This is a genomic window from Tabrizicola sp. (assembly GCF_022842145.1).
Classification (GTDB): Bacteria; Pseudomonadota; Alphaproteobacteria; order Rhodobacterales; family Rhodobacteraceae; genus Tabrizicola.
Genome location: NZ_JALHQD010000002.1, coordinates 216,141 through 271,053, shown reverse-complemented (window position 1 = coordinate 271,053; position 54,913 = coordinate 216,141). Strand labels below are relative to the sequence as shown.

Here is a 54,913-nt window from a genome sequence, read left to right as displayed (position 1 = left end):
TGTGTGTCAGCCGTCAGGTTGCCAGGGGCGGCGGGCACAAGGCTGCGCCGCCCCCGACGATGCGTAGGACCTTATTCGCTGACAGGAGCAGCCGCGTAGCCGTACTTGGCATTCGCGATGTCGAACCAGTTGTAGGCCGGCGTGCTGAGCAGCACGAGGTGGATCATTGCCGCCAAGAGGAACAGGAACACGCCCTGTGCCACGAAGACGCGACGAGGATCGAAGATCAGCCAGATTTTGTAGAACTTGGACATTTCTCGTTCCTCCTCAGAACCACGGACGCCAGATGTAGACCGCCAGGTGAGCAACCACGGCGATGGCTGTGAACAGCCAAAGCCCGCTCATGTAGACGGAGTGCAGTTCTTGCGCCTGCTCGTCGGTGAGACCTGTGAAACTCAGGTCGGATTTATCAGCCATGTTATCCTCCGAAAGGGGTGACTGACGCCGCATACCCTGCGGCTGGGTTCACGGGACAGCGGACTGCTGCTCCGTCTGGTCCGGCAGGGCCGAGGGTTTCCCCTCGCCCCTCCCGAAGGCTTCACCGGACGGGCGGGCGCACCGCGTCAGGCCGTGAGTTCCCCGCCTGTTCAGGGGCGGAAGATCGAGGGCGTGATCTCCTCGGCGTCGCGCAGCGCGCGCGCCAGGGGACCTTGCGCCGGAAGGTGCATGTGGCGGAGAGCCGAGCCGAGCCAGACCAGGCACTGCACCGGCAGCGCCAGCATCAGGATCAGCCCGAAGTAGGTGGCGTATTCCGCCTTCGGCGTGCGCTTTGGCGGCGACTTGAGATGGACGTGGCTGATGTAGCTCTGGTCACTCATGTTCTCTCTCCCCTATCAACCGCTGCCGGGCTTCCGCCTGCCAGGGGTTCGACAAATTCCAGGATGACCCGCTCGGCCCCGTGGTCGAGCGCGGTCTTTTCAGCCGCGTCCCGCAAGGTGCGGGCAGCGGAAATGCGGGTCAGCACCGGGTGCTGCTGCAGGATACGGTCCAGCGCCAGCTGGGCGTCGGTGTCCCAGGGCATGTCGCGGCGCAGGGTGGTCGGTGTGGCCGCCGCGCTGTCCATTTCGCTGCCCAGGGGCAGGATGTGGAACAGCGCGTCGAAAAGGCCGTTGCAGACTTCCTGCAACAGATAGACTGCACCGGCGTAGCCCATGAACGGCGTCCCCGTGGCGCGACGGATCGCGGCGCCCGGGAAGCTGGCCGGAATGAAACTTGGCGCGGGTCCATGTCCACCTTTCAGCTCGGCCAGGTACATCTTCTCGTTGATCGACCCCATCACGATCAGCGGCCGGTGCTGCTTCAGCAGCGCGCGCACGCCCTCGTTGTTGGTCTTCTGCCCCGCCAGCCGCGGCACCGCGAAGGCGCAAGGCAGGCCAAGGTCGTCTTCCAGATACTTGCGGATGCCGCGCGTGTAGGTCTCGTTCGCGACGATGGCGAAGCTGGCCGTCGCAAAGAAATCCTGCGTCACCGACCGCCAGAGGTCCCACAGGGGCTTCAACGTCGAATGCTTCTCCCGCTCGATGAACGGTTCAGGGTCCAGCCCCAGCATCTCGCCCAAAGTGCGCAGGAACAGCGTCGTCGACTCCAGCCCCATCGGTGCCTGCAGGTAGGGCTTGCCCAGACATTCGGCCAAGCCCCGGCCAAACTCGCGGTACATCACCACGTTGGCGTCGGCGTTGACCAGGTTCCGCATCTCGGCCAGATGCGCGCCCAGCGGCATCACCATGTTGATGTCAGCCCCGATGCCTTCGACCAGACGGCGGATCTCATGGAGGTCCGACGCCATGTTGAAGGTGCCGTACATTGGCCCCAGGATATTGACGCGCGGGCGTTGCCCCGGATCGCGGGTAGTTTCGGGAGGCATCCGGCCCTTGGTCATCCCGAACTCGGTGAAGATCCAGGTCATCGCGCGGTCGGCGCACTGCCACTGATCCTCGTCGATCGTCCGCGGCAGGAAGCGCTGGATGTTCGTCCCGGCAGGCGTCACGCCCCCGCCGATCATCTCGGCAATGCTTCCCGTCACCACCACCGCAGGCAGCGCCGGGTCCAAAGTCTTCCAGGCCCGCGCCATCGAGGCTTCGGTCCCCGAGGTCATCTCGCCTTCGCCCAGACCCGTCACCACGATGGGCAACTCATGCGGCGGCAAGGCATCGGTATAGTGCAGCACGGACGTCACCGGCAGGTTCTCACACCCCACCGGTCCGTCGATGACGACCTGCAGGCCCTTCACGGCGCAGAAGGCATAGATCGCCCCCCAGTAGCCGCCCGCCCGGTCATGATCCTGCACCAGCATCAGATCATCTCCTCGGCGCGTGCAGCCTTGGCCGCCTTGTCGAGTTTCTTCTGGTGGATCGCGCGGAAGTCCGGCCGCAGGTTCGGAGCACCTTCCCAGATGCCCGCCGTATCGTCCCGGCCAACCCCTTCGAAGAAGGCCTTCATGCCCTCCATCCGGGTCTTGTTGCCCATCGCGGCATTGACGACCTGCGCCAGCGATCCTGCGCCCGCCGGTCCCATCAGGGGCCGCGCGGAAATCAGGTTGGTGAAGTACAGGGACGGAACCCCCCGCTCCTTGGCCTTCTGCACGACCGGAGTCGTCCCGACCGCCAGATCCGGCTTGAACGCCTCCATCGCGGCCAGGTCATCCTCAAGGCTGGCGCGGTATTTCACCACGCAGCCCTTGGCCTCCAGCCAGGCGCGGTCAGCGGCCGACCATTCGTTCTTCGGGCAGGCGGTGCCGACGTAAGGCACATCCGCTCCGCTTTCGATCAGCAGTCGGGCGACCAGAAGTTCGGACCCTTCATAGCCCGACAGTGTGATCCGTCCGGTGATCGGGTTCGCGGCCAAGGCCCCCTTGATCGCCGGTCCAAAGGCATTCTGTGCCGCCGCAATCAGGTCGGGTGCCACGTTGTAAGCCGCGCCAATCGCCGCCAGCCAGTCCATCGTCCCGTCATGCCCCACCGGGGCCGAGCCGACGACAGTCCGACCCGCCGCTTGGAACTCACGGATCGAGGCGGTGTAGAACGGATGGATCGCCGCCACGACGCCGGAATCCAGCGCCGCGTACAACTCACGCCACTCGCGGCACGGCACCACGGGACCCGCAGCCAGTCCCATCGGGGCCAGCATCGCGCCGATCATCATCGGGTCGGCGGGGAACATCTCGCCCAGAAGCGTGACCGTCGGGCGGTCACTGCGTCCTTGGGCCGGGGCCGCCACGGGACCCGCCTGAATCTCGGAACGGGCATAGGCCAGCATGGCACCGGCCAGCACGTCCTTCGCCTCGGCATGGGTCGGCACCCCGAACCCCGGCACGTCGATGCCGATGATCCGCACGCCGTTGATCTCGTTGGGCAGCAACCGCAGCGGCACGCCGGAAGCCGTCGGCACGCAGAGGTTCGTCACCACCACCGCGTCATAACGGTCCGGGTCCGCCAGCTCATGCACCGCGTCGCGGATGTCCTCGAAGAGCTTGCCGGTCACCAGCGACTCCGAGTTGAAGGGCACATAACCGACTGACCGGCGGGCACCGTAGAAATGCGACACGAAGGTCAGGCCATAGACGCAGCAAGCCGAGCCAGACAGCACCGTCGCCACCCGACGCATCCGCAGTCCTACGCGCAAGCTGCCGAAAGCCGGGCACATCGACTGCGGCTTGTCATGCGGCCCCTGCGGATAGTCCGCCGCGTAACGGTCCAGGATTTCCGAATTGCCCGCCGCCCGCGCAGACTCCGCCATCTGCCCCGCACCCGCGTGGCAGCCCATCCCGTCGACCGGAGGAGTGGCGGCGAGGTCGCTCACTTGCGAGCCTCCGCCAGCGCCTTCAGCGCCTGTTCGATGATCGCCAGGGCTTCCAGATCAAACATTGTCGTAAACCACTTCCAGGCTGGGTTTCACGGCCGCGAACGACCCGCGCATGTCGGCGTCCGTCGCAGGATCAAGGACGAAGTTCGAGCCGGTCGTTTCGGCATCGAACAACCCCAGCAGTCCATCCTGGGTCAAAGGCTTCGGGCGCAGCGGCGGGGCGTCTGCGACGGCACAGGCCAGCACCTCGAACAAGGCACCCCATTGCGTCGCGTTGGTCCCAACGATCTGATAATTCGCCGATTTCCGCCGCAGGTCATCATCTGCGGGGATCGAGGCCAGCACCGGAATGTTGACCGCCTTGGCAAAGGCCGCAGCCTCGCCGGTTCCGTCATCCTTGTTGATGACCAGCCCTGCCACACCGACGTTCCCACCCAGCTTGCGGAAGTATTCCACCGCCGAGCAGACGTTGTTCGCCACATACAGCGACTGCAGGTCGTTCGAGCCGACCACGATCACCTTCTGCGCCATGTCGCGGGCAATCGGCAGGCCGAAACCACCGCAGACCACGTCGCCGAGGAAGTCCAGCAGCACATAATCGAAGTCCCAGTCATGGAACCCCAGCTTCTCCAGCAGTTCAAACCCGTGGATGATCCCGCGCCCGCCGCAACCGCGACCGACCTCCGGGCCACCCAGTTCCATCGCGAAGACGCCGCCGCGCTTGAAGCAGACGTCACCGATCTTCACCTCTTCACCGGCAAGCTTCTTGCGGGTGGAGGTCTCGATGATTGTCGGGCAGGCTTTCCCACCGAACAGAAGGCTGGTCGTGTCCGACTTCGGATCGCAGCCGATGAGCAGCACGCGCTTGCCCATCTCGGCCATCATGTGGCTCAGGTTGGCCAGCGTGAACGACTTGCCGATGCCGCCCTTGCCGTAGATTGCGATGATCTGCGTCTTCTTCGATGGCGGGTCCTGAGGCACTTCCAGCGAGGGTTCTTCCTGCGCTTCGGCGCGCAGGCGGGCGTCGAAATCCTTCAGGTTCGGGATATCAAGCGTCATGCTTCTGCACTCCAGTCGAGGATCATTTTCAGGCAGGTCGAGTCGGTGAAGGCGCGCTCATAGGCAGCCCCGGCGTCCGAGGCGTCAGCGCGGTGGGTGATCAGGCCGTCCAGCGACAGACGACCCTCGTCCATCAGACGGCGCGTCGCCTCCAGATCGGCGGGCTGCCATTCGCTGGCGATGCGCAGCCGCAGCTCTTTCATGAAGGCGGGCGGGAAGGCGAAACTGATGGGTGCGGTGTAAAAGCCGCACAGCACGACCTCGCCACCCTTCGCAAGTCGCGGCACCAGCGTGTCCAGCAGACCCGCCGCGCCCGAGGCATCCAGGATGACCCGGTAGTCGCGGCGCGAATCGTCTTCTGCGGCAATGACCTGATAACCCTCTGCACCACTGCGGCGGGCCGCGTCGATCTCCCAGACCGTGGGGGCCGGGCCGCCCATCGCAAGGGTGATCCGCGCCAGAAGCCGGCCCAGCGTGCCGTGTCCGATGATGAGGTCGGGCAGCGAACCGCCTGCCAGAGCATGATAAGCCGTCGCGGCCAGCGCCAGCAGCGCGCCCTTCTCGCCGTGGGCGGCATCCAGTTTCGCCACACGTGCGGCGGGCGTCACCAGGACCCCCGAGGCCCCGCCGAACAAGCCGCGCACCCCGTCCTGAAAGCAGTTCGCGCCCGGGACGAAGACATGGTCGCCGGCCCGCAGACCCGTTGCGCCACAAGTCTCCACCACTTCGCCGAAGCTTTCGTAGCCCGGGACCAGCGGATAGCCCATGCCCGGGAACGGCGGCATCGTGCCCTGCCAGAACAGCTTCTCGGTGCCGGTGGAAATACCAGAGTGCCGAACCCGGACCACGACGTCGCCATCAACCGGCGCCTTCAGCCCGACCTGCCCAAGATGCAGGGAGCGGGGGCCGGAAAGGATGACGGCTTGGGTTTCCACGTATTTGCGGCTTTCCTGAATCGGGTGCGGTTTTGCACTTAGTGTAAGTTTAGACTGACAGTTTGGGATGTCAAACTAATTGGACACTTTTTCGGCAGAACGCGGAACAAACCGAAAGTACGGTGGTTGTTCACGGTTTCTTCGCCGTGACGACCGAGGTCACATAGGGCCGATCACCCCGGCGCGGGCGGATATCCGTGAAGCCGGCAGATCCCAGAATGCGGCCAATCTCGGTAGCCGAGCGGGTTCGCCCGGTCCGCATCGCCAATGTGTAGATCGCGAAGTAGACGTCCGTGGCGGGATCGGGCTGGTCGCCGCCGGACATCGGCTCGGAGATCAGAATGCGGCCGCCGCTCGGCAAGCTGTTGAAAACCTTGGCGATCAACGCGCCCACACTGACGTCCGAATGATCGTAAAGCACCCGGATCAGGCTGATGGTGTCGGCCCCTTGCGGAAAGGGGTCGGCGCGGAAATCACCGGGGCAGAGTTGCAGCCTGTCCTGCAAGGCAGAGGGGACAGCCGCAAGCACAGCCGGCATGTCGAACAAGGACAAGGTCAGACGCGGATACACACGGGCGACCTCGGCCAGGAAGGCCCCGGTCCCGCCGCCGACGTCCAACAGATGTTGGCAATGTGTCAGGCTGACGAGACGCATCGTGTCTTCGGCCACCAGCACCTGGCTTTCCGCCATCAACCGGCTGTAGCGCGCGGCCAGCCCCGCATCCTCTTGCGCCAGGGGGCCAAAGACATAGGGCCAGAAGCCCGCCAGTTCCGTCTCGGTCTGGCCACGAAAGAAAGCAAGGGGATCCGAAAGGTCGCGGTAAAGCACATGATGGTGCCGCACCATCGGCTCCAGCCCCGGAACCGCCAGGAAGGCCGCCCCGCGCGGTGCCAGATGCCACATGCCCTTGCGATCCTGCGACAGAAGCTTCAGGGCCGCACCCGCTTTCAGCAGGACGACCAGCGGCGCAGGCTGAATGGCGCAGCGGCGGGAAAGGTCCTCGGTCTCCATCGGACCCGAGGCCAGGAAATGCAGCGCCCGCGCCTCGACCAGAGCCACCAGCGCCTGGCTTTGCACGAAGCCGGACAGGATGCTGAACAACTCCTCGCCCTCGCGTCGGGCCTTCCAACGCAAGCCGGGCACCCGCGCCGCAAGCTTGTGAAAGCGTGGCGACAGGGCCAATCGGGTCAGAAATCCCAGCGCCTCGGGCCGCGCGGGCGGCGGGCGCGGTTCGGCGTTCATCTGGTGGCCGCCTCCGGCAGGACGGTCATCTTGCGGGCATAGGCGGTGACCAGGTTGGCCAGCATCGCCTCACCCGGGCAGGCCGGGATCGAGGCGATCGCCCCGCCCAGAATGTCCTTCATATGCGCCATTGCGCCATCGACCCCCATCGAGGCCACGGCGTTGGGTCGCAGATGCACTGCGTCCTGTCCCGCGGGCTTGCCGGTCTGGTCCGACGTCAAAAGCGCGTCCTTCAGATCGTCCGCCACCTGGAAGGCGGCGCCGATCCGGTCGCCAAGATCAGCCCAGGGCTCGGCCTCCTGCCCCGCCGCCAGTGCGCCCATCTGGGTCGCCGCAACGAACAGCGCTGCCGTCTTGGCGCGGTGGTAGGCCAGCAGATCCACCTTGGATTCGCTCTCCCACGCCTGCCCCGCACAGATGCCGAAGGGCGCACCTGCATGCCGTGCCAACGTGGCCGTCAGCGCCAGCGCGCGATGCGGCGCCAGGGTGCCAGCCTTCGCCAGAACCTCGAAGGCCAGGATGATCAGACTGTCGCCCGACAGAACCGCCAACGGCTCGCTGAAGGCGCGGTGGAGCGTCGGCTTGCCCCGGCGCAGGTCCGCGTCATCAAAGGCAGGCAGGTCGTCATGCACCAGGCTTGCGCAATGGATCAACTCCAATGCGACGGCGGCGGAGGTGCTGACCTCGGGTCGGTCGTCGCCACAGGCAGCCGCCACCGCAAGCAGGATCGTCGGGCGGATTCGCGCGCCGCCGGGAAAGACCGCATAGGGAATGGCGGCGGACAGCTTCGGGGGCGCATCCTTGCGGTTCAAGGGGATAAGAGCTGCGGTCAAAGCCTGCTCTATGCGGTCAGCGAACGGCACCTGGGAGACTCCTTCGCGTCCGGGATGTTGATTCAGTTTGGCATCGCAGCCGCCATGTGTAAATCTGAATTTACACTTTGCTGTCATATCAAGTTGACAAGGACCCGCGACCGGATGCCGTCCACCCACAGTTCAGGCCAGCCCCGCGCCGTGGTGATCGGTGCAGGGATGGGAGGTCTCGCCGCCGCGATCCGGCTGGCAGCCGCGGGATGTCGCGTCACCGTGGTCGAGGCCGCTGACGCACCGGGGGGCAAGGCCCGCGCCCGCGCCACCCAAGCTGGACCCGCCGCGATGGGCCCCACCGTCCTGACCCTCAAGGCCGAGGTCGACGCCCTGTTCGCCCTCGCCGGCACCACAACGCAAGCCGAGGTGCAGATCACCCGGCTGCCCCGCCTTGCCCGCCACTGGTGGCCCGGCTCCGGCCCGCTGGACCTTTTCCCCGACCGCGAGGCGAACATCGAGGCGATCCGCGCCTTTGCCGGGGACCGCGAGGCCGACGGTTTCGCCCGGTTCGACGCCCGCGCCGGTGCCCTTTACCGGGCCTTCGAAACCCCGGTGATGCAAGCCCCGAAGCCTGACCTGCCCGCCATCGCCCGCACCACCCTGCGCCAGCCCGGGCTCTGGCCCGCGCTTCTGCCCGGCATGACTCTCGACCGCTGGCTCGGACAGTTCTTCCGCGACCCGCGCCTCCGCCAGCTTTTCGGCCGCTACGCCACCTATGTCGGTGGTCGCCCCGCCCATACCCCCGCCGTGCTGTCGCTTGTCTGGCAGGCCGAAGCGCAAGGCGTCTGGGCGGTGACCGATGGCATCCAGGCCCTTGCCCATGCCCTTGCGCGCACTGCAGAAACCCTGGGCGTCCGCTTCCACTACGCCACCAGCGCCCGCCGCATCACCCGCCAGTCCGGCCGTGTCAGCCAGGTGGAGACCGACCAGGGCCACCACCCCGCCGACATCGTCGTCTTCAACGGCGATCCCCGCGCCCTGACCGATGGCCACCTGGGCGAGGCCGCGCAATCCGCGCTGAAGCCCCCCGGCAAACCCAGCCTGTCCGCCTGGGTCTGGTCCTTCGCGGCCACGCTCTCCGGCCCCCGCGCGGAAGACCTGATCCAGCACAACCTCTTCTTCACCGCCGACCCGCAGGACGAATTCGGTCCCATCGGCCAGGGCCACATGCCGCAAAGCCCCACGCTTTACGTCAATGCCCAGGACCGCGAGTTGGGAACCACCCCCACGGACGAACGCTTCCAGATCATCATGAACGCCCCGGCCAACCGACCGGACCACACCGACGAGGACCAGACATGCCACGACCGCACCTTCCCGCCCCTGGCACAGATGGGTCTGACCTTCTCGCCCCCGCCGGAGCCCTCGGCCTTGACCCGGCCCAGGGACCTCGCGGCGCGCTTTCCGGCCTCGCTGGGCTCGATCTACGGCGCCTCGCCCGAGGGGGCGCTGGCGGCCTTTCAGCGTCCGGTGGCGCGGACCGGGCTGCCGGGGCTCTACCTCGCGGGGGGCGGAGTGCATCCGGGGGCGGGGGTCCCGATGGCGCTTATCTCCGGCAAGCAGGCCGCCTTACAGGCGCTGACCGACCTGACTTCAGCCTCGACGTCGGGCCGGACGGCTATGCCTGGTGGTATGTCGATGGCATCTCCGACGACGGAACGAAAGCCGTCTCGCTGATCGCCTTTATCGGGTCGGTCTTCTCACCCTGGTACAAATGGTCTGGCAGGCGTGAGCCGCAGAACCATTGCTGCCTGAACGTCGTGACCTCGGGCCTGAACGGCCGCTTCACCATGACCGACCGGGGGCGTTCCGCGCTGAAACAATCGCCCGACCGGCTGGAGATCGGCCCTTCCTCGGTCACCTGGACCGGGCAGGAACTGGTGATCGAGGTGAACGAATGGGGTGCGCCTCCGATGGTCACGCCCGTGACGGGCCGCGTCATCCTGACCCCGCGCGCGGTGACGCAGACCGAGGTTCTCCTCACCCCCGACGGCGCCCATCTCTGGCGCCCCTTCGCGCCCATCGCCGATATCGAGGTGCAACTCAGCCAGGGCCACAGCTGGCGCGGCCACGGCTATTTCGACGCCAACTTCGGCACCCGCGCGCTTGAGGCCGACTTCGCCTTCTGGACCTGGGGCCGCTACCCGCTGAAGGACCGGACCCTGTGCTTCTACGACGCCGAATTGCGCGACGGCACCCACTTTGACCTGGCGGTACAAATCACCCCGGACGGCCAGGTCGTCGAGACCACCGCCCCTCCCCGTACCCGCTTTGCGCGCAACCCTTGGGCCGTCCGCCGCGAAACCCGCGCCGACCCCGGGATAAAGCCCCGCCCGCACCTCTCGCTGCTGGAGGCGCCCTTCTATTCCCGCGCGCTGGTGGAAACCCAGATCGACGGCGAAAAGACCATCGGAATGCACGAGGCGCTTGACCTCACCCGCTTCCGCCAGCCGCTTTTGAAACCGATGCTCGCCGTCCGCGTCCCGCGTCGGGCAAACTGGCCCTAGACGCGCGCCGCGTCCGGGTTCTTCGCCGCGTCCGGGTTCAGCGTCATGACCGACCAGTTCAGCGCCCCGGCGATGCTGACCCAGGTCAGATACGGCACGAACAATGCTCCGGCGACCCAGTCGACCCGCCAGAACGCCACCAGCGTCGCGGCCACGGCCAGCCACAGCATCGCCAGCACCACCATCCCGCCGCGCAGCCGCCTCAGCCCGAAGAAGACCGGCGTCCACAGGATGTTCAGCCCCATCTGCAAGGCAAACAATGCCAGCGCCATTCCCACGGCGGGGTTCACCCCGGCCTGCCGCGCCACCCGCTCACCGGCCAGCGCGATGCAGATGTACAGCGTGGTCCAGGCCACCGGGAACAGCCAGTTCGGCGGAGTCCAGGACGGTTTCGCCAGACTCTCGTACCAGGCGCCGGGCGAAAACATTGCGCCCGTCGCGGCCGAAGGTCCGCAGGTCAGAAGGAAAACAAGAAACACCCAGATATCCATGACGCCGATCCGTTGAAGATTGTGCCGGGAAACGCCAGCACTCGCGCCATGGTTCCTTAACCTGCCGCGCCGCGCCTGTCGCGGGCTTCCAGCTGCTCCAGGATCGCAAGGAGGGTCTCGGACCGTTGCGGCTTGGCTGACCTTTGTCCGGCGGCGTCGATCAGGAAGGCAACCTCAGGCACCGGACGCGCGTGCAACAGCGCCGGGCGCGGCATCACATGGGTCAGTCCCGCCCCCAGCACCGCCTGCGCCATCAGCGCAAGTTTCTGCCCCCGGCTGGTCCGCGCCCGCTGCGTCACGCTGTCGTGCCCCGCCCGCGCGACCTGAGTGCCGATGGCCGCATAGATGTGGCGCGCCGCTGCGATCCCGACCCGGCAGTCCGAGGGCAGTCGGTAGACCCCTGCCCCGGCCCGGTGGTAAAGATCATCCGCCACCCGCAGAAGCCGCGCCGTGACCCGCGCCAGCGCAGGCGACGGCCGGGGGTCCGCCAGGAACGCCTCGACGTCGATCCCCGCCTCCTCCAGCCAGTCCAGCGGCAGGAACAACCGCCCGGCCCGGGCATCCTCGCCCACGTCGCGCGCAATGTTCGTCAACTGCATCGCCAGGCCCAGGTCCGCCGCCCGCGCCAGCGCATCGGGGTCGCGCACCCGCATCAGCACGCACATCATCACGCCCACCGACGAGGCGACGCGGGCACTATAGCCATGCAACTCGGCCAACGAGCGATAGCGCTGCCCCATCGCATCCCAGGCCAGCCCCTCCAGAAGCGCATCCGGCAAGGCACGCGGCATGTCGAAATCCTGCACGACGGCCGCGAAGGCCCGGTCCGACGCCCGCGCCTCGGGTCTGCCGGCATAGATCAGGTCCAGCCTTTCGCGCAGCCGCAGGACGGCGTGGGCCTTGTCCTGCACTTCGTCGACATCGTCGTCGGCCACCCGGCAGAAGGCGTACAAGGCGAGCGCCGGATCGCGCACCCGTGCCGGCAGCAACCGCGAGGCGGCATGAAACGACAGGCTCCCCGTGCGGATCATCGCACGGCAGGCCTCCATATCCTCGGCCCCGATCATTCCGCCGCCATCCGCATCGGAACCCCGGCGGGCAGTGGAGCGTCCGGCACCAATGTCGCCAGCACCTCTGCCGTCGCGATCACACCAGGCACCCCGGCACCCGGATGCGTGCCCGCTCCGGCCAGATACAGGCCAGGTAGTTCCTCGGACACATTGTGCGGACGGAACCAGGCCGATTGCAGGATGCGCGGCTCCAGCGAGAACCCCGCCCCGTGCGGCGACAGATAGCGGTCGCGGAAGGTATCGGGCGTGAAGACCAGACTTTCCGTGACCCGCCCCGTCAGGCCTGGCAGCAGACGATCCTCCAGCACTTTCAGCATCTTCTGCCGATAGGTCTCCTCCATCGCCTTCCAGTCCACCGGGTCCTTGTGACCCAGGTGCGGCACCGGCGACAGGACATAGAACGTGTCATCCCCGTCCGGCGCGACCGACGGATCGGTGACCGAAGGCCGGTGGACATAAAGGCTCACGTCCTCGGACAGCTTGCCGGTCTGGAATATCTCGCGGATATGCTCGCGGTAGCGGGGACCCACGACGATCGAATGATGCCCGACCTCGGGCCACATCCCCTTCGTCCCCTTGGTCCCGAAATACCAGACGAACAGGCTCATAGACCAGCGCGAGCGCATCAGCTTCGGCGCGGTCCAGCGCTTGACCGGCTGATTGCGCAAAAGCCGCGTGTAGGTCGTCCCCGGATCGGCGTTCGACACCACGACATCGGCGGCCAGCACCCGCCCGTCCGCCAGCCGCACACCTGAAGCACGGCCCTTGGCGACCAGGATCTCGTCCACCTCGGCGTCCTGCACGACGCGGCCGCCTTGGTCCTTGACGACGCGGCTCATCGCCTCGGCAATCGCCTGCACCCCGCCCATCGCATAGTGAACCCCGAAGGCCCGCTCCAGATGGCTGACCAGCGCGTACATCGATGTCACGTGGAACGGATCACCGCCGATGAACAAGGGATGGAACGACAGCGCGAACCGCAGCCTGGGGTCCCTCACCCGCCGCGCCGCATGGGCATGGACCGACCGGTCCGCCCGCATCATCGCGAACTTCGGCAGCACCTTCACCAGATCAAGAAGCTTGTGCATCGACCGGCGACCAAGGTCCTCGAACCCGAACCAGTAGCGCGCCTCGGCATCCTTCAGAAACTTGCGAAAGCCCGGAAGATCGCCCGGCGACAGGCGGGCCACCTCGGCCTCCATCGCCGCATCGCCTGACCGCGCGGTAAAGCTTGAGCCGTCTTCCCACAGGATCTTGTAGAACGGGTCCATCGGCACCAGTTGCACATCCCGGTCGAAGTCCTGTCCACAGTCCGCCCAAAGCGCGCGCAGGCTTTGCGGCACCGTGACGATGGTCGGCCCCAGGTCGAAGCGATGCCCGCCTTGCGTGATCGAGGACCCCCGCCCGCCGGGCCGGTCCAGCCGGTCCACGACCGTCACCTGCCAGCCTTTGGCGCCCAGCCGCATGGCCGAGGCAAGTCCCCCCAGCCCCGCGCCAATCACGACGGCCCTACCGCGGCCATCCAGTGCAGAGGGCAGCATATCGACCTGCCCGGACCGTGGAGGATGTGTCATTCAGTCAGTGTATAGTGTCCACCTAGATTTACAACTTTGCTTTTTGACGCCGCAAAACAGGCCGATTTGACTTCCCAGCAGCTTCTTTAAGTGTAATCCTATCCTGACACACGCCCCGAGTCATGGGCCGGAGGATCGACTCATTTCCGTCGCCACGCTTAGTCTCTTCCGCTTTGCGACCCCCGCCAGCCGGCTTTGGGTGATCGCACAGATGGCGCTTGCGCGGCCGCGGCGGCTTTGGTCCGGGGCGCGCTTCGTCAAGCTCTGCGGCTCGGGCACCGGCGTCGGCTTCACGCCCCGGCCAAACTGGTCGGTCTGGGCGATCTTCGCCGTCTGGCCGGACGAGGCCCGCGCGCGCGAGCACATCGCGGCGCACCCCGTCATCACCCGCTGGCGCGCCCATGCGGCGGAAAGCTGGACAGTCTTCCTCGCCCCCTTTTCCGCCCGCGGCAGCTGGGCCGGGGTCAATCCGCTGACCGACACCACCGACCCACAGGCTCACCACGGCCCCATCGCCGCCCTGACCCGTGCCACGGTCAAGCCGCAGCACGCCCCGGCGTTCTGGAAACGCGTGCCCGACATCTCGGCCCGCATCGGTGCGGACCCGAACGTGCTTTTCAAGATCGGCATCGGCGAGGTCCCGCTTCTGCACCAGATCACCTTCTCGATCTGGCCCGACGCAGCCCGCATGGCCGAGTTCGCCCGCCACATGGGCCCCCACGCCGCCGCCATGCAGGCCGCGCGCGACAACGGCTGGTTCGCCGAAGAACTTTACGCCCGCTTCCACGTTCTTGGCACCCAAGGAAAGTGGAACGGGGCGGACCCCCTTGCCGGGGCCTGGGATACAGAAAGGCACGCCGCATGACCGCGCTTCACCGCAATCAGGCCACGCGCCCGCAGCCGGCCACCGGCACCAAGCCACCCTTCCCCTTCACCGCCATCGTCGGCCAGGACGACATGCGGCTGGCGATGACCCTCACCGCCATCGACCCGCTGATCGGCGGCGTCCTTGTCTTCGGCGACCGCGGCACCGGCAAATCCACCGCTGTCCGGGGCCTTGCCGCCCTCCTGCCGCCGATCCGCGCCGTGCGGGCCTGCCCGGTGAACAGCGCCGACCCCGCACACTGCCCCGACTGGGCCGGGATCACCGACCCCACCATTGTGGAAAAACCCACCCCCGTCGTCGACCTCCCCCTCGGGGTGTCGGAAGACCGTGTGACCGGCGCCCTCGACGTCGAACGCGCCATCGCCCAAGGGGTCAAGGCCTTCGAACCCGGCCTCCTCGCCCGCGCCAACCGGGGCTATCTCTACATCGACGAAGTGAATCTCCTTGAAGACCACATCGTCGACCTCCTCCTCGACGTCGCCCAGTCCGGCGAGAACGTGGTGGAACGTGACGGCCTCTCGATCCGCCACGCCGCCCGCTTCGTCCTCGTCGGCTCCGGCAACCCCGAGGAAGGCGACCTCCGCCCCCAGCTCCTTGACCGCTTCGGCCTGTCGGTCGAAGTCCGCTCCCCGCGCGACATCGCCACCCGTGTCGAAGTCGTCCTGCGGCGTGAGGCCTATGAGGCCGACCCCTACGCCTTCGCCGCCAGCTACGGCGAGGCCGAGGCCGCCCTGCGCGCCACCATCCTTTCCGCCCGCGCCGCGCTCCCCAAGGTGAAAACCCTGCGCACGGTCCTGGAAGACTGCGCCGCCCTCTGCATCGCGCTCGGCTCTGACGGCGTCCGGGGCGAGCTCACCCTCCTCCGCGCCGCCCGTGCCCTTGCCGCCAGCGAGGCCGCGCCGAAAGTCACCCGCGACCACCTTCGCCGCATCGCCGCCATGTCCCTCGGTCACCGCCTGCGCCGCGATCCGCTGGACGAAGCCGGAGCCTCAGACCGCGTTGCCCGCGCCATATCCGAAACGCTGGCCTGATGACCTGGGCGCGCCTTGAGCTTAGCTTGCGCGTCCTTGCGGTCGATCCCGTCGGCCTTGGCGGCCTCTGGCTAAGGTCCCGCGCCGGTCCGGTCCGCGACATCGCCACCACCGCCCTCGCGCAGACCCCCTTCGACCGCCCCCAGCGCCGCCTCTCGACCTCCATCGACGACCTCGCCCTGCTGGGAGGCCCCGACCCCGTGGCCACCCTCGCCCAAGGCCGCCCCGTCCACCGGCCCGGCCTACTGGCGACACCCGCCCTCCTGTTCCTCCCGATGGCCGAGTCCGCCCCCGCCGCCCTGACCGCCCGCCTCGCGCAGGCCCTCGACCGCGGCCACCACACCCTCATCGCCCTCGACGAGGCCGCCGAGGATGGCGAGGGCCTCCCCTCCGCCCTCTCCGACCGCCTCGGCCTGTTCCTAAGCCTCGACGGCGAGCGCGCCACAAAGCCGCTGCCGAAACCCATCTCGCTCACCGCCCTCCGCCGCGCCCGCGCCCTTTATCCCCTCGTCGCCATGCCGGACGAATTGACCCAGGCCCTGGCCACCCTCGCCGCCCGCCTTGGCATCTCGTCCACCCGCGCCCTCCTCACCACCCGCCGCGCCGCCCGCGCCATCGCGGCACTGGATGGCCGCCTGACCGTCACCGAAGACGACCTCATCCAAGCCGCCGAACTCGGCCTCGCCCACCGCGCCTTGCCAGAGACCGAGGCCCAACCCGACCAGCCGCCCGAGCCGCCACCCCCCGACCAGCCCGATACCCCCGACTCCCAACCCGAAGAACAAGACCTCCAATCCCTCGCCGACCTCCTGATCGAGGCCGCGCAAGCCGCCCTCCCGCCAGACATCCTCGCCAAACTCCAGGCCGACCGCGCCAACCGCGCCGCACGGGGGGCTTCCGGCACCGGCTCCTCCAAAGCCGGCAACCGCCGTGGCCGCCCGCTCCCCTCCCGCCCCGGACGCCCCGACGGCCGCTCCCGCATCGACCTCGTCGCAACGCTACGCCAAGCCGCCCCCTGGCAGGTCCTCCGCAAACAGGCCGACACGCAAAACCGCGCCCTGATCGTCCACCGCTCCGACTTCCGCCTGAAGCGCTACAAGGAAGTCTCCGACCGGGTCCTGATCTTCATCGTCGACGCCTCCGGCTCCTCGGCGATGGCCCGCCTCGGCGAAGCCAAGGGCGCTGTCGAACTGATGCTCGCCCAGGCCTACAGCCGCCGCGACCACGTGGCCCTGGTCGTCCTGCGCGGGCAAAAGGCCGAGTTGATCCTTGCGCCCACCCGCAGCCTGACCACCACCAAGGCCCGCCTGCGCGGTCTGCCCGGCGGCGGCGGCACCCCCCTCGCCTCGGGCCTCGCCACCGCCCTCGACACAGCCCTGCGCGCCCGCCGCCAAGGGATGACCCCAAGCCTCGCGCTTCTTACCGACGGCCGCGCCAATATCGCCCTGAACGGCCAGCCCGACCGCGCCCAGGCCCAAGCCGACGCCGAACAGATCGCCCAGGCCATCCGCGCCGCCGGGATCGCCGCCGTCACGCTGGATGTCGCCAACCGTCCGCAACCGGCGCTCGCCCAGCTTTCGCAGATCATGAACAGCCGCTATGTTCCGCTTCCTCGGGCCGATGCCCGGGCGATTGCAGCAACCCTGGCCTGACATGACCCCCACCGCCCTGCCCCCGGACTGGCCCTTCAAGGCCCAATCGAGCCTGATCTCCACAGGCCGCCACCGTTTCTGGGTCGCCGACACCGGGCCAAAGGACGCCCCCGCGCTCCTCCTCCTCCACGGCACCGGAGCGTCCAACCACAGCTTCCGCCGCACCATCCCGGGCCTCAGCGAAACCTACCGGGTCATTACCCCCGACCTCCCCGGCCACGGCTGCTCGGCCAAGGGCTTCGCGGGTCGCCTTGGCCTCGACGCAATGGCGCAGGACCTCTGGACCCTGTGCGACACCCTGCACATCCAGCCCCAGGCCATCATCGGCCACTCCGCCGGGGCCGCCGTCGGCCTGCGCATGGCCGAACTTCGCCCCGTGCCGCAGGTCATCGGCCTAAACGCCGCCCTGGGGGAATTCGACGGCGCCGCCGCCTTCCTTTTTCCCATCATCGCCAAGGGCCTTGCCACGCTGCCCTTCGCCTCCTCGGCCATCACCGCCTTCTTCGGTCGCCCCGGCACCGTCGAGCGTATCCTGACCGGCACCGGCTCCCCCCTCGACCCCGAGGGCCGCGCGCAATACCTGAGGCTCGTCCGCGACCCCGATCACATCACCGGAGCCCTCGGCATGATGGCCGACTGGAAGCTGCAAGGCCTCCTGAACCGGCTGCCCGAGACAAAGACGAAAGTCACCCTGATCGCGTCAGAAGGCGACCGCGCCGTCCCCGCGAAGGTCTCCATCGACGCGGCCAAACGCCTTCCCGGCGCAAAATTGCACCTTCTGCCGAAGCTCGGCCATCTGGCTCATGAAGAAACGGAAGACGGGATCTCAGCCCTGATTCTGGACAGCCTCGGCCAGGCTTGAGGCCGCGAAGATCATCGCCGCGTGCTTTTCCAGGTAAATGCGCAGCCAAGGCGTGAACACCTCCGGCGTCCGCGCAATCTCGGCCCGCAATGCGTCCAGCGACACCCAGCGCACGGCCTGCACTTCGTCGGGGTCCAGTTCCAGGTCCAAGGGCCACCCGGCCTCGCCCACGAAGACCTCGACCACCTCGTGCTCGATCAGCGGCTCGCGCACGCCCGGGACGGCGGCCCGATACTCCACCTGACCCACGTGCCGCAGCGCCAGCCCGTCGATCCCCAATTCCTGCCCCAACCGCCGCTCGGCACAGACCGCCGCCGCTTCACCCCAATTCGGATGCGTGCAGCAGGTGTTCGCCCAAAGCCCGGGCGTGTGATACTTTCCCGCCGCGCGCTGCTGGATCAGGATCTCGGACCCGCGCAGGACAAAGACCGACACCGCCGGGTGCCGCAGACCCTGCCGGTGCACGGCCAGCTTGCCGACCGGCACCAGCGCGCCGGTGGCATCCCAGGCCGGGATCGGCAGGTCTACCTTTTCCATCACGACCATTTTGGACTGACTATTCCCATCAGGTGCATCACATTCTTCACGCCGATCTTCAGATGGGCAAGCGGACGCGCCGCGACAAGCTTCTTGTTCATGTAGGCCTCAAAGGTCAGGCGCTGCACGTCGATGTCGTGACACAAGCTCACGAACCGCTCGCGCCGGTCGTCGCTGCGATAATACGCGTTCTGCATCGACCGCAAGACCTTGAAGACGGTGCCATGCTCCTTCAGAAACAGCTTCCGCGCCAGCTTCAGCTCCGCGACCTTGCCCGAGGTCAGGAAGGCCTGCGCCGCCGTCGCCGCCGCCCGCCCCCCAGCCATCGCGTAGAATATCCCCTCACCGGAAGACGGCGCCACAACTCCCGCCGCATCCCCGGCCAGCACTACGTCGCGGCCATTGTCCCAACGGTCCAAGGGCTTCAACGGGATCGGCGCACCCTCGCGCCGGATCGTCTCGCAGTCGGTCAACCCGGCCATCGCCCGCAAGTCCGCCGTCGCCTTTTTAAGGTCCACCGCCCCGTCTTCGGTGCCCATGCCCACTGACGCCGTGTCCCCATGCGGGAAGACCCAGCCGTAGAAGTCAGGCGAAATCTGGCCGTCATAGATCACATCGCAGCGCACCGGGTCATAACCGCTGTTCGCCGCCGGGGCCTTGATGATCTCGTGGTAGGCGATGACGTAGGGAATCTTGTCCCCGCCGGGTACTTCGGCCCGGGCCACGCCCGATTTCGCCCCATCCGCGCCGATCACCACGCGACAGACAGACCGCCGCTCCTGCCCCGAGGCCTTCTCGCGCCAGACGACGTGCGTGCCCTTCGCATCCCGCTCCACCCGCAGGAAGGTCCCGGTCAGCCGTTCCGCCCCGACCATCCGCGCACGGTCGCGCAGGAATTCGTCGAAATCCAGCCGCTGGACCATGCCGACATAGCCGCCCTCGATGTGGATATCGACCGCCCGCCCCGTGGGAGAGATCATCCGCGCCGTCTTGATCTTGGCCACCACCAGATGGTCCGGGATGTCGAAATCCTTGATCAGCCGCGGCGGGATCGCCCCGCCGCAGGGCTTGATCCTGCCATCCCGGTCCAAGAGCGCCACGCGATACCCAGCCCGCGCCAGATCCTCCGCCGCCGTTGCCCCCGACGGCCCGCCGCCCACCACGAATGCGTCATACATGCTCATTCTCCCGGAACCAGTTGCGGCGCGGGCGCCCGCAGACGCCCCCCGTCGATGATCCGCCAGGCCATCAGCCCGGCAGCGACAAACAAAAGCGCTTCAAACGCGAAGACCATTCCAAAGGCGTCAGCTGTTGATCCCGACAGCCGCAGCGCATCAACCAGCGCCGCCCCCGCGAACCCACCAAGGCCCTGAGCAATCGCCTGCGACGCGCCCCAGACGCCCATCCGGGTGCCCTCACGGCCCGCGCGGCCCTGCCCGGCCAACTGCATCATCGCCCCGATCGAGGCGATGGCAAACATGCCGGTAAAGACGCCCAGCACCGCCACGGCCGGGGTCAGAAGCCCGATCTGCACCTGCCCCAGCGTCGCGATCACCGCCAGCATCACCGCCGACCCAAGACACCCGGTCGTCACCCAGCCCCGCAAGGAGCCGATCTTCAGCCCGCTGACCGCGATCCCCACGGCCAGCATGCCGATGAACATGCCCCCGTGCTGCGCGCCCGACAGGCTGGTGGATTCCCCAGGCGAATAGGCGAAGACCAGCCCCGCATAGGGCTCCAGGATCAGTTCCTGCAGGAAGAATGCGGTCATCGACAGGAAGATGAACAGCGTGAAGACCCGCGTCCGCTTTTCCGCCCAAACCTCGGCCAACCCCTGCCGCAGCGGAGTCTCATCCGGCAACCGCGCCGGGATCACCCGCCGCTCGATGCCCCAGATCGCCAGCGTCGTCAGCACCACCGCGCCAACCGTCACCACGCCGACAATCGCCATCAGCCGCGCGGGCGAGTAGGGGTCCAGCATCGCCCCGATCACACCACTGCTGACCGCAATCCCGAAGATCATCATCAGCCAGGTGATCGTCGCCGCCGCCGCCCGCCGCTCTGGCGCGCAACCGCTTGCCAACAGCGCCAGCAGCGAGGTGCCCGAGGCCCCCGCGCCCATCCCGATCAGCACATAGGCCAGCACCGAAACCGCCAGCCCGACGCCCTGCCCCGCAATCCCCATCGCCACCATGAGAGAGGCCAGCGCCGCCCCCGCGGACAGCACCGCCATCCCGCCGATGATGAACCGCGTCCGGTTGCCCTGCGCGTCGGACATGAAGCCCCAGCTTGGCCGGGTGATCTGCACAAAGGAATGCAGCGCCACCAGCGCCCCCGAAAGCATCGCGGGCAGCGCCAGCTCCACCACCATCAGCCGGTTCAGGGTCGAGGTCGTCAGCACCACCACCGCGCCCAGGCACAGCTGCACCAACCCAAGTCGCGCGATCTGGAGCCAGCTGAGGGTCATACCATCCCCCGGATCGCAAAGGCGGAAATCATCATGCCGGTGACGTACAGCACCACGCCCGTCCCGTTGTACCAAGGCGCCTTGCCCTTCGGATCACGGAACAGCACCCGCATCGCGGCGACCTGAGCCAACAGCAGCGCCGCGACGGCCAATGCGTGCCAGGGCGCGCCCCAGATCACAAGCAGTGCCACGACCAGCAACTGCGCCATGCCCATCACCGTGCAGGCAATCTTTGCGGCCACTTCAGGCCCCAGGGTCACGGGCAAGGACCGCACGCCATGCTGCCGGTCACCCTCCAGCGCCTTGAAATCGTTCAGCGTCATGATCCCGTGCGCGCCAAAGGCGTACAGCCCGGCAATCGCGATATTCTCGAACCGTGGCGCGCTGCCCAGCAGCACCGCCGCCCCGGTGAACCAGGGCAATCCCTCATAGGACAGTCCCACCAGCCCCGGCCCCCACCAGCCCGACCGCTTCAGCCGGATCGGTTCTGCCGAATAGGCCCAGGCCGCGATCACGCCGACCACCGTCGCGCCAAAGCCCCAGGGTCCCAGAAGCCAGCCCACCGCCAGAGAAAGCACCGTCATCGCCAGCGCGATCCACAAGCCCCAGCGCCCCGGGATCTTCCCCGAGGGGATCGGCCGGTGCGGCTCATTCACCGCATCCACATGCCGGTCGCACCAGTCGTTCGCCGCCTGGCTCATCCCGCAGACGATGGGCCCGGCCAGCACCATCCCCAACAGCACCGTCGTCCAGTTCGCGCCCAAAGGCACGCCAGATGAGACCGCGCCACACAGGTAGGCCCAGACCGGTGGGAACCAGGTGATCGGCTTGATCAATGTCAGCATGGCACGGGGTTCCGGCCAGCTTTGCGGGGGTTGGATGAGTGCGTCGCTCATGGTGTCAATTAAACCTGACACATCCGAGTCTGGCAAGGCTTACATTGCCACAGGCGTCAGCCTGACACCTCAAACCGGCAGGCCGGGTCGCCGCAGGCACAGCAGGCGACCTCGCGGACCTGCACCGCAGGCCAGACCAGCCGCCCATAGAGCCGCTGGAACACCGAGACATGCCAAATGCACTGCGGCCGCTCCGCCCGCCACCCCGCCACCAGTGGGTTCCGCGCCACCGACAGGACCAGGGGCCGCGCGCTCTCGACCCGGAACTCTCCCGTTCCCGCAAAGGTCCATGAATGTCGCGCGATTGCCTTGGTCAGGACCTGCGCCGCCACAGCCCTTGGCAGCAGCCGCAACAGACCTTGCGCAGCCTTGGGAATCCGGTTTGCCAGGATGTAATCCCCCGTCGCGCGCCCGGCTTCCGCCAGCACGACCTCCGCCATCGGGGTCAACCGCCGCAAGGTCTGATGCACCGCCGCGCAGTCCACTTCCGGCAACATCCCGGCACCGGGTGAAGGACGAGCCACGCCCGCCTCCACAAGCACCGCGCGGCACAGATCTCCCTCCCCGAGCCGCTCCAGCACATCGATAAGCTGCAGAATCGCGTTCGGCCCGATCCGGCCCGCCTGCATTACTCGGCCGGCTCCTGCATCTGCTCGCGTCCGCCGCCGCAAGCCCGCATCTGAAGATCTGGCGGTCCAAGGTCGGGGACGCGGTCCGCCGCACGGTCGTCCGCGCGTTCCTTCATCTGCGCCTTCACCGCCGCCCGCCGCTCCGCCGCCCGCGCCGCCTTGTCCGCCGAAGCCTCCCAATCCGCCATCTGCGCCTCGGCGATGGTGCGGGTCCCGTCAAAGCCGAAGTCCAAGTTGTCCCGCTTCACTGGCTTGAAATAACCATGCTTTCCAAGGTCATAGAAGCTCCGCTGCACCCCGGCCTTCAGGAACGCCTTCAGGCAACCCAAAAGGTATTTCCGCCGGAACCCCGTCCCGCGCCAGAGGTAATGGAAAAGCGCCTTCTTCATGTAGAAGCGGCGGTAATTCTTCAACACGCCCTCCAGCAATGCCCCCCGCGTCATCGCGGCGGGCTTCATGATCGGCGTGACGAAATTGTATTTCGAATAGTCGAACACCTCCACCTGATCCCGGATTTCCTGGAACAGCGGCGTGAACGGCCAGGGCGTGTACATCGACCAGTTCGCGAGATCCGGCTGCCAGTCCCAGGCCATCCGGTAGGTCTCTTCCAGCGTCTCGGGCGTCTCGTTGTCCAGGCCCACGATGAACTGGGCCTCGGTGAAGATGTCTGCCTCGCGCAGAAGGCGGATCGCCTCCTTGTTCTCCTCGACCTTGGTCTCCTTGTTGAAAAGGTCCAGCTTCAACTGCGCGGCCGCTTCCGTCCCCAGCGACACATGCACCAGCCCCGCCTCGCGGTAGAACTTCAAAAGGTCCCGGTCCCGCATGATGTCGGTGACCCGGGTATTGATCCCCCACTTCACCCGCTTGTTCAGGCCCCGGTCGATCAACTCCTGACAGAATTCCACGAACTTCTTCTTGTTGATGGTCGGTTCCTCGTCCGCCAGGATGAAGAACCCTACCCCGTGATCCGTCACCAGCCGCTCGATCTCGTCCGCAACCTTCTTGGGGTCGCGCACCCGGTAATCGCGCCAGAACTTCCATTGCGAGCAGAATGAACAGGTGAACGGACAGCCCCGCGCCATGTTCGGGATCGCGACCTTCACGCCCAAGGGGATGTAGATGTAGCTGTCCCAGTCCAGGATCGACCAGTCCGGGTCGATGCCGTCCAGGTCCTTGACCGTGGACGCGGCCTGCGTCGCCACGATCTCGCCATCGACGGCAAAGGCCAAGCCCTTGATCTTGCGCTGATCTGCAGGCCAGCGACCATCGCGCACAGCCTCGGCCAAGGCGACCATGATCTCCTCGCCCTCGCCCCGGACGATCACGTCGATCCAGGGCGCCTCGGACAGGACCTGCCGGAACATGAAGGTTGCATGCACCCCGCCTAGCACCCGCAAAGCCCCGGGCACCACCTCCTGCGCAATCCGCAAGACCTCCTCGGCTTCGTAGATCGACGGCGTGATCGAGGTCACCCCCACGATGTCCGGCTGCAACTCGGCCAGCTTCGCCCGCAGCACATCCGGTCCCAGGTGATAGGTCATCGCATCCAGGAAATGGATGTCCTCGAAACCGGCCCGCTTCAGGCTGCCCGCAAGGTACGCGACCCAGGCCGGAGGCCAGTTGCCCGCGATCTCGGCACCGCCGGAATGATAATTCGGATGAATGAAGACAATGCGCATGACGACCCCTTCCCTGCCAAGGCAGCCGCCGCTGTCGGCGGTGTCAACTTAAGTTGACAGAAGTGGAAAGCGCCGGACTTGACCTGGATCAAGCCCGGGTCAGTCGGTTTCCTTGTTCAGGATGCCGAACTTGCGCAGCTTCACATACAGCGACTGGCGCGAGAGGCTCAGAAGCTCGGCCGCAGCGGCGCGGTTGTTGCCGGACATCTCCAGGGCGGCCTCGATGCACATCTTTTCGATGATCTCGGTCGTCTCGTCGACGATTTCCTTCAGCGTCGAATAGCCGACCAGTCGCATCACATTGCGCAGGCCTTCGTTCTCCGTCCCGGTAACGGGCCAGACGATCCGGTCCGACACCACGGAATCGCGGGCGACGATGCCGATGATCTGCTTGCCGTTTTCCTGGAAAAGCGCTGCCGACAGTTCGACCGCGACCTCGCCCATGTAGTCGGTGTTCAGCCGGGTCCGGTAATGCCGCAGGTGACCGACGCGCTTGACGTTGTCCAGGAGCACCTTCAGGTCCACCGCGCCGCGCGACAGGAAATCCGAAAAGGCCCGGTCGATCACGACCGAGGCGCTGTGGCTGTCCGTCAGGTGCAGGAAGGCCTCGTTCGCGGCCTTGATCAGCCCGTTGCCATCGACGAAGATGATCGCATCGGTGCCCTTCTCGAACAGGTTCTGCATCATCACGCTGCGGTCGCTTTCCTGCGACTGCGCGCTTTCCGACAAACCGATCCGGCACAGCAGCAGCCGATCGCGCGAGGCGCGGAACATCTTCGCGCTGACCTTCACCCGCTGCGAGGTCCGCCGCACGTTCAGGTCGACATAATCGCCGCTCTCGCTGTTGGCATTCCGTGCCAGTGTCTCGATCAGTTCGCCCCGGCGGCGGCCGTCGAATTCCTGCGCGACGGGCGAATTCAACAGATCACTGCGCTGCGCACCCAAAAGCCGCGCGGCCGAGCTGTTCAGGTCCACGATCCGCCCGGTCGTCTCGGACACGATGAGAAGCGGGAACGAGTTCTCTTCCATCAGCACGCGGTAGCGGGTTTCCAGCTCGCGCTGCGACTCGTGGTCCCGGCCGATGGCCCGGTGCGCCTGCACCAGCTGCTGCTGCACCTCGGCCATCGGGCGCAGGTCGCGGCCCATCATCAGAAGCGTGTCCGAACCCGGCAAACGGCGCAGCACGTAGCGCACCGGAAACTCGTAGGGCACCGGACCCGCGTGATTCAGTTCCAGCGCCGATCCATTGTCCGAACCGGCCAGACGCGCGGACAGCTTGGTCCAGCTTTCCTCGGCGAAAAGCGACTTCAGTTCGCGACCTTCCCAGCCGGTAACCAGCGCGGCAAGTCCCGACTGCGGGGCCGCAAGCACCGTTTCCACCACCCGGTCCGGGCGCACGACCAAAGTCAGGTCCGATCCGGCGCTTACCAGATCCAGCACGGCATTCCGCGTGGCCAGGTCGGCTGGCATCACCGCGATCGACTGCCCGTCATTGGTCAACTCCGTCCCCTTTCAACAAAGCCTGGACAACATTCCTTTGGCTTCTTTTCCTGTCCCGATCAAGCTGGCGCCCTCCCCGACACGAATCATACTCGGACTGAAGTGCCGATGCGTCGCGCAGGACACGGTCCGCTCCGGTTTCCTTCAGCAAGACCGCATCCGCCACCGGGATCGCCCCGCCAACGAAGATGCACAGATCGTTGTTCCGCGACAGCAGCCGAAGGGTCCGCACCAGGCTGACCCCGGACTCAAGTGCCGCCGTGCAGCCCAGGGAAACCAGCGCCAGGTCGAAGCGGTTCCCTGCCATCAACTGGGTAAGTTCCATTGGCATCGGGGCGACCCGCACCATCGCGCTGAACCCCGCCAGCCGCAATTCCAGCGCCAACACAAGGGCGCCCAGCGTGTGCTGCTCGGCCTCTGACACCAGGATCAGGGCCGAGGGCCCCGTCGCCGGTCTGACTTCGGCAAGCAACTCGTCCACCTTGCGCACCAGACCGTGCAGCTTTTCCGTGCCGATCGTGACGTCGATGAAGCTGATCTCGTCCGCCGCCCAGCCCTCGCCAAGATGCCGCGCTGCTGCGGGGGCATAAAGGCAGGCCACGGTGGCCGGATCAAGCTGACGGGTCATCATCTCGGCAAGCATCACCGCAGGGTCGATCGCCCGGGGTTCGCGAAGAACCCGCAGGAAATGATCAAGGTGATCTTGCCTTACCACGGCGCCTTCCTGGTCGCGCACCAACACCAACCGACCCAACGCCTCCTTGGCAAGCCCAGCAAACCAATCCAGGCCAGTCAGGCCCTGAGCTTCCGGTATCCCATTGTCACGCATCGGTGACCCTCCCTGGGTCCTACCACAGATGCCGGGGCAAGATAGCACTGCTTGAGCGCAATATGAAGCCGTCGACTCGCATCTGCATGACACTCGAAACTGCACGACATGTCCATCTAAATTGACACTACCTGCAGGCGAGCGTGCTGCAATTCCCTCATCCCCCTGAAAACAAAGGCTTTGTTTTTGCTTTGGGCCGGACAGAACCACGGGACTGGGTTCTGGTCCGCGCCCAAAATATGGGACTGATGTGTAAATCTACATTGACAGACAGTGCTGCCTGACTACTTTGAGTGTCAACGCGGCTTAAGGGAGAGGCGTAGGAAATGTCCGATCCGGCCTCACAGAAATCTTTCAGACCGCTCTACACGCCCAGCCAGCGCGCCAGCCGGGATGCAACGGTCTGGACCACGGTCCAGGGTGTTCTCGCGCCCCTCCAGTTCCTGGTCTTCGCCGTCTCGCTTGTCCTCGTCCTGCGCTACCTTCTGACGGGGGACGGCTACACCGCTGCGACCGTCTCGATCCTCCTGAAGACCGCACTTCTATACACCATCATGGTCACCGGCGCGATCTGGGAAAAGGTCGTCTTCGGCCAGTATCTCTTCGCCCCCGCCTTCTTCTGGGAAGATGTCGTCAGCTTCGGCGTCATCGCGCTGCACACGCTGTATCTCTATGGCCTGCTTACCGAAACGCTGACGCCGCTGCAGCTGATGCTGGTCACGCTCGCGGCCTATGCGGCCTACGCGCTCAACGCAGCGCAGTTCCTGCTGAAGCTCCGCCGCGCCCGGCTTGACACGGCCGCAGCCGATGCACCCACAGGGGGCCAACCGGCATGAGCCTCGACACCCCGACCACCGGCTGCCTGCACACTCCCGTCCTCCGCGAACGCGGCCAGCGTGAGGTGTTCTGCGGCCTGACGGGGATCATCTGGCTGCACCGCAAGATGCAGGACGCCTTCTTCCTAGTGGTCGGCTCCCGCACCTGCGCGCATCTTCTGCAGTCTGCCGCCGGCGTCATGATCTTCGCCGAACCACGATTCGGCACCGCGATTCTCGAAGAGAAGGACCTCGCCGGTCTTGCCGACGCCCATACCGAGCTTGAGCGTGAGGTTGAACGCCTTCTCTCCCGCCGCCCCGACATCCGCCAGCTCTTCCTCGTCGGCTCCTGCCCGTCCGAGGTCATCAAGCTGGACCTCTCGCGCACCGCCGAACGCCTGAACGCCCGCCACGGCGGCGCGGTCCGGGTCTACAACTACTCCGGCTCCGGGATCGAGACGACCTTTACCCAGGGCGAAGACGCCTGCCTGGCCGCGATGGTCCCGTCCCTGGAGGAAACCACGGACACGAACCTCCTCGTCGTCGGCGCGCTTCCTGACGTGGTCGAGGACCAGTGCCTGTCGCTTCTCACCCAGATGGGCATCAAAAACGTCAGCTTCCTGCCCTCCCGCCGCGCCTCGGGCGCGCCCAAGGTCGGCCCGAACACCCGCTTCATCCTGACCCAGCCTTTCCTGGCCGACACCGCCCACGCCCTTGAACGGCGCGGCGGCGAGCGTATCTCCGCCCCCTTCCCCTTCGGCGAGGAAGGCACCACCGACTGGCTCCGCGCCGTCGCCAAGACCCACGGCGTCACCCTTGAAACCTTCGAGGCCGTCACCGCCGCCCCCCGCGCCCGCGCTCGCAAGGCCGTCGCGGTCCATGCCGAGACGCTCCGTGACAAGACGCTGTTTCTCTTCCCCGACAGCCAACTTGAGATCCCCTTGGCGCGCTTCCTCGCCCGCGAATGCGGCATGCGTCCGGTCGAGGTTGGCACCCCCTACCTCCACCGCGGCCTGATGGAGCCGGAACTCGCCCTCCTGCCGCAGACCGTCCTTTCCGAAGGCCAGGACGTCGACCTGCAGCTTGACCGTCACGCCGCCCTGAAGCCCGACCTTACCGTCTGCGGCCTCGGCCTTGCGAACCCGCTGGAAGCAGCCGGTTACGCCACCAAATGGGCGATCGAACTCGTCTTCACCCCGGTCCATTTCTACGAACAGGCAGGCGACCTCGCCGGCCTCTTCTCCCGCCCCCTCCGCCGCCGCGCGCTTCTGGAAGGGGCTCAAGCATGAAACTCACCCTCTGGACCTACGAAGGCCCCCCGCACGTCGGTGCAATGCGCGTCGCCACCGGCATGAAGGACGTCCACTACGTCCTCCACGCGCCACAAGGCGACACCTACGCCGACCTCCTCTTCACGATGATCGAGCGTCGGAACCACCGCCCGCCGGTCACCTTCACCACCTTCCAGGCCTCGGACCTTGGCGCCGACACCGCCAACCTCTTCAAGCGCGCAGCACAAGGCGCCTATGACCGCTTCAAGCCGCAAGCGATGATCGTCGGCGCCTCCTGCACCGCCGAGCTGATCCAGGACGACCCCGGCGGCCTCGCCTCGACCTTGGGCCTGCCTTGCCCCGTGGTCCCCCTCGACCTGCCCAGCTACTCCCGCAAGGAAAACTTCGGCGCGGACGAGACCTTCCTCGCCCTGACCCGCGCCTTGGCCAAGCCCTGCGATCGCACCGCAGAAGTCTCCTGCAACATCCTCGGCGCGACCGCGCTTGGCTTCCGCCACCGCGACGACGTTACCGAAATCGCCAACCTCCTGCGCAGCATGGGCATCGCCATCAACGTCGCCGCCCCCCTCGACGCCTCGCCCGCAGACCTCGCCCGCCTTCCCGCCGCCCATTTCAACGTGCTCCTCTACCCGGAGACCGGCGAAGGCGCCGCCCGCTGGCTGGAAAAGACCCACGCGCAACCCTGGACGAAAACCATCCCCATCGGCGCGCAAGCCACCCGCGAGTTCATCGCCGAAGTGGCCGCCCTGGCCAATGTCAGCGCAGATGTCGACGAAAAGAACCTCCGCCAGCCCTGGTGGTCGGCTTCCGTCGACTCGACCTACCTCACCAACAAGCGCGTCTTCATCTTCGGCGACGCCACCCACGCCATGGCCGCCGCCCGCGTCGCCCGCGAAGAGATCGGCTTCGAGGTCGTCGGCCTTGGTTGCTACAACCGCGAATTCGCCCGCCCGATGCGCGCCTGCGCCAAGGACTACGGGCTGGAGGCGCTGATTTCCGACGACTACCTCGACGTCGAAGCCGCCATCATCGCCGCCGCCCCGGAACTGATCCTCGGCACGCAGATGGAACGCCACATCGCCAAGCGCCTCGGCATCGCCTGCGCCGTGATCTCGGCCCCCGTCCACGTCCAGGACTTCCCCGCCCGCTACTCGCCCCAGATGGGCTTCGAGGGCGCGAACGTCCTTTTCGACACCTGGATCCACCCCCTCGTCATGGGCCTCGAAGAACATCTCCTCACCATGTTCCGCGAGGATTTCGAATTCCACGACGCCGCCGGCCCCAGCCACCACGGCGGCAAGGCAACGCCCGCGCCCGCCCCGATCCTGGAGCCGACGCCCAACGCCGCCTCCCAGATGATCGAGGCCGCCCAGGCCCTCGCCGACGCGCTCCACTGGCTCCCGGACGCCGAGCGCGAGCTGAAGAAGATCCCCTTCTTCGTCCGCGCCAAGGCCCGCCGCAACACCGAGAAATACGCCGCCGAAAAGGGCGTCACCCAGATCAGCATCGAGACGCTTTACGAAGCAAAGGCACATTATGCGCGATGACCGTTACACATCGCCGAAGGTGACCACGCCCGGGTCGGACGGCCTCTACCACTTTGTCATCGTCACCCTCGACGCCCACGCCGCAGGCCCCGCCCAGCGCGTCGCGGGCCGTCTGGCCAAGGACTTCCCCGGCATCGCCATCTCGGTCCACGCCGCCGCCGAATGGGCCGAGAACCCGGCCTCCCTCGCCCGCGCCCGTGCAGATGTCGCCAAGGCCAACATCGTCGTCGCGAACCTGATCTTCCTGGAAGAGCACCTGACCCAGATCCTGCCCGACATGCAGGCCCGCCGCGACCAGCTCGACGCCTGCGTCGGCATCATCTCCGACCCGCAGGTCGTCAAGCTGACCAAGATGGGCGACCTCGACATGTCGCTCCCCGCTTCGGGCGCGATGGCCTTCCTCAAGAAGCTCCGGGGCAGCAAGTCGCCCTCCGGCTCCTCGGGCGAAAAGCAGATGGCGATGCTGCGCCGCCTGCCGAAGATCCTGCGCTTCATCCCCGGCAAGGCCCAGGACATGCGCGCCTGGTTCCTGTCGATGCAGTACTGGCTGGGCGGCTCCGACGACAACATCGAAGGCATGATCCGCTTCCTGGTCAGCCGCTACGCCCCCAATCGCGACTGGCGCAAGGTCAAGGCCGCGCTCCCGGTCGACTACCCAGATGTCGGCCTCTACCACCCCGACGTCGCCGCCCGCGTCTTCACCGACCCGAGCCTTCTCCCCAAGCCCGATGGCACCACCGCCACCGTCGGCCTTCTGATGCTCCGCTCCTACATCCTCGCCTCCGACACCGCGCATTACGACGCCGTCATCCGCGCGTTCGAGGCGCGCGGCATCGCCTGCATCCCAGCCTTCGCTGCGGGCCTTGACGGCCGCCCCGCCATGGACGCCTTCTTCGGCCAAGGCCGGATCGACGCCCTTGTCTCCCTCACCGGCTTCTCCCTCGTCGGTGGCCCCGCCTACAACGACAGCCCTGCCGCCATCGCCGCGCTTGCGGCGCTCGACACCCCCTACATCGCCGCCCACCCGCTGGAATTCCAGACGCTTGGCCAATGGGCCGGCGCGGAAGGCGGCCTCGGCCCGGTCGAGACCACCATGCTCATCGCGCTCCCCGAGATCGATGGCGCGACCAACCCCACCGTCTTCGCTGGCCGCCACGATGCCAGCGGCTGTGCCGGCTGCCCGAAAATGTGCCTCGCGCCCGCGGATGTCTCCTCCCGCACGATGGCCCCCTGCTTCGAACGCATCGAGGCGCTGTCTGAAAAGGTCTTTCGTCTTGCCTCCCTCCGCCGGTCCGAAGTGGCCCAGCGCAAGGTTGCCATCGTCCTTTACGGCTTCCCGCCGAACGCCGGGGCCGTCGGCACCGCCGCCTACCTCGGCGTCTTCGAAAGCCTTCTCAACACCCTTCACGCGATGAAGGCCGACGGCTATGACGTCGCCCCTCCGGCAAGTGTGGACGCCCTTCGCGCCGCCGTCCTGCAAGGCAACGCCGCCGCTTTCGGCCAGCCCGCCAACGTCGCCGCCCGCATCCCTGCCTCGGAACTGGTCCGCCGGTCCCGCTGGCTGAGTGAAACCGAAAAGGTCTGGGGTCCCGCACCCGGGCGTGCGCAGTCGAACGGGGCAGACGTCTTCGTTCTTGGCCAGCAGTTCGGCAATGTCTTCGTCGGCATCCAGCCCGTCTTCGGCTACGAAGGCGACCCGATGCGCCTTCTGTTCGAGAAAGGCTTCGCCCCGACCCACGCCTTCACCGCCTTCTACGACTGGATGAAACGCGATTTCGGCGCGGACGTCCTGCTGCACTTCGGGATGCACGGGGCGCTTGAGTTCATGCCCGGCAAGCAGGCCGGTCTCTCTGGCAAATGCTGGCCCGACCGTCTGATCGGCAACCTGCCCAACGTCTACCTCTACGCCGCGAACAATCCGTCCGAGGCAACGCTGGCCAAGCGCCGCTCCAACGCCGTCACCGTCACCCACCTGACCCCGCCCTTGGCGCAATCCGGCCTCTACAAGGGCCTTGTCGACCTCAAGGACAGCCTCACCCGCTTCCGCGCCCTGTCGCCGGATGCACCCGACCGCGAGGACCTCGGCCTCCTGATCGCCGAACAGGCCCGCGCCGTCGACATGGACCCGTCCAACCCCGACGCGCTCTGGCTAAAGCTGTTGGAAACCGAAGGCGCCCTCATCACCGACGGCCTTCACGTCCTCGGGCGGCCCATGACCGACGCCCAGCGTGCCGAATACCTGGCCCTGATGCCCGACGACGCCGAGGCCCGCGCGGCAGCGGCGCAGCACCTGCAAACCGACACCGAAATCCCCGCCCTCCTCCGCGCTCTTGGCGGTCGCTACATCTCCCCCGTCCCCGGCGGCGACCTGATCCGCTCGCCGCAGATCCTGCCCACGGGCCGCAACATCCACGCCTTCGACCCGTTCCGGATGCCGACCGCCTTCGCGCTCGCCGATGGCAAGGCTCAGGCCGACCGGCTGCTGGCGACCCACCCGACCCTGCCGCGCACCGTGGCGCTGGTTCTCTGGGGCAGCGACAACATCAAATCCGACGGCGGCCCGATCGCTCAGGCCCTGTCGCTGATGGGCGCCAAGCCCCGCTTCGACAATTACGGCCGCCTCTGCGGCGCCGAACTCGTCCCGCTGGCCGAACTCGGCCGCCCGCGCATCGACGTGGTGATGACCCTCTCCGGCATCTTCCGCGACCTCTTGCCCCTGCAAACCCGGATGCTGGCCGAAGCCGCCCTCAAGGCCGCCACCGCAGATGAGCCTGAGGAGCTGAACTTCATCCGCGCCCACGCGCTCCGCTACGCGTCCGAAATGGGCTGCGACATGGAAACCGCTGCCCTCCGCGTCTTTTCCAACGCCGAAGGGGCCTACGGCTCAAACGTCAATATCCTCGTCGACAGCTCTGCCTTCGGGGATGAGGACGAACTCGCCGACGCCTACCAGAACCGCAAGAGCTTCGCTTACGGCGTCACCGGCAAGGCCACCGGCAATCCGGCGCTGCTGCAGAAGGCCCTGAAGGACGTCGACCTCGCCTACCAGAACCTCGAATCCGTCGAACTGGGCGTCACCTCGGTCGACCACTACTTCGACACCCTCGGCGGCATCGCCCGCGCCGTGAAGCGCGCCCGTGGCGGCCAGGACACACCCGTCTACATCGGCGACCAGACCCGCGGCGGCGGCACCGTCCGCACCCTGTCCGACCAGATCGCGCTGGAAAGCCGCACTCGCACCCTGAACCCCAAGTTCTACGAAGGCCTTCTTCGCCACGGGGCCGAGGGAGTGCGCCTGATCGAATCCCACGTCTCGAACACCTTCGGCTGGTCTGCCACCACCGGCAAGGTCGAGCCCTGGGTCTACCAGCGCCTGACCGAGACCTTCGTTACGGATGAGGCCATGCGCCGCCGCCTCGCTGCTCTCAACCCCGAAGCCTCCTCCCGCATGGCCCAGCGCCTGCTGGAAGCCTCGGATCGCGCCTATTGGACACCCGATCCCGCCACCCTCGCCGCGCTGCAAACCGCCGCCGACGAACTTGAGGATCGCCTGGAAGGGATCGCCGCAGAATGACACCTCACATGAAAGGGGCCACGACATGAGCCCGCGCGACGAAATTCCGAACCTTCGCGGCCTTGACGGCGAAGGCTCCGTCCAGGTCGCACTGGACCCGTCCCTGAAAATCGAAGGCGCCAAGGTCTTCTCGGTCTACGGCAAGGGCGGCATCGGCAAATCGACCACCTCGTCGAACCTCTCCGCCGCCTTTTCCATGATGGGCAAGCGCGTGCTGCAGATCGGCTGCGACCCGAAGCACGACTCGACCTTCACCCTGACCGGGCGCCTGCAACCCACCGTCATCGACATCCTCAAAGAGGTCGACTTCCACTCCGAGGAACTCCGCCCCGAGGATTACGTCGCCACCGGCTTCAACGGCGTGAAATGCGTGGAGGCGGGCGGACCGCCCGCAGGCACCGGCTGCGGCGGCTATGTCGTCGGCCAAACGGTGAAACTCTTGAAACAGCACCACCTGCTTGAGGACACCGACGTCGTGATCTTCGACGTCCTCGGCGACGTCGTCTGCGGCGGCTTCGCGGCCCCCCTCCAGCACGCCGACCGCGCCGTCATCGTCACGGCGAACGACTTCGACTCGATCTACGCGATGAACCGTATCATTGCCGCCGTCCAGGCAAAGTCCGGCAATTACAAGGTCCGCCTCGCCGGCTGCGTCGCCAACCGCAGCCGTGAAACCGACGAGATCGACCGCTACTGCGCCCGCGTCGGCTTCAACCGGCTGGCCCACATGCCCGACATCGACGCGATCCGCCGCAGCCGCCTGAAGAAGAAGACCCTCTTCGAGATGGACGACGAGCAGGACATCGTCAGCGCCCGCGCCGAATACATGCGGCTCGCCGACGCGCTCTGGCGGTCCGTGAACGGCGAAGGCTCCACCCCGCAACCGCTGCCCGACCGCGAAATCTTCGAACTGCTTGGATTTGATTGAGATGCCCGACTACAGCCTCACCCGCGACCGCGTCGAGACCTACTTCGACCGCACCGCGACCCAGACCTGGGAGCGGCTGACAAGCCACGAAAAGGTCTCCCGCATCCGTGAGACGGTCCGCAAGGGCCGCGACCAGATGCGCGCCCTGATGCTGTCGCGCCTGCCGCAGGACCTGCGCGGCGCGCGGGTGCTGGACGCGGGCTGCGGCACCGGAGCGATGGCGTCGGAACTGGCGCTCCGCGGGGCGCAAGTTACCGCCGTCGACATCTCGCCCCAGCTCATCGACATCGCCAAGCGCCGCCTGCACCCGGCCCTGACCACCCAGGTGGACTTCCACGCCGGCGACATGTCCGACCCGGCCCTCGGCCGCTTCGACTTCACCCTCGCGATGGACAGCCTGATCTACTACCGCGATGCCGACATCGGCCGCGTGATCGACAATGTCGCGAACCGCACCGCCCAATCCATCGTCTTCACCGTCGCCCCGCGCACGCCGTTCCTCATGGCCTTCTTCACGCTGGGCAAGCTTTTCCCCCGCTCGGACCGCTCGCCCACCATGATCCCGCATGACGCCGCTCGCCTGGCCAGGCACTGCCCCGGCGCGCTCACGAAAGTCGGACGCATCACCTCGGGCTTCTACATCTCGGAATGCCTGGAGCATCGCACATGATCCTCCGCCGCAAGGACGTCTCGAAACTCGGCCCCCGCTGGATGCCCTTCGCCGATGCGGCGTCGGAAGATCTGCCCATTGGCCAGCTCTGGCGCCTTGCACTTTTCCAGGTCTCGGTCGGCATGGCGCAGGTGCTGCTCCTTGGCACCCTGAACCGCGTGATGATCGTGGAACTGTCGGTTCCGGCGATGGTCGTCGCCCTGATGATCTCGATCCCGGTCCTCGTCGCACCGTTCCGCGCGCTGCTTGGTCACCGCTCCGACACCTACCGCTCTGCCCTCGGCTGGAAGCGCATCCCCTACCTGTGGTTCGGCTCGCTCTGGCAGATGGGCGGCCTTGCCGTCATGCCCTTCGCCCTGATCGTCCTCTCCGGCGACCAGTTCAAGGGTCCCACCTGGGCGGGCGAGGTCCTTGCGGCCGTGGCCTTCCTGATGGCGGGCCTCGGGATGCACATGGTCCAGACCGCGGGCCTGGCACTTGCCGCCGACCGGGCCACCGACGACACCCGGCCCCGCGTCGTGGCGATGCTCTACATCCTCTACCTTGTCGGCATGGGCATCTCGGCCCTGATCGTGGGCTTCCTCCTGCGGAACTATGAACCGCTCTGGCTGGTCCAGGTCGTGCAGGGCTGCGCCGCCGTCACGCTGATCCTGAACGTCATCGCCTTCTGGAAGCAGGAGCGCGTGAAACCGATGTCCAAGGCCGAGCGTGCGGCCCCCCGCCCCTCGTTCACCGGGGCCTGGAAGGAACTGATGCACCAGGAGGGCGCGCGCCGGCTTCTGGTCGTGGTCTTCCTTGGCACCCTTGCGTTCAACATGCAGGACGTTCTGCTGGAACCCTACGGCGGTCAGGTGCTTGGCCTTTCCGTCTCGGCCACCACGGTCCTCACGGCCCTCTGGGCGCTTGGCGCGCTGGTCGGCTTCCTGTGGGCGACCCGTAGGCTTTCGCTCGGCGCAGACCCCTACCGTCAGGCGGCCACCGGGCTTCTGATCGGCGTCGCCGCCTTCTCGGCCGTGATCTTCGCCAGCCCGCTGGACAGCTGGATCGTCTTTTATGCCGGGGCCTTCGCCATCGGTCTCGGGAACGGCGTCTTCGGCCTGTCGACCTTGAACGCCGCCATGCAGCGCACCAAGGGCACGCTTGGCGCGGGCCTGATCCTTGGCGCCTGGGGATCGGCCCAGGCCACGGCCGCCGGCCTAGCGATCCTGGTGGGAGGCACCCTGCGCGACGCGGTGGCCCATCTCGTCGACCTCGGTTTCATGGGCGCGATCCACGACGCCAGCCTGGGTTACACGGTGGTCTACCACGTCGAGATCGCCCTCATCTTCATCACACTTGCCGTTCTGGGCCCGCTGGTCCGCATCGGCTTACCGCAATCCACACCGGACCAAGGCCAGTCGCACTTGCGGCTGACCGAATTCCCAACCTGACAACGGAGGACCCCTGCATGGTTGGTGTTAATTTCTTTGGAAACTTCGATCTGGCGAGCCTGTCGATCTGGCTCTTCTGGGGCTTCTTCGCCGTGCTGATCTACTATCTGCAGACCGAGAACATGCGCGAAGGCTACCCGCTGGAAAACGAGGACGGAACCAAGGCCGCGAACCAGGGCCCGTTCCCCGTTCCGAGGCCAAAGACCTTCGTCCTGCCGCTGGGCAAGGGCTCTGTGACCGTGCCATCGGCCGAGAACGAGGCCGCGCATCGTCGCACCGATCTCGCCCTGGCGCGGACCGCCGTGTCCGAAGGCTTCCCGCATGCTCCGACCGGCAACCCGATGCTGGACGGTGTCGGCCCCGCCTCCTGGGTGCCGCGCCGCGACGAGCCCGAGGTTGACGCCCACGGCCACGCCAAGCTCCAGCCCCTGTCCAAGGTCGACGGCATGGCGGTCAGCGCTGGCCGCGATCCGCGGGGGCTGCCGGTTCAGGCGGGCGATCTTGAGGTCGTCGGCCGGGTCAAGGACATGTGGGTCGACGTGCCGGAACAGCTGGTCCGCTATCTGGAACTGGACCTCAACTCTGGCGCTACCCGCCTTGTGCCGATGACGATGTGCAAGATCTGGGCCGACCGCGTCCGGATCAACGCGATCACCTCCGACCTCTTCGACGCGATCCCCGCGACGAAAAGCCAGACCAGCGTGACCAAGCTCGAGGAAGAGAAGATCTCGGCCTATGTCGCCTCGGGCTATATGTATGCCACAGGCCGCAAGCGCGGCTACTGACGACGAAGGGAAGCGGCGCGCGCCCGCGCCGCTTCGTCTTACCCCAGTGACGAAAGGGTCTGCCATGTCAGACCATGATTTCGACTTCGAAAGCCAACCCGGCCTGCCGAAACCCCTGCCCGCGGGTGAAGACCTGCTCTGGCAAGGCAGTCCCGATCCTGCCGCCCTTGCCCGCGAAGCCTTCAAGGCGAACTGGGTCCTGGGCTACCTTCTGGCCATCGCCGTCTGGCGTGCCAGCATGGCCTTTGCGGACGGAGGCTTCGGCCTCTCGGTCGCGGTCTTCCTGCCCTATCTTGCCCTGGCGCTGGCTGGCTATGGCGTGATCCGCCTGCTCGCCCGCGCCGTGGCGAAAGCCGCGATCTACTCGATCACCACCCACCGGGTGATCCTGCGCATCGGCGCCGCGCTGCAAGTCACCTGGACCGTGCCCTTCACCAAGGTCGCCTCCGCCTCGCTTGCCACCCGCCCGATGACCGGCACCGGCACCATCGCGCTGGACCTCGTCCCGGGCCAGCACATCTCCTACCTCGCGCTCTGGCCGCACCTGCGCCCCGGTTTCGCGAAGAAGGTCCAGCCCGCCTTCCGCTGCATCCCCGACGCCGCCCGCGTGGCCCGGATCCTGTCGGACGCGGCCCAGACCAGGCTGAACGAACCCGTCGTCTCCTTCGCGCCTCAAAGCGCGTTGGCCGCGGAATAGGGGGGTCCGATGTCCTACATGAAAACCCTCGCCGACCGCCCCAGCCACGAACGCGAGATGATCCCGCGGACGCTGCTCTGGGGAATGCTCGCCCTTGCCCTTTCGGCGCTGGCGATCACCAGCTTCGCCGTCATCACCGACCGCCCGGCCACCGGCACACCGCAGGCCGGGACCGTGATCGCCGAACGCGAGCTGATCCTGGAAGGCCGCTCGGCCCAGGCCGTGACCGTCTACGACAAGGACGGCACCCTTCTTGCCGACATGGACCACGGCGGCTTCATCACCGTGATCCAGAACGCCATCCAGCGCGCCCGCACCGTGGCCCGCGTGGAAGGCAACCCGCCGATCAGAATCGTCAAGTATGACAACGGCCGCCTCGTGGCCGAAGACCCTGCCTCGGGGGCGTCGATCGAACTCTACGCCTTCGGGAACGATAACAAAGCTGCCGTAGAGCGGCTTCTCGATCAACAATAAGGGAACGAAATCATGGGTATCTTCACCAAAGCGAAAGAGATCGTGCCCTGCACGGTCGAAGTCAGCCACCGGTTCGAAAGCCTGCACGCCCACGTCCGCTTCAACAACGGCGCGGTCGTCCATCCCGGGGACGAAGTCCTGGTCCACGGCGCCCCCGTCCTTGCCGCCTACGGCGAGGTCATCGTCGAGGACCGCACCGCCACCATCACCCGCGCCACGCCCATCGAACGGCTCTGGACCCGGATGACCGGTGATTTCGGCTTCATGGAACTGTGCGAATTCTCGTTTTCAGAGGAGCTTCTGCAATGAAAGACCTCGCCCCGGAAAACACCCACGACACCACCCACGGCGAGCTTCACTCTGAACTCGCGGGCAAGTTCGACACCACCGCGATGGCGACAGAGACGACGCTGCTGAACCCGCGCTTCTACACCACCGACTTCGACGAGATGGACCGCGTCGACGTGACCCCCGTCCGCAAGGAATGGGACGCGCTTCTGGCCCAGATGAAGTCCGACCCGAACAAGGGTCACTTCAAGAAGACCGAAGCCTGGGACACCGTCGACTGGGAAGGCATGGACCCCGCCCTGCGCACCGAATTCATCGACTTCCTCGTCAGCTCCTGCACCGCCGAATTCTCCGGCTGTGTCCTTTACAAGGAGATGAAGCGCCGCGGCACCAACGCCGACATCTGCGAGCTGTTCAACTACATGGCCCGCGACGAGGCCCGCCATGCCGGCTTCATCAACGACGCCCTGCGCGAGGCGGGCGTTGCCGTGAACCTCGGCTTCCTGACCAAGGCCAAGAAGTACACCTACTTCCGGCCGAAGTTCATCTACTACGCGACCTACCTGTCGGAAAAGATCGGCTACGCCCGCTACATCACCATCTACAGGCACCTCGAAGCGCATCCCGAACAGCGCTTCCACCCGATCTTCAAATGGTTCCGCGAATGGTGCAACGACGAGTTCTCCCACGGAGAGGCCTTCGCGCTTCTCATGCGGACCGACCCGAAACTGACCCAAAGCTTCAGCAACAAGCTCTGGATCAAGTTCTTCCTCGTCGCCGTCTACTCGACGATGTGGGTCCGCGACCACGCCCGGAAGGACTTCCACAACGCCCTCGGCGTCGACATCGACTGGTATGACCAGGAGGTCTACCGCAAGACCTCGGCCATCGCGAAGCAGGTCTTCCCGATGGAGATCGACATCGACCACAAGGCCTGGATTCCGAACCTCAACCGGATGAACGCCGCGATGATCGACATGGAAAGGGGCAAGCGCAAAGGTGGCCTTTCCGGCCGCGTCGCGCATGCCACCGCCTCGGCCCGCGCGATGCTCGCCTTCGCCCGGCTTTACCTCATACCGGTCATCCGCTCGACCCCGCCCGCCAATGTGCGGATGGAGCCGACGTATTGACCTCACACCATCATACCGTCGCTTCGGCGGCAGGTAGGATGCGGGATGGGCGCGTCCCGGCATCCTGTGCGGCATCCCTTCGGGGGTGCCGCACATGACTAATCCCTGGATCATCGCCCTTTCGGCCATCTTCCTCTGGTGGGCCTCGACGGGGCTGATCCTCTGGCGCGTGCGCAAGGCCGACCTCGGGGGACCGGACGACCACCTCTGGTCCGTCCTCCTCGGCCTGCCCCTGCTGGTCGGCGGGGCCATTGGCGCCCATGCCTCGGTGTCGCAGCTGACCGTCGGGGGCGTCTACGGCGGCTTTCTCGCGGCGCTGGCCTTCTGGGGCTGGATCGAACTCGCGTTCCTCTCCGGCATCGTCACCGGCCCGCAGCGCATGCCCTGTCCGCCCGAAGCCCGGATGCCGGAACGGCTCTGGCGCGCGGTGGGCGCGATCCTCTGGCACGAATTCGCGCTCATCGCCGGACTTCTGGCCCTGACCCACCTCACCCTCAACGCCCCGAACCCCTTCGCGGCCCTGACCTTCGCCACGCTTTTCTTCGCCCGCGTCTCGGCCAAGCTGAACCTCTTTCTCGGCGCGCCCCGGATCAACATCGAATTCCTGCCGCGCCCGCTCGCCCATCTCGCCAGCCACTTCCGCAAGGCCCCGATGACTGCGCTCCTGCCCCTGTCTGTCGCGGCCCTTGCGCTGGCGACCGGCTGGTGGGCCGCCCAGGCCGCCCACGCGACCGAGGATGCGCCTTTCATCGGCTACCTTCTCCTCGCCGTCCTCACCGCGCTTGCCCTGATCGAGCACCTCTTCATGGTGCTGCCGATCCCCGACCAGAAACTCTGGCGCTGGATGCTCCCCGAAGCCGCCACCGTCCAACCAACGAAACAAGATACCTGACAGGAAGCAGCATGGACTTCGCCACCTATTTCCAGGACCGCCTCACCGCCCTCAAATCCGAGGGCAACTACCGTGTCTTCGCCGATCTGGAGAAACGCTGCGGCAGTTTCCCCAAGGCCGAGCGCCATCGCCCGGACGGAACCAAGGAAGAAGTGACGATCTGGTGCTCGAACGACTACCTCGGCATGGGTCAGCACCCCGACGTGGTGGCCGCGATGGTCGAGGCCGTGGAAACCTGCGGCACCGGCGCCGGCGGGACCCGCAACATCTCGGGCACCAACCACCACCACGTCACGCTGGAACGCGAACTTGCCGACCTGCACGGCAAGGAAGGCGCTTTGCTCTTCACGTCCGGTTACGTCTCGAACTGGGCCGCGCTGTCGACCCTCGGCTCACAGATCCCCAACGCGGTGATCCTGTCGGACGAAAAGAACCATGCGAGCATGATCGAAGGCATCCGCCACTCCCGTGCCGACAAGGTCCTGTGGAAGCACAACGACTGGCGCGACCTTGACCGCAAGCTGCACGCCGTCGGCGACCGCCCGAAAATCGTGGCCTTCGAAAGCGTCTACTCGATGGACGGCGACATCGCCCCGATCCGCGAGATCGTCGAGGTCTGCGAAGCCCACGGCGCGCTCTCCTACATCGACGAAGTCCACGCCGTCGGCATGTACGGCCCCCGCGGCGGCGGCGTCAGCGAAGAACGCGGACTTGCGGACCGGATCGACATCATCGAAGGCACGCTTGGCAAAGCTTTCGGCGTGGTCGGCGGCTATATCACCGCGCGTGCCGAGCTGATCGACTTCGTCCGCAGCTTCGCGAGCGGCTTCATCTTCACCACCGCCCTGCCCCCGGCCTGCGCGGCGGCAGCCCAGACTTCGGTGAAGCACCTGAAGGCTTCCGCCCAGGAACGCACCCGCCAGAAAGCCAACGTCGCCCTCGTGCGCGCCCAGCTTGACGCCCACGGCATCCCGCACATGAAGAACGAAAGCCACATCATCCCGGTGATGATCGGCGACCCGGTGAAATGCCGGATGATCTCGGACATGCTGATGGCCGACTGGGGCATCTACGTCCAGCCGATCAACTACCCGACCGTCCCCAAAGGCACCGAGCGTCTGCGCATCACCCCCGGCCCGCTTCATTCGGCCGAGGACATCGCCCACCTCATCGCCGCCCTCTCCGCGCTGTGGAGCCGCTGCGCCATCGCCCATGCCGTGGCGTAAAGCCATATCGCGCCGAAGTGTCTCGAATCCCCTTGCCTTTTACGCGCGGCGGCGCATCTGATGCCCTCGCCAATACCCCGGAGGAACCTATGAAACTGAAGCTTACCGCTGCCGTACTTGCCCTGGTCGCCGCCCCCGCCTTCGCGCAGGAAGCCCCGACCGGTGACGCCGTTGCCGGCGAAAAGGTCTTCGCCAAGTGCCAGACCTGCCACGTCGTCGCCAACGAGGCTGGTGAAGTCCTCGCCGGCAAGAACTCCAAGACCGGCCCGAACCTCTACGGCCTGCCCGGCCGCGTCGCCGGCACCTATCCGGAGTTCAAGTACGGCGAATCCATCGTCGCCCTCGGCGCCACCGGCTTTGCCTGGAACGAGGCGGACTTCGTCGCCTACCTGGCCGACCCGGCCAAGTTCCTGAAGGAAAAGCTGGACGACAAGGGCGCCAAGTCGAAGATGAGCTTCAAGCTGACGAAGGAAGAAGACGCCAAGAACGTCTACGCCTTCCTCGCCTCGCTGTCGCCGGCCGCTGACGCCGCCGCAGCCCCGGCCGAAGGCGAAGCCGAGCCCGCCTCCAACTAAGTCACTCCGCCCAATGCAAACGGCCCGCCCTCACCGGGCGGGCCGTTTCAATTTCCCCGTCCCTACCAGCTTCCGGTCGAAGCCATGCTCGCCCAAGGCTCCGCCGGGGCCTTCGCAGCACCCTTTTGCAGCAATTCGATCGACACGTTGTCCGGCGACCGCACGAAGGCCATCCGCCCATCCCGCGGCGGCCGGTTGATCAGCACCCCGTTCTTCGCCAGGTTCGCGCAGGTCGCGTAGATATCATCCACCTCATAGGCGAGATGCCCGAAGTGCCGGCTGTCCGACGGCAGCCCATTGTCGCCATCCCAGTTGTAGGTCAGCTCCACCGGGCAATCCTCCTGCCCCGGAGGCGCCATGAACACCAGCGTGAACCGCCCCTGCTCGCTCTCATGCCGCCGCGTCTCCTTCAGGCCCAGAAGCCTGTAGAACGCCATCGACTTCTCCAGATCCTTCACCCGGACCATCGTGTGCAGATACCTGATCGCCATTCCGTCCTCCATTCATTCATCTAGCGGTATCACGCCGCGCAACCGCAAGCTATAGTCACACCCGACTCGAAACCCTTATGAGGCCCCCCATGCCCCTCACCCCAGACCAGCTGTCCGAGATCGAGGCCGCACGGGCCACCCCCCGCCCCACCCTTCGCGCCGTCTCCGAAGGGATGGAGGCGCATCTCTACCGCGCCCACCCCGTCCTCGACCACGGCTTCATCCGCGTCATCGACTACATGGGCGACGACAGCGCCATCGTCCAGGCCGCCCGCGTCTCATATGGGGCGGGCACCAAGCACGTCCAGAACGACGAGGGCCTGATCCGCTACCTGATGCGCCATTGGCACTCCACCCCGTTCGAGATGTGCGAGATCAAGCTCCACGTCAAACTCCCCGTCTTCGTCGCCCGCCAGTGGATCCGCCACCGCACCGCCAACGTCAACGAATACTCCGCCCGCTACTCGATCCTCGACCGCGAGTTCTACATCCCCGCCCCCGAACAGCTTGCCGCCCAGTCCACCGTCAACAACCAGGGCCGGGGCGAGGTCCTGACGGGAGAGGAAGCCGCCCGCGTCCTCGACCTGCTGAAATCCGACTCCAACCGCGCCTATGACCATTACGAGGCGATGCTGTCCCAGGACGGCCAACAGGGCCTTGCGCGAGAGCTTGCCCGCATGAACCTCCCCGCCAACATCTACACCCAGTGGTACTGGAAGGTCGACCTGCACAACCTCTTCCACTTCCTCCGCCTCCGCGCCGACCCCCACGCCCAATACGAAATCCGCGTCTACGCCGAGGCGATTGCGGCCTGTGTGAAGGACTGGGTGCCGCTCGCCTACGCGGCGTTCGAGGACTACCGGATGGGCGGGGTCACGCTGTCTGGAAAGGCAATTGCCGTGCTGAAACGGCGTCTGGCCGGAGAGGCGGTGACGCAAGAGGCCTCCGGCATGAGCAAGGGCGAGTGGCGGGAGTTTGTGGAGGTTTGGGGGTGAGTTGGTTCTCAGAAAGGTTTGGGCACAAGCTGCCGCCGACCGATCTAAAAGAAGAAGAAATGCCGGAATCGCTGATCTCGGCACTCTGGGACATCTTATGTGAGTTCTGTCTCTATCCCATAGATGAGCGAGACATAATCGGAAGGTATGAGGGTTACTCCCCAAACTTTGACTCCTTTACTCGCGCAATATGGGGCGAATTTCTGCGAAAGCCGTTCGATACTCGACCGCAGGTCGCGGCTGATTGTTACAAGAAAATCCGGGAACTATTCTTCGCAGGAAAGTTCTATGAGAGATATGACATTGTTGAGATGGCTGGAAAGCTAACCAATAGACATTGGGAGTACTATACGCGCTGCAATACAATCCTTGAGCGTGAGCGTGCTGCTTTTAGATTTGCAGACGACCAGCTTGTCCGGATATCTGATCCAATTGAATTGGATGAAGTTGAACAAGCGCTTACAGTAAATCCAGCAGAAGCTGTACGCGCGCATATTCAGCGTGCAGCTGAACTTTACTCTGACCGCCGCAACCCGGACTACAGAAACTCCATCAAAGAATCTATTAGTGCCGTTGAGGCTGCTGTTTCATTCATCAGTGGGAAAAGGTCCGTCGGCGTTTCACGACATCTTCAGGAAGTACTTGCAGACGAGGTCTTACACCCAGCGCTTCGCCAAGGCTTTGAAAAACTCTATGCCTATACAAGTGATGCTGAGGGCATTCGGCATTCACTTATGGAAGATGGACGGACTATAACGCAAGAAGATGCACGCTATATGCTGATTTCCTGTAGCGCCTTTGCAAATTATCTTATCGCACTCTCTGCACGACGATCATGAACTCACACACCGTCTGATGTCAGGGCGTGCCCCGACTCCCTCCCTCCCCAAAGGCGGGGCACGCCCCTCCCTACCACGCCGCCCCACCCGCATCGCGGTGCCCGTAGGGTGTGCATTCATGCGCACCACTCCATCGAAACCAATCCCGTCGTTGTGCCCTGTGATCGGTGCGCATGAATGCACACCCTACAATATCCCCGGATCATCCCCTGCATCCCGGTGCCACGATGAAAACGGCCAATCCCTTGGGTGCTCGACCAACCCGTGCTTCACGGGATTGATCCAACAATACCGGACACACGCCGCAAACGCCTCATCATCCCGGATATGGTGCTCCCAAAACCGCCGCTGCCACAACCCGCGTTCGCGGCGCCGGATGTGACTGGCCCGCCGGTTCTCGACCGGCACGCCTTGCATGAACCGCGCCTTGATCACGCTCCACCGGGTCGAAAAATCGCAATCTCCTTCCGGCAACGTCCACACCGCATGCATGTGGTCCGGCAACACCACCCACGCGTCGATCCGGAAGGGACGCTCGGCCTTCGTCGCCCGCACCGCCTCGCGCAAGGTGTCGATATGCTCGACCAACGTCCGCGCGCTGCGGTCGGCCAGCGTCACGGTGAAAAACACCGATGCTCCTGCAACCTTGGGGCGGATGTACGCAGACATGCGCACGATCTTCTCCGGGTTTGGTTAATCCGTGGTTACCGGCATTTGTGCGCCATGAATGCTCACCCTACCCCACGACCCCGCCCCCGAATGCTTGCTTGGGCGTTCACCACTGCAGACAGCCCCCCGAACTGCCTTCGCCTCTGCAAACGGCGCGCGAACACCCCAGTCCGGCAAACATGCAACAGCCCCGCGGAATCCACTCAACGTCCCCCTGTGCGCCGCACTTTGGCCTCAACATTCGGCCAGATTTTCCTACTGTGCTGACATTGTCCTAACCAACCTGCCGGGAGCCATTATTGATGTCCAAACTACCCTTGTTGCTTGTGCTGGCCCTCGCGGGTTGTGGCAGTTATCCCGGTCCCTCCGTCCCCATGCAAAGTGGCAAGACCATCGAACAGGCCAATGCCGCGATTCGGGCTTGTGCACCTTACGCCCCGCAGGGCGGCAAGAACGCCCTCGTCGGCAATTATGTGGGCTCGGTCCTGCTGGCCGGCATCATCATCGGCCCGATTGTCGTTGCCAGCAACGAAGACCCGATCCGCGCCCAGGGCGAGGCGAATGCGGTGGACAGATGTCTTGCGAAGGAAGGCTTCAAGCGCCGGGACCTGACGCAGGAAGAGGTTTCCGCCCTGAACGCCCGCGGGATCAACGCGCGCCGCGATCTGCTCAATCACCTCGTGATGGGCGGCACGCTGGCAACCTTCGGCAACACCTGACGGGCAGCAGCCGCGTGCAAGCACGCGGCGCTTTGCTCAAAACGGCCCGCGCAGGACTGCGCGGGTCTCCCCGCCCGTCTCGACCCGCAACAAACCCCGATCCACCGCAAGCTCCGGGCACCTTGGGGCGGATGTATCGCGACATGGTCGCATGTTCGGGGTGTTTCGGTTAATGTCGGGTTACAATCTGGATGAAGCAGGTCGCCATGTCGGACTTCACCAAAGCCGTCACCTCGCTCCCAGGCCACGAGCGCATTGCCCGCACCCCGTTCGGCGCGACGATCCACATCCATGCCACAGCGGCCGAGACGAACGGCACCATCGGAATGTGGGAGACCTTCACGCCCCCCGGCCAAGGTCCGGCCCCCCACACCCATACTCGGGAAACCGAGGTGTTCCGGGTGATCCGCGGCACCTACCTCTTCCTCTGCGGGGACAACGAATTCGTCGCAGAGCCTGGCGCGGTGGTGGTCCTGCCGCCCCATGTGGAACACGGCTGGCGCAACATCAGTGACCAGCCGGGACAGATGTTCGCCATCGTCTCCCCCGGCGGGTGCGAGGGGTTGTTTCAAGAGATCGAGGCAAGCGGCGCGGACACCCCGGAAAAGATCGCCCGCATCGAAGCGCGCTACGGCCTGCGCAACCGGCTGACCGCCGCCCTGGGACTGGACGTCTAGCGCCCCGCGAACGGCCACCCGGTCGTAATGCCGGACCCTAACAAACGGTTAACGCCCGCAGCCAAGCCCTTGATTTCCAACGGCCCCCAGAAGCCGCCACGTGCGGGCAGGTCAGCCGCCGGACTCGACCCGGATCAGCCGCACCTGGTCGGCCGTGAGGTACCCCGTCGCCGGCTCCCCCCCGTCCGCCTGCCACTCCGCGATGGCCCGCCGCGTGCCCGGCCCGAAGGACCCGTCGGTCCGCAGCGTATCGTAGCCCAGCCGCGTCAGCCGCCGCTGCAGGTCGACCCGTTCCGTCCGGGTCAGCTCCAGCAGGCTCTCCTCCAGCGCCGCCTCGTTGTCCGTCCCCGGAGTGGGAGCGGAGGACCCCGCCTGCTGCCGGATCAGCTTGACCTGCGCCGCCGTCACATACCCGGTCTGGGTCTGCCGGTTCGCCCGCTGCCACGACTTGATCGCCGTCCGCGTCTTCGCCCCCCAAAGCCCGTCCGCAACCCCGGTATCGAAGCCCAGTGCGGACAGCTGCCGCTGGATCTCCACCCGCTGCGCCCGCGTCAGCCGCAAGGCCGCCTCGCCAGCCACCGGGCTCGTCACGACCTCATCATCGTCATCCTCCGGCGGCGTCACCACCGCCCCCCGCAGCAGAACCCGCAACTGAGCCTCGGTCACATAGCCCGTCACCTTTTCCTCGCGGTCGCGCTGCCAGGTGGCGATCGCAGTCCGGGTGTTCCGGCCCCAGACTCCGTCAGTCCCGTAGGTCCGGTAGCCCTGCCGCGTCAGTTCACGCTGCACCGCGACCCGCTGCGAGAAGGTGATCCCCAGCCGCGCCTCGGCCTGCGCTGCCGAGGAGGCTTCCGCCGTGGCCCCCAGCCGCTCCAGCGCCCGCTCTGCGTTCACCCGGTAGGCACCCTTGGGATATTTCGCCAGGTAGTTGCGATACGCCGTGACCGTGTTCGCCTCCTGCGCGGCAAGATAGGCATTCTTGTCCAGTTCCTGCTGCAGCAGGGTCTGGGCGATTCCCCCGATCACGTCCTCGAGGTTCTGGGCCGCCACGGGGGGCGTCAGGCCAAGGCCGGCAATCAGGGCAAGCGGCAAAGTGAACGTCCGCATCGGATCATCCTTTCCAACAGACGCGGCCATGCATGGCCACGATTTGCTGTCATAACGCGTGGGACCGGCGATGGTTGCAAGCGGGCACTGGTCAGACGGCCCGGGAGTATTACCTTTTCCGCCGAAGGAGCCGCCAATGACCCTTACCCTTTACGCCGCGACCGCCGCCGTCTTCCTGATCCTGGACGCGATCATGCTGACCCTGGTGATGAAGCCGCTCTTCACGCGGCACATCGGGCCGCTTATGGCCGAGCCGATCCGCATTGCCCCTGCGGCCCTTTTCTACCTCGCCTATGTCGCGGGGCTGGTCTACCTGGTCTCGCTGCCAGCGCTGAAAACCGGCTCTCCGGTTGTCCTGCCAGCTTTGATCATCGGCCTGATGGCCTATGGCACCTACGAGTTCACCTCGTGGAGCATCATGAAGGACTGGCACTGGACGATGGTGGTGACCGACGTCACCTGGGGCGGGGTGCTCACGGCGTTTTCCGCATGGGCTGGCGTCACCATCACCCGGATGATCCACGGCTAAGGGGCTTTGCGGCCGCCGCGGACTTATGGTACCACCAAGAAAATCGCGCAGCCAAGTGGTTGAATTCATTGCGATGCAACGGACCGCGTCGGCGGACAGGGAGTTACCATGATCCTATACGGCATCTCCACTTGCGACACCTGCAAGAAGGCCCTCAAGACACTGGAACGGGCGGGCAAGGACGTGACGTTCCGCGACATCCGCAGCACCCCGCTGACGGAAAAGGAGGTCGACCGCATCGTCCAGGAATTCGGCGACCTCGCGGTGAACAAGCAGTCCACCACCTACCGCAGCTTCAACGATTTCCTGAAGGCGTCCGATCCCGAGGCGCAGATCATGGCTCAGCCGACCGTCATGAAGCGGCCGGTCATCCAGGATGGGGATCGCTGGTATCTGGGTTGGGACAGCGCGACCGAAGCCGCGCTGACCAGTTAGAGCAGACGCAGGTCGCCGGCCGACTGCTTGCCGTCGCGGCCCGATTGCAGTTCGTAGCCGATCTTCTGGTTGTCACTGAGCCCCTTCAACCCGGCACGCTCTACCGCAGAGATGTGGACGAACACGTCCTTGCCCCCGTCATCCGGCGCGATGAAACCGTAACCCTTGGTAGCGTTAAACCACTTCACGGTGCCTGTCGGCATTCCGCTTCTCCTCTCAGAACCCCCCGAGGCGCCATTGCCGCGAGCCGTGCCACCAGGTCTTCCAAGGCTTCGTGCAGAGAGCCGGGCAGGAAATCTGTCGTCACTGCGGCGATGATGCCAATGATTCTCTGAAAATCAAGCCGCAAGGCGAACAGGTTCAACCCCGAGGTACCGATCTGCCGACAGGGGCCCCGCGCCCTTGCACAACAAAATGGCAAGGAGCACCAGCCACAGGCCCCGCTGGTCCAGTATCAGCGCATCCGAGGCCCGGTCGAACCAGGCCCCGGCGTCAGCCCCGTGACCGTGGACATCCGTCAGGCTCTGGACCAGAACGAAGCCCATCATCCCCAGCGCCGCCAGCCGGGTGAGAAGCCCCAGCACGATCAGAATGGGCAGCAGGATTTCGGCATAGCCACCGGCAAGCACGACCAGATCGTGCCAGAAGGACAGGCCGGACGGGTCGTATCCCGCCGCCTCGAACGCCTTCGGGAAGATCTGCGCGTAGGCTCCGACCGACGGCGTGAAGGGACCGTCAAACTTGGTCAGGGCCGAAGCCAGGAAGTAGGCCAGAAGCACACCGCCGAAAACCAGCCGCGCGAGGCTTGGCAAGAGCCAGTCCCCGTGCCGGTCCAGGATGGCGATGGCGCGAAGATGAAGGATCATTCCCCTACTCCCACAATGGCGCGGCCGGAAATCAGAAGCCCGATGATCGCCGCAAGGTCCGGGCCCGGCCCGGCCAGATCCAGGCCTTCGCCAAGGGTGCAGCCCGACTGCAGGGCTGCGATGAAGGCGCCACCGCCAACCGGCAGCAGGTGCGGGCGCGGGTCGTAGTCCGGTCGCAGCACCAGCACATCCTCGGCACCTGGCCGGGGGGGCGGCCCGGCCTCGGCATGGGCCGCCCAGATCGACCAAATCGGCCAGCGCGACCGCACCAGTCGAAGCGAGGGCGCAAGCCGCAGCCGAAGGTCGGCGATGTCGCTGCCCAGCAACTTCTGGAACTCGGCTTCCGGCAAGGGTGCGCTGTCGGCCGCATGGTAGCTTTCGCGGATCGCCTGCTCTAACCGCGCCACGTCGGGCAGGTAGCCCAGATGCCGGGCTGGCGGGAACTGGTCCAGAAACGCCGGAAAATCTGCGCCATAAAGCATCATCACCCGCGTCCGGGGCGGATGTTCGCGGAGGAAGGCCCCCGCCATTGCCGCAAAGAACTCGGCCCCGACCAAGGCTTGCACGGTGGGAAACGCCGCTTCCAGCGTCCGGGTCAGCGACCCCACCACATTGTTGCGGTAGACCGCGAACCGCTTGGGCGCGGGGCGGCCCTGCGGACCCACCAGGCCCGGCGGCAGCGGCGCTTCGGGGTCCAGCAGGGCTTCGGCAAAACGGCGCTGGCTCATGTGACCGGCTCCAGGATCCGGGCTGCGCGGTCGGCTTCGGCCACCAGCACCGGCCAGTCGGGGACGTCATTGTCCCATTCGATCAGCGTCGGAAGCGGCCCCGCGCGGTCAATCACCTGCGCATACAAGGCCCAGACCGGGTCCACCACCTTGGTCCCGTGGCTGTCGATCAACAGCCGGTTGTCCTGATCGTCGCGATCCTCATCATGGCCGCCGAGATGCACCTCGCCCACTAGATGCAGCGGGAATGCGTCGATATACCCCAAGGCGTCGTAGTTCTGATTGACGGCAGAGATGTAGACGTTGTTCACGTCCAGAAGCAGGCCACAGCCCGTCCGCCGCGCCACTGCAGCCAGGAAATCGACCTCGGACAACGTGGTCTCGGCGAAAGCCAGATAGGTGGACGGGTTCTCCAGCAGCATCCGGCGGCCCAGCGCCTCTTGCACTTGGTCGATGTGGTCGCAGACGCGGGACAGGGTCTCGGGCGTGTAGGGCAGCGGCAGAAGGTCGTTCAGGAACGCCCCGTCATGCGTCGACCAGGCCAGATGCTCGGAAAAGCTGGCCGGGTTAAGTCCATCGCAAAGGTGCTTCAGCCGGGCGAGATGGTCGCGGCCCAAGGGTCCTTCACCGCCGATCGACAGACCGACCCCGTGGACCGAGATCGGGAAGCGTTCCGCCAGATGGCGCAACTGCGCCAGGGGGCGGCCCCCGGCACCCATGTAGTTCTCGGCATGGATCTCCAGCCAGCCCACCGGCCCTGCATCCTGCAGGATCGCGGGCAGGTGCTGCGGCTTGTAGCCCACGCCCGGTCTGGCGGGCAGCATGGTCAGCATCTGGTCAAGCATTCGGTCCCCCTGCGAAAGTGCCCCCCGGTCCCGAGGAACCGGGGGTTGGTCGATCAGGCCTGCGGCAGGTCCCGCTCCAGCGCGGTCAGCGAACCCTTGCGCGCCATCCCATCCTCGGCGCCCGGCAGTTCCATCGTCTCGCAGGTTCCGGCCGGGACCAGGGTCCAGGCGTTGCCCTGGTAGTCGACCTTCGAGGTCCCGGCGCAGGTGGTGCCTTCGCCCGCTGCGCAGTCGTTCTGACCGGCCAGCGACACGCCGAAGCACTTTTCGTTTTCCTGGGCATGGGCCATCCCGGCGATGCCCGACAGGGCCGTGGCCAGAGCGCCAGCGATGACGAGCGATTTGGATTGGTAGGTCATGTGAACATCCCTTCAGTTGGTTGAACTTGTATTCGACGTGTTGCTTCGGCCGCTTTCTGTGCGGCGCAAGATACAGTTCGGAGGAATGGGGATGAGATTACACCAGGGCGCGGACGCCCACGGTTTCGTGAAGTGTGTCACCAGGGACGAAACCAAAAAGCCCCGGCATGAACCGGGGCTTTTTATAGAAAAGTCAGCTGCTTAGGTCAATTTTCCGCAGGCGGCAGCGCCTCGAGGCCAAAGGTTTGCACGGCCTGATCAAAGGAAATCGTTTCAGTCCGCATCTCGCCCAGGCGGCGAACTGAAACAGTTCTCGCCTCCACCTCCTGCATCCCGATGGCCAGGATCACGGGAACTTTGCCCACCGAGTGCTCGCGGACCTTGTAGTTGATCTTCTCGTTGCGCACGTCCGCCTCGGCGCGGACGCCTGCCTTCTTCAGCGCTGCCACCACCTCGTGCACGAACGGATCGGCGTCCGAGACGATGGAAGCCACCACGACCTGACGCGGCGCCAGCCAGAACGGCAGTTTCCCCGCGTAGTTCTCCAGCAGGATACCGATGAACCGCTCGAACGATCCGAGCACGGCGCGGTGCAGCATGTAGGGCATGTGCTTTGCCCCATCCTCGCCGACATATTCCGCGCCCAGGCGATGCGGCAACTGCGCGTCCACCTGAAAGGTGCCGCACTGCCATTGCCGTCCGATGGCGTCGGTCAGCTTGAAGTCCAGCTTCGGCCCGTAGAACGCCCCGTCTCCCGGATTGATCTCGTAGGCCAGACCCAGCGAGTTGATCGCGCCTTCCAGCGCGCCCTCGACCTTGTCCCACTGCTCGTCGGTGCCGATCCGGACCTCGGGGCGGGTGGAAAGCTTGATCTCGAAACGGTCGAAGCCAAGGTCCTTGTAGACCGACGACAGAAGCCGGATGAACCCGGCGCATTCGGCCTCGATCTGGTCTTCCGTGCAGAAGATATGCGCGTCGTCCTGTGTAAAGCCGCGGACCCGCATAAGGCCATGCATCGAGCCAGACGACTCATACCGGTGGCACGACCCGAACTCCGCCAGCCGCAAGGGCAGGTCGCGGTAGGACTTGAGGCCCTGGTTGAACACCTGCACATGGCAGGGGCAGTTCATCGGCTTCAGCGCGTTGATGCGCTTTTCCTTGGCGCCCTCTTCGTCAACCTCCACGATGAACATGTTCTCGCGGTAGGCCTCCCAATGGCCCGACTTCTCCCACAGCACCCGGTCCACGACCTGCGGCGTCTTGATTTCCTTGTAGCCCGCGCTGCGGAGACGACCGCGCATGTAATCCTCAAGCTGGCGGTAGATCGTCCAGCCGTTCGGATGCCAGAACACCATGCCCGGCGCTTCTTCCTGCAGATGGAACAGCTCCATCTCGCGGCCGAGCTTGCGGTGGTCGCGTTTGGCGGCCTCCTCTAGCATCGTCAGATGCGCCTTCAGGTCATCGCGGTTCTTGAAGGCAACGCCGTAGATGCGCTGGAGCATGGGACGCGAGGCGTCACCCAGCCAGTAGGCCCCCGCCACATGCGTCAGCTTGAACGCATCCGCCGGAACCTGCCCGGTGTGCTGCAGATGTGGCCCCCGGCACAGGTCCTGCCAGTCGCCATGCCAGTACATCCGCAGATCCTGATCTTCCGGGATGCGGTCGATCAGCTCCAGCTTGAAGGGTTCGCCCCGGCCCCGGTAGTACTCAACGGCCCGTGCCCGCTCCCACACTTCCGTCCGCACCGGATCGCGCGCGTTGATGATTTGCTTCATCCGCGCTTCGATCTGGCCCAGATCCTCGGGCGTGAACGGCTCCTCCCGGTCGAAGTCGTAGAACCAGCCGTAATCCCGCACCGGCCCGATGGTGACCTTCACCTCCGGCCAGATTTCCTGCACCGCCCGCGCCATGATGTGCGCAAGGTCGTGCCGGATCAGTTCCAAAGCCGGAGCGTCGTCCTTCATCGTGTTCAGCGCGATGGTGGCGTCGCCCGGGATCGGCCAGGCCAGATCCCAGTGGTTGCCGTTGACCTGCGCCGAGATCGACGCCTTGGCCAGCGACGGCGCAATGCTCGCCGCAACTTCGGCAGGCGTTACCCCGGCCGGATACTGGCGGATGTTGCCGTCGGGAAATGTCAGTGAAATCTGGCTCATGTGCCTGATCCTCGTCAGTTTGGCGCCTACGAAACGCCCGGTTGCGGGTTATGTCGGCGGTTTCTGCCCCCGCGCCCCGGCGAAGTCAAGCCATGCGCGGTTCTTCGCCCGCCGGTTGCGGCGGCCCTCACACAACCGCCTTCGGCTTGCTATCTTCCCCCCATGACAACCTTTCTCACCACCCCGCAAGGCCGCCACATCGCCTACCACCAGACCCCCGGCAAAGGCCCGGGTGTGGTCTTTCTGGGCGGTTTCCGCTCTGACATGTCCGGCTCGAAGGCCCAGGCGTTGCAAGCCTGGGCCGAGGCGAACGGCCGCGCCTTCCTGCGCTTCGACTACTCCGGCCACGGCCAGTCGCACGGCGCCTTTGTCGACGGTGCGATCACCGACTGGCGCGAAGACGCGGCTGCGGTGATCGACGTCCTGACCGAAGGCCCGCAGATCCTCGTCGGCTCGTCCATGGGCGGCTGGATCTCGCTCCTTCTTGCCCGCGACATGGCAAGCCGGGTCGGCGGCTTCGTCGGCATCGCGGCGGCCCCCGATTTCACTGAACGCATGTGGGAAGCCGAGTTCACGCTTGCCGAACGCACCACCCTCCTTGAGGACGGACTGTTTCTGCGCCCTTCCGACTATTCCGACGAGCCATATCCGATCACCTTGCGCC

General features: G+C 66.0%; 57 protein-coding genes (1 of these 57 running past the window's edge). 28 read left to right on the top strand and 29 right to left on the bottom strand.

The features are described from left to right. Window positions 1-71: 71 nt before the first annotated feature. The 9 genes from pufA to Q0C42_RS06365 form a co-directional block, all read right to left on the bottom strand. A complete protein-coding gene (gene pufA / locus Q0C42_RS06405; protein ID WP_295073626.1) occupies window positions 72-254 on the bottom strand; it encodes a light-harvesting antenna LH1, alpha subunit in 183 nt (60 codons plus the stop codon). Between the two features lie 13 nt (window positions 255-267). Continuing rightward, on the bottom strand, window positions 268-417 hold the full coding sequence (gene pufB / locus Q0C42_RS06400) for a light-harvesting antenna LH1, beta subunit (protein ID WP_128514097.1): 150 nt from the start codon (window positions 415-417) through the stop codon (window positions 268-270). Between the two features lie 170 nt (window positions 418-587). Beyond that, window positions 588-818 carry a cytochrome PufQ gene (gene pufQ, locus Q0C42_RS06395; RefSeq protein WP_295073622.1) on the bottom strand — a complete coding sequence of 77 codons (231 nt, stop codon included), beginning with the start codon at window positions 816-818 and terminating at the stop codon, window positions 588-590. Next, on the bottom strand, window positions 815-2,293 hold the full coding sequence (gene bchZ / locus Q0C42_RS06390) for a chlorophyllide a reductase subunit Z (RefSeq protein ID WP_295073619.1): 1,479 nt from the start codon (window positions 2,291-2,293) through the stop codon (window positions 815-817). The genes pufQ and bchZ overlap by 4 nt, the downstream gene beginning before the upstream one ends. Then, entirely contained in the window at window positions 2,293-3,762 is a 1,470-nt protein-coding gene (bchY, locus tag Q0C42_RS06385; protein WP_295074323.1) for a chlorophyllide a reductase subunit Y, read from the bottom strand. The genes bchZ and bchY overlap by 1 nt, the downstream gene beginning before the upstream one ends. 93 nt (window positions 3,763-3,855) lie before the next feature. Further along, complete coding sequence (locus Q0C42_RS06380) at window positions 3,856-4,860, bottom strand: chlorophyllide a reductase iron protein subunit X (RefSeq protein WP_295073616.1); 1,005 nt, start codon at window positions 4,858-4,860, stop codon at window positions 3,856-3,858. Then, entirely contained in the window at window positions 4,857-5,795 is a 939-nt protein-coding gene (bchC, locus tag Q0C42_RS06375; protein ID WP_295073613.1) for a chlorophyll synthesis pathway protein BchC, read from the bottom strand. Before bchC ends, Q0C42_RS06380 begins: the two co-directional genes overlap by 4 nt. 130 nt (window positions 5,796-5,925) lie before the next feature. Beyond that, complete coding sequence (locus tag Q0C42_RS06370; protein ID WP_295073611.1) at window positions 5,926-7,038, bottom strand: methyltransferase; 1,113 nt, start codon at window positions 7,036-7,038, stop codon at window positions 5,926-5,928. Further along, complete coding sequence (locus Q0C42_RS06365; RefSeq protein ID WP_295073608.1) at window positions 7,035-7,871, bottom strand: polyprenyl synthetase family protein; 837 nt, start codon at window positions 7,869-7,871, stop codon at window positions 7,035-7,037. The genes Q0C42_RS06370 and Q0C42_RS06365 overlap by 4 nt, the downstream gene beginning before the upstream one ends. Before the next feature lie 144 nt (window positions 7,872-8,015). Between Q0C42_RS06365 and crtD the strand changes: the two genes are divergently transcribed. Together crtD and crtC are read left to right on the top strand one after the other, a co-directional pair. Then, a complete protein-coding gene (crtD, locus tag Q0C42_RS06360; protein ID WP_295074322.1) occupies window positions 8,016-9,581 on the top strand; it encodes a 1-hydroxycarotenoid 3,4-desaturase CrtD in 1,566 nt (521 codons plus the stop codon). Continuing rightward, on the top strand, window positions 9,548-10,411 hold the full coding sequence (crtC, locus tag Q0C42_RS06355; RefSeq protein ID WP_295074321.1) for a carotenoid 1,2-hydratase: 864 nt from the start codon (window positions 9,548-9,550) through the stop codon (window positions 10,409-10,411). The genes crtD and crtC overlap by 34 nt, the downstream gene beginning before the upstream one ends. Here the strand turns inward: crtC and Q0C42_RS06350 are convergent. From Q0C42_RS06350 to Q0C42_RS06340, 3 genes are read right to left on the bottom strand one after another with little or no spacing between them, the layout of a single operon-like run. Beyond that, window positions 10,408-10,902 (bottom strand): TspO/MBR family protein, encoded by a 495-nt coding sequence (locus Q0C42_RS06350; RefSeq protein ID WP_295073605.1) that lies wholly within the window; start codon window positions 10,900-10,902, stop codon window positions 10,408-10,410. The genes crtC and Q0C42_RS06350 overlap by 4 nt on opposite strands. 56 nt (window positions 10,903-10,958) lie before the next feature. Then, on the bottom strand, window positions 10,959-11,969 hold the full coding sequence (gene crtB, locus Q0C42_RS06345; RefSeq protein WP_295073602.1) for a 15-cis-phytoene synthase: 1,011 nt from the start codon (window positions 11,967-11,969) through the stop codon (window positions 10,959-10,961). Further along, complete coding sequence (locus Q0C42_RS06340; protein WP_295074320.1) at window positions 11,966-13,513, bottom strand: phytoene desaturase; 1,548 nt, start codon at window positions 13,511-13,513, stop codon at window positions 11,966-11,968. The genes crtB and Q0C42_RS06340 overlap by 4 nt, the downstream gene beginning before the upstream one ends. A gap of 133 nt (window positions 13,514-13,646) precedes the next feature. Here Q0C42_RS06340 and crtA point away from each other — a divergent pair, with 133 nt between their 5' ends. From crtA to bchO, 4 genes are read left to right on the top strand one after another with little or no spacing between them, the layout of a single operon-like run. Beyond that, window positions 13,647-14,411, top strand: a complete 765-nt coding sequence (gene crtA, locus Q0C42_RS06335) for a spheroidene monooxygenase (RefSeq protein ID WP_367115722.1) — start codon at window positions 13,647-13,649, stop codon at window positions 14,409-14,411. Beyond that, window positions 14,408-15,463 (top strand): magnesium chelatase ATPase subunit I, encoded by a 1,056-nt coding sequence (gene bchI / locus Q0C42_RS06330; RefSeq protein WP_295073596.1) that lies wholly within the window; start codon window positions 14,408-14,410, stop codon window positions 15,461-15,463. The genes crtA and bchI overlap by 4 nt, the downstream gene beginning before the upstream one ends. Beyond that, window positions 15,463-17,115, top strand: coding sequence for a magnesium chelatase subunit D (locus Q0C42_RS06325; RefSeq protein ID WP_295073593.1), 1,653 nt, complete (start codon window positions 15,463-15,465; stop codon window positions 17,113-17,115). Before bchI ends, Q0C42_RS06325 begins: the two co-directional genes overlap by 1 nt. 1 nt (window position 17,116) lies before the next feature. Next, a complete protein-coding gene (gene bchO / locus Q0C42_RS06320; RefSeq protein ID WP_295073591.1) occupies window positions 17,117-17,977 on the top strand; it encodes an alpha/beta fold hydrolase BchO in 861 nt (286 codons plus the stop codon). Here bchO and idi read toward each other — a convergent pair. The 8 genes from idi to Q0C42_RS06280 all read right to left on the bottom strand — a co-directional run bounded on the left by idi (window position 17,942) and on the right by Q0C42_RS06280 (window position 26,514). Next, the gene (idi, locus tag Q0C42_RS06315; protein WP_295073590.1) at window positions 17,942-18,514 is read right to left on the bottom strand and encodes an isopentenyl-diphosphate delta-isomerase; all 573 of its coding nucleotides are present in this window, start codon (window positions 18,512-18,514) and stop codon (window positions 17,942-17,944) included. The genes bchO and idi overlap by 36 nt on opposite strands. Next, window positions 18,514-19,692, bottom strand: a complete 1,179-nt coding sequence (locus Q0C42_RS06310; protein ID WP_295073589.1) for a geranylgeranyl diphosphate reductase — start codon at window positions 19,690-19,692, stop codon at window positions 18,514-18,516. Before Q0C42_RS06310 ends, idi begins: the two co-directional genes overlap by 1 nt. Window positions 19,693-19,694: 2 nt before the next feature. Beyond that, window positions 19,695-20,981 carry a BCD family MFS transporter gene (locus tag Q0C42_RS06305; RefSeq protein ID WP_295073586.1) on the bottom strand — a complete coding sequence of 429 codons (1,287 nt, stop codon included), beginning with the start codon at window positions 20,979-20,981 and terminating at the stop codon, window positions 19,695-19,697. Further along, on the bottom strand, window positions 20,978-21,877 hold the full coding sequence (gene chlG / locus Q0C42_RS06300) for a chlorophyll synthase ChlG (protein ID WP_295073584.1): 900 nt from the start codon (window positions 21,875-21,877) through the stop codon (window positions 20,978-20,980). Before chlG ends, Q0C42_RS06305 begins: the two co-directional genes overlap by 4 nt. A gap of 56 nt (window positions 21,878-21,933) precedes the next feature. After that, window positions 21,934-22,506 (bottom strand): bacteriochlorophyll 4-vinyl reductase, encoded by a 573-nt coding sequence (gene bchJ / locus Q0C42_RS06295; RefSeq protein WP_295073581.1) that lies wholly within the window; start codon window positions 22,504-22,506, stop codon window positions 21,934-21,936. Further along, a complete protein-coding gene (gene bchE / locus Q0C42_RS06290) occupies window positions 22,506-24,185 on the bottom strand; it encodes a magnesium-protoporphyrin IX monomethyl ester anaerobic oxidative cyclase (protein WP_295073578.1) in 1,680 nt (559 codons plus the stop codon). The genes bchJ and bchE overlap by 1 nt, the downstream gene beginning before the upstream one ends. Before the next feature lie 99 nt (window positions 24,186-24,284). Then, window positions 24,285-25,685, bottom strand: coding sequence for a transcriptional regulator PpsR (gene ppsR, locus Q0C42_RS06285; protein ID WP_295073575.1), 1,401 nt, complete (start codon window positions 25,683-25,685; stop codon window positions 24,285-24,287). Next, entirely contained in the window at window positions 25,675-26,514 is an 840-nt protein-coding gene (locus tag Q0C42_RS06280; protein ID WP_295073572.1) for a hypothetical protein, read from the bottom strand. The genes ppsR and Q0C42_RS06280 overlap by 11 nt, the downstream gene beginning before the upstream one ends. A gap of 326 nt (window positions 26,515-26,840) precedes the next feature. Here Q0C42_RS06280 and bchF point away from each other — a divergent pair, with 326 nt between their 5' ends. The 15 genes from bchF to Q0C42_RS06205 all read left to right on the top strand — a co-directional run bounded on the left by bchF (window position 26,841) and on the right by Q0C42_RS06205 (window position 42,837). Next, window positions 26,841-27,350, top strand: a complete 510-nt coding sequence (gene bchF / locus Q0C42_RS06275; protein WP_295073569.1) for a 2-vinyl bacteriochlorophyllide hydratase — start codon at window positions 26,841-26,843, stop codon at window positions 27,348-27,350. Next, complete coding sequence (locus Q0C42_RS06270; RefSeq protein WP_295073566.1) at window positions 27,347-28,618, top strand: ferredoxin:protochlorophyllide reductase (ATP-dependent) subunit N; 1,272 nt, start codon at window positions 27,347-27,349, stop codon at window positions 28,616-28,618. Before bchF ends, Q0C42_RS06270 begins: the two co-directional genes overlap by 4 nt. Further along, the gene (bchB, locus tag Q0C42_RS06265) at window positions 28,615-30,168 is read left to right on the top strand and encodes a ferredoxin:protochlorophyllide reductase (ATP-dependent) subunit B (protein WP_295073564.1); all 1,554 of its coding nucleotides are present in this window, start codon (window positions 28,615-28,617) and stop codon (window positions 30,166-30,168) included. The genes Q0C42_RS06270 and bchB overlap by 4 nt, the downstream gene beginning before the upstream one ends. Then, window positions 30,158-33,742, top strand: coding sequence for a magnesium chelatase subunit H (locus tag Q0C42_RS06260; protein ID WP_295073561.1), 3,585 nt, complete (start codon window positions 30,158-30,160; stop codon window positions 33,740-33,742). The genes bchB and Q0C42_RS06260 overlap by 11 nt, the downstream gene beginning before the upstream one ends. Window positions 33,743-33,767: 25 nt before the next feature. Then, window positions 33,768-34,670, top strand: a complete 903-nt coding sequence (gene bchL / locus Q0C42_RS06255) for a ferredoxin:protochlorophyllide reductase (ATP-dependent) iron-sulfur ATP-binding protein (RefSeq protein ID WP_295073559.1) — start codon at window positions 33,768-33,770, stop codon at window positions 34,668-34,670. A gap of 1 nt (window position 34,671) precedes the next feature. Beyond that, window positions 34,672-35,340, top strand: a complete 669-nt coding sequence (gene bchM, locus Q0C42_RS06250; protein WP_295073556.1) for a magnesium protoporphyrin IX methyltransferase — start codon at window positions 34,672-34,674, stop codon at window positions 35,338-35,340. Continuing rightward, window positions 35,337-36,770 (top strand): PucC family protein, encoded by a 1,434-nt coding sequence (locus tag Q0C42_RS06245; RefSeq protein WP_295073553.1) that lies wholly within the window; start codon window positions 35,337-35,339, stop codon window positions 36,768-36,770. The genes bchM and Q0C42_RS06245 overlap by 4 nt, the downstream gene beginning before the upstream one ends. Window positions 36,771-36,787: 17 nt before the next feature. After that, on the top strand, window positions 36,788-37,555 hold the full coding sequence (gene puhA, locus Q0C42_RS06240; RefSeq protein ID WP_295073551.1) for a photosynthetic reaction center subunit H: 768 nt from the start codon (window positions 36,788-36,790) through the stop codon (window positions 37,553-37,555). 64 nt (window positions 37,556-37,619) lie between these two features. Next, window positions 37,620-38,252: a photosynthetic complex putative assembly protein PuhB gene (puhB, locus tag Q0C42_RS06235; RefSeq protein ID WP_295073548.1), complete on the top strand. Its 633-nt coding sequence runs from the start codon at window positions 37,620-37,622 to the stop codon at window positions 38,250-38,252. Window positions 38,253-38,261: 9 nt separating this feature from the next. After that, window positions 38,262-38,726: a photosynthetic complex assembly protein PuhC gene (puhC, locus tag Q0C42_RS06230; protein ID WP_295073545.1), complete on the top strand. Its 465-nt coding sequence runs from the start codon at window positions 38,262-38,264 to the stop codon at window positions 38,724-38,726. 12 nt (window positions 38,727-38,738) lie between these two features. Continuing rightward, window positions 38,739-39,035: a hypothetical protein gene (locus Q0C42_RS06225; protein WP_295073543.1), complete on the top strand. Its 297-nt coding sequence runs from the start codon at window positions 38,739-38,741 to the stop codon at window positions 39,033-39,035. Further along, the gene (gene acsF, locus Q0C42_RS06220) at window positions 39,032-40,144 is read left to right on the top strand and encodes a magnesium-protoporphyrin IX monomethyl ester (oxidative) cyclase (protein ID WP_295073539.1); all 1,113 of its coding nucleotides are present in this window, start codon (window positions 39,032-39,034) and stop codon (window positions 40,142-40,144) included. The genes Q0C42_RS06225 and acsF overlap by 4 nt, the downstream gene beginning before the upstream one ends. Before the next feature lie 94 nt (window positions 40,145-40,238). Further along, window positions 40,239-41,036: a putative photosynthetic complex assembly protein PuhE gene (gene puhE / locus Q0C42_RS06215; RefSeq protein WP_295073536.1), complete on the top strand. Its 798-nt coding sequence runs from the start codon at window positions 40,239-40,241 to the stop codon at window positions 41,034-41,036. Window positions 41,037-41,047: 11 nt separating this feature from the next. Further along, complete coding sequence (gene hemA, locus Q0C42_RS06210; protein WP_295073533.1) at window positions 41,048-42,262, top strand: 5-aminolevulinate synthase; 1,215 nt, start codon at window positions 41,048-41,050, stop codon at window positions 42,260-42,262. Window positions 42,263-42,351: 89 nt separating this feature from the next. Next, window positions 42,352-42,837 (top strand): c-type cytochrome, encoded by a 486-nt coding sequence (locus tag Q0C42_RS06205; RefSeq protein WP_295073530.1) that lies wholly within the window; start codon window positions 42,352-42,354, stop codon window positions 42,835-42,837. A gap of 62 nt (window positions 42,838-42,899) precedes the next feature. On the opposite strand, the gene Q0C42_RS06200 is transcribed toward Q0C42_RS06205, so the two are convergent. Beyond that, complete coding sequence (locus Q0C42_RS06200) at window positions 42,900-43,328, bottom strand: VOC family protein (RefSeq protein ID WP_295073527.1); 429 nt, start codon at window positions 43,326-43,328, stop codon at window positions 42,900-42,902. Between the two features lie 89 nt (window positions 43,329-43,417). On the opposite strand from Q0C42_RS06200, the gene thyX reads away from it, so the two are divergent. Further along, a complete protein-coding gene (gene thyX / locus Q0C42_RS06195) occupies window positions 43,418-44,323 on the top strand; it encodes an FAD-dependent thymidylate synthase (RefSeq protein WP_295073524.1) in 906 nt (301 codons plus the stop codon). Then, window positions 44,320-45,162, top strand: a complete 843-nt coding sequence (locus tag Q0C42_RS06190; RefSeq protein ID WP_295073521.1) for an AbiJ-NTD4 domain-containing protein — start codon at window positions 44,320-44,322, stop codon at window positions 45,160-45,162. The genes thyX and Q0C42_RS06190 overlap by 4 nt, the downstream gene beginning before the upstream one ends. Window positions 45,163-45,348: 186 nt before the next feature. Here the strand turns inward: Q0C42_RS06190 and Q0C42_RS06185 are convergent, their stop codons facing one another. Beyond that, entirely contained in the window at window positions 45,349-45,792 is a 444-nt protein-coding gene (locus Q0C42_RS06185; RefSeq protein WP_295073518.1) for a transposase, read from the bottom strand. A gap of 413 nt (window positions 45,793-46,205) precedes the next feature. On the opposite strand from Q0C42_RS06185, the gene Q0C42_RS06180 reads away from it, so the two are divergent. Further along, window positions 46,206-46,550: a hypothetical protein gene (locus Q0C42_RS06180; protein WP_295073515.1), complete on the top strand. Its 345-nt coding sequence runs from the start codon at window positions 46,206-46,208 to the stop codon at window positions 46,548-46,550. A 191-nt stretch (window positions 46,551-46,741) separates the two neighbouring features. Then, on the top strand, window positions 46,742-47,227 hold the full coding sequence (locus Q0C42_RS06175; RefSeq protein WP_295073512.1) for a cupin domain-containing protein: 486 nt from the start codon (window positions 46,742-46,744) through the stop codon (window positions 47,225-47,227). Window positions 47,228-47,338: 111 nt separating this feature from the next. On the opposite strand, the gene Q0C42_RS06170 is transcribed toward Q0C42_RS06175, so the two are convergent. After that, the gene (locus Q0C42_RS06170; protein ID WP_295073509.1) at window positions 47,339-48,334 is read right to left on the bottom strand and encodes a peptidoglycan-binding protein; all 996 of its coding nucleotides are present in this window, start codon (window positions 48,332-48,334) and stop codon (window positions 47,339-47,341) included. Between the two features lie 136 nt (window positions 48,335-48,470). Between Q0C42_RS06170 and Q0C42_RS06165 the strand changes: the two genes are divergently transcribed. Then, window positions 48,471-48,863, top strand: a complete 393-nt coding sequence (locus Q0C42_RS06165; protein ID WP_295073506.1) for a DUF2177 family protein — start codon at window positions 48,471-48,473, stop codon at window positions 48,861-48,863. A 108-nt stretch (window positions 48,864-48,971) separates the two neighbouring features. Further along, window positions 48,972-49,298 carry an arsenate reductase family protein gene (locus Q0C42_RS06160; RefSeq protein WP_295073503.1) on the top strand — a complete coding sequence of 109 codons (327 nt, stop codon included), beginning with the start codon at window positions 48,972-48,974 and terminating at the stop codon, window positions 49,296-49,298. Here the strand turns inward: Q0C42_RS06160 and Q0C42_RS06155 are convergent. The 6 genes from Q0C42_RS06155 to thrS form a co-directional block, all read right to left on the bottom strand. Further along, complete coding sequence (locus Q0C42_RS06155; protein WP_103256685.1) at window positions 49,295-49,501, bottom strand: cold-shock protein; 207 nt, start codon at window positions 49,499-49,501, stop codon at window positions 49,295-49,297. The genes Q0C42_RS06160 and Q0C42_RS06155 overlap by 4 nt on opposite strands. Before the next feature lie 135 nt (window positions 49,502-49,636). Next, window positions 49,637-50,164: a DoxX family protein gene (locus Q0C42_RS06150; protein WP_295073498.1), complete on the bottom strand. Its 528-nt coding sequence runs from the start codon at window positions 50,162-50,164 to the stop codon at window positions 49,637-49,639. Further along, window positions 50,161-50,892, bottom strand: coding sequence for a DUF2063 domain-containing protein (locus Q0C42_RS06145; protein WP_295073494.1), 732 nt, complete (start codon window positions 50,890-50,892; stop codon window positions 50,161-50,163). Before Q0C42_RS06145 ends, Q0C42_RS06150 begins: the two co-directional genes overlap by 4 nt. Next, window positions 50,889-51,737, bottom strand: coding sequence for a DUF692 domain-containing protein (locus tag Q0C42_RS06140; RefSeq protein ID WP_295073491.1), 849 nt, complete (start codon window positions 51,735-51,737; stop codon window positions 50,889-50,891). The genes Q0C42_RS06145 and Q0C42_RS06140 overlap by 4 nt, the downstream gene beginning before the upstream one ends. Before the next feature lie 53 nt (window positions 51,738-51,790). Next, the gene (locus Q0C42_RS06135) at window positions 51,791-52,096 is read right to left on the bottom strand and encodes a DUF2282 domain-containing protein (protein WP_295073488.1); all 306 of its coding nucleotides are present in this window, start codon (window positions 52,094-52,096) and stop codon (window positions 51,791-51,793) included. 206 nt (window positions 52,097-52,302) lie between these two features. Beyond that, window positions 52,303-54,249: a threonine--tRNA ligase gene (thrS, locus tag Q0C42_RS06130; protein ID WP_295073485.1), complete on the bottom strand. Its 1,947-nt coding sequence runs from the start codon at window positions 54,247-54,249 to the stop codon at window positions 52,303-52,305. Window positions 54,250-54,411: 162 nt separating this feature from the next. Here thrS and Q0C42_RS06125 point away from each other — a divergent pair, with 162 nt between their 5' ends. Next, on the top strand, window positions 54,412-54,913 hold the 5' portion of the coding sequence (locus Q0C42_RS06125) for an alpha/beta hydrolase (RefSeq protein WP_295073482.1). It continues 296 nt past the right edge of the window; only the first 502 of its 798 coding nucleotides appear in the window; the start codon lies at window positions 54,412-54,414; its stop codon lies beyond the right edge, outside the window.

What these genes read in the sequence shown, in the direction of transcription:
- bchJ (WP_295073581.1), bottom strand. Translation starts at nt 22,506, where the DNA reads ATGCAGGCGGGCCGGATCGGGCCGAACGCGATTCTGCAGCTTATCGAT.
- Q0C42_RS06135 (WP_295073488.1), bottom strand. Translation starts at nt 52,096, where the DNA reads ATGACCTACCAATCCAAATCGCTCGTCATCGCTGGCGCTCTGGCCACG.
- puhC (WP_295073545.1), top strand. Translation starts at nt 38,262, where the DNA reads ATGTCCTACATGAAAACCCTCGCCGACCGCCCCAGCCACGAACGCGAG.
- puhB (WP_295073548.1), top strand. Translation starts at nt 37,620, where the DNA reads ATGTCAGACCATGATTTCGACTTCGAAAGCCAACCCGGCCTGCCGAAA.
- thrS (WP_295073485.1), bottom strand. Translation starts at nt 54,249, where the DNA reads ATGAGCCAGATTTCACTGACATTTCCCGACGGCAACATCCGCCAGTAT.
- Q0C42_RS06145 (WP_295073494.1), bottom strand. Translation starts at nt 50,892, where the DNA reads ATGAGCCAGCGCCGTTTTGCCGAAGCCCTGCTGGACCCCGAAGCGCCG.
- Q0C42_RS06165 (WP_295073506.1), top strand. Translation starts at nt 48,471, where the DNA reads ATGACCCTTACCCTTTACGCCGCGACCGCCGCCGTCTTCCTGATCCTG.
- bchY (WP_295074323.1), bottom strand. Translation starts at nt 3,762, where the DNA reads ATGGGCTGCCACGCGGGTGCGGGGCAGATGGCGGAGTCTGCGCGGGCG.
- Q0C42_RS06155 (WP_103256685.1), bottom strand. Translation starts at nt 49,501, where the DNA reads ATGCCGACAGGCACCGTGAAGTGGTTTAACGCTACCAAGGGTTACGGT.
- Q0C42_RS06175 (WP_295073512.1), top strand. Translation starts at nt 46,742, where the DNA reads ATGAAGCAGGTCGCCATGTCGGACTTCACCAAAGCCGTCACCTCGCTC.
- bchL (WP_295073559.1), top strand. Translation starts at nt 33,768, where the DNA reads ATGAGCCCGCGCGACGAAATTCCGAACCTTCGCGGCCTTGACGGCGAA.
- Q0C42_RS06325 (WP_295073593.1), top strand. Translation starts at nt 15,463, where the DNA reads ATGACCTGGGCGCGCCTTGAGCTTAGCTTGCGCGTCCTTGCGGTCGAT.
- puhE (WP_295073536.1), top strand. Translation starts at nt 40,239, where the DNA reads ATGACTAATCCCTGGATCATCGCCCTTTCGGCCATCTTCCTCTGGTGG.
- bchB (WP_295073564.1), top strand. Translation starts at nt 28,615, where the DNA reads ATGAAACTCACCCTCTGGACCTACGAAGGCCCCCCGCACGTCGGTGCA.
- bchE (WP_295073578.1), bottom strand. Translation starts at nt 24,185, where the DNA reads ATGCGCATTGTCTTCATTCATCCGAATTATCATTCCGGCGGTGCCGAG.
- Q0C42_RS06205 (WP_295073530.1), top strand. Translation starts at nt 42,352, where the DNA reads ATGAAACTGAAGCTTACCGCTGCCGTACTTGCCCTGGTCGCCGCCCCC.
- bchI (WP_295073596.1), top strand. Translation starts at nt 14,408, where the DNA reads ATGACCGCGCTTCACCGCAATCAGGCCACGCGCCCGCAGCCGGCCACC.
- Q0C42_RS06305 (WP_295073586.1), bottom strand. Translation starts at nt 20,981, where the DNA reads ATGACCCTCAGCTGGCTCCAGATCGCGCGACTTGGGTTGGTGCAGCTG.
- Q0C42_RS06170 (WP_295073509.1), bottom strand. Translation starts at nt 48,334, where the DNA reads ATGCGGACGTTCACTTTGCCGCTTGCCCTGATTGCCGGCCTTGGCCTG.
- Q0C42_RS06310 (WP_295073589.1), bottom strand. Translation starts at nt 19,692, where the DNA reads ATGTATGACGCATTCGTGGTGGGCGGCGGGCCGTCGGGGGCAACGGCG.
- Q0C42_RS06370 (WP_295073611.1), bottom strand. Translation starts at nt 7,038, where the DNA reads ATGAACGCCGAACCGCGCCCGCCGCCCGCGCGGCCCGAGGCGCTGGGA.
- Q0C42_RS06200 (WP_295073527.1), bottom strand. Translation starts at nt 43,328, where the DNA reads ATGGCGATCAGGTATCTGCACACGATGGTCCGGGTGAAGGATCTGGAG.
- pufQ (WP_295073622.1), bottom strand. Translation starts at nt 818, where the DNA reads ATGAGTGACCAGAGCTACATCAGCCACGTCCATCTCAAGTCGCCGCCA.
- acsF (WP_295073539.1), top strand. Translation starts at nt 39,032, where the DNA reads ATGAAAGACCTCGCCCCGGAAAACACCCACGACACCACCCACGGCGAG.
- Q0C42_RS06150 (WP_295073498.1), bottom strand. Translation starts at nt 50,164, where the DNA reads ATGATCCTTCATCTTCGCGCCATCGCCATCCTGGACCGGCACGGGGAC.
- Q0C42_RS06225 (WP_295073543.1), top strand. Translation starts at nt 38,739, where the DNA reads ATGGGTATCTTCACCAAAGCGAAAGAGATCGTGCCCTGCACGGTCGAA.
- Q0C42_RS06245 (WP_295073553.1), top strand. Translation starts at nt 35,337, where the DNA reads ATGATCCTCCGCCGCAAGGACGTCTCGAAACTCGGCCCCCGCTGGATG.
- Q0C42_RS06380 (WP_295073616.1), bottom strand. Translation starts at nt 4,860, where the DNA reads ATGACGCTTGATATCCCGAACCTGAAGGATTTCGACGCCCGCCTGCGC.
- Q0C42_RS06340 (WP_295074320.1), bottom strand. Translation starts at nt 13,513, where the DNA reads ATGCTGCCCTCTGCACTGGATGGCCGCGGTAGGGCCGTCGTGATTGGC.
- thyX (WP_295073524.1), top strand. Translation starts at nt 43,418, where the DNA reads ATGCCCCTCACCCCAGACCAGCTGTCCGAGATCGAGGCCGCACGGGCC.
- Q0C42_RS06160 (WP_295073503.1), top strand. Translation starts at nt 48,972, where the DNA reads ATGATCCTATACGGCATCTCCACTTGCGACACCTGCAAGAAGGCCCTC.
- bchZ (WP_295073619.1), bottom strand. Translation starts at nt 2,293, where the DNA reads ATGCTGGTGCAGGATCATGACCGGGCGGGCGGCTACTGGGGGGCGATC.
- Q0C42_RS06280 (WP_295073572.1), bottom strand. Translation starts at nt 26,514, where the DNA reads ATGCGTGACAATGGGATACCGGAAGCTCAGGGCCTGACTGGCCTGGAT.
- Q0C42_RS06260 (WP_295073561.1), top strand. Translation starts at nt 30,158, where the DNA reads ATGCGCGATGACCGTTACACATCGCCGAAGGTGACCACGCCCGGGTCG.
- Q0C42_RS06140 (WP_295073491.1), bottom strand. Translation starts at nt 51,737, where the DNA reads ATGCTTGACCAGATGCTGACCATGCTGCCCGCCAGACCGGGCGTGGGC.
- bchO (WP_295073591.1), top strand. Translation starts at nt 17,117, where the DNA reads ATGACCCCCACCGCCCTGCCCCCGGACTGGCCCTTCAAGGCCCAATCG.
- chlG (WP_295073584.1), bottom strand. Translation starts at nt 21,877, where the DNA reads ATGAGCGACGCACTCATCCAACCCCCGCAAAGCTGGCCGGAACCCCGT.
- pufA (WP_295073626.1), bottom strand. Translation starts at nt 254, where the DNA reads ATGTCCAAGTTCTACAAAATCTGGCTGATCTTCGATCCTCGTCGCGTC.
- crtB (WP_295073602.1), bottom strand. Translation starts at nt 11,969, where the DNA reads ATGATCGGGGCCGAGGATATGGAGGCCTGCCGTGCGATGATCCGCACG.
- pufB (WP_128514097.1), bottom strand. Translation starts at nt 417, where the DNA reads ATGGCTGATAAATCCGACCTGAGTTTCACAGGTCTCACCGACGAGCAG.
- hemA (WP_295073533.1), top strand. Translation starts at nt 41,048, where the DNA reads ATGGACTTCGCCACCTATTTCCAGGACCGCCTCACCGCCCTCAAATCC.
- Q0C42_RS06350 (WP_295073605.1), bottom strand. Translation starts at nt 10,902, where the DNA reads ATGGATATCTGGGTGTTTCTTGTTTTCCTTCTGACCTGCGGACCTTCG.
- crtD (WP_295074322.1), top strand. Translation starts at nt 8,016, where the DNA reads ATGCCGTCCACCCACAGTTCAGGCCAGCCCCGCGCCGTGGTGATCGGT.
- Q0C42_RS06180 (WP_295073515.1), top strand. Translation starts at nt 46,206, where the DNA reads ATGCAAAGTGGCAAGACCATCGAACAGGCCAATGCCGCGATTCGGGCT.
- bchM (WP_295073556.1), top strand. Translation starts at nt 34,672, where the DNA reads ATGCCCGACTACAGCCTCACCCGCGACCGCGTCGAGACCTACTTCGAC.
- bchF (WP_295073569.1), top strand. Translation starts at nt 26,841, where the DNA reads ATGTCCGATCCGGCCTCACAGAAATCTTTCAGACCGCTCTACACGCCC.
- puhA (WP_295073551.1), top strand. Translation starts at nt 36,788, where the DNA reads ATGGTTGGTGTTAATTTCTTTGGAAACTTCGATCTGGCGAGCCTGTCG.
- idi (WP_295073590.1), bottom strand. Translation starts at nt 18,514, where the DNA reads ATGGAAAAGGTAGACCTGCCGATCCCGGCCTGGGATGCCACCGGCGCG.
- Q0C42_RS06270 (WP_295073566.1), top strand. Translation starts at nt 27,347, where the DNA reads ATGAGCCTCGACACCCCGACCACCGGCTGCCTGCACACTCCCGTCCTC.